This is a genomic window from Pectinatus brassicae, assembly GCF_014201835.1.
In the GTDB taxonomy this organism is placed as follows: domain Bacteria; phylum Bacillota; class Negativicutes; order Selenomonadales; family Selenomonadaceae; genus Pectinatus; species Pectinatus brassicae.
In genome coordinates this window covers 1-57,671 of record NZ_JACHFH010000003.1, presented here as the reverse complement: position 1 = coordinate 57,671, position 57,671 = coordinate 1, and the positions used below count along the sequence as shown (strand labels likewise).

General features: G+C 38.5%; 45 protein-coding genes and 1 tRNA gene. 23 read left to right on the top strand and 23 right to left on the bottom strand.

Features of this window, described 5'->3' with window-relative positions:
• Window positions 1-456: 456 nt before the first annotated feature.
• Entirely contained in the window at window positions 457-1,731 is a 1,275-nt protein-coding gene (locus tag HNR32_RS01960; protein WP_183859128.1) for a DAK2 domain-containing protein, read from the bottom strand.
• Window positions 1,732-1,974: 243 nt separating this feature from the next.
• On the opposite strand from HNR32_RS01960, the gene HNR32_RS01955 reads away from it, so the two are divergent.
• The 3 genes from HNR32_RS01955 to HNR32_RS01945 all read left to right on the top strand — a co-directional run bounded on the left by HNR32_RS01955 (window position 1,975) and on the right by HNR32_RS01945 (window position 6,106).
• The gene (locus HNR32_RS01955) at window positions 1,975-4,182 is read left to right on the top strand and encodes a cell division protein FtsA (RefSeq protein ID WP_183859126.1); all 2,208 of its coding nucleotides are present in this window, start codon (window positions 1,975-1,977) and stop codon (window positions 4,180-4,182) included.
• A gap of 206 nt (window positions 4,183-4,388) precedes the next feature.
• Window positions 4,389-5,582: an MFS transporter gene (locus HNR32_RS01950; protein WP_183859124.1), complete on the top strand. Its 1,194-nt coding sequence runs from the start codon at window positions 4,389-4,391 to the stop codon at window positions 5,580-5,582.
• A 62-nt stretch (window positions 5,583-5,644) separates the two neighbouring features.
• Entirely contained in the window at window positions 5,645-6,106 is a 462-nt protein-coding gene (locus tag HNR32_RS01945; protein WP_221300536.1) for a MarR family winged helix-turn-helix transcriptional regulator, read from the top strand.
• 61 nt (window positions 6,107-6,167) lie between these two features.
• On the opposite strand, the gene HNR32_RS01940 is transcribed toward HNR32_RS01945, so the two are convergent.
• From HNR32_RS01940 to xylB, 4 genes are read right to left on the bottom strand one after another with little or no spacing between them, the layout of a single operon-like run.
• A complete protein-coding gene (locus HNR32_RS01940; RefSeq protein WP_183859122.1) occupies window positions 6,168-6,794 on the bottom strand; it encodes a DUF4867 family protein in 627 nt (208 codons plus the stop codon).
• A 17-nt stretch (window positions 6,795-6,811) separates the two neighbouring features.
• A complete protein-coding gene (locus HNR32_RS14330) occupies window positions 6,812-7,579 on the bottom strand; it encodes an MFS transporter (protein ID WP_311636286.1) in 768 nt (255 codons plus the stop codon).
• Window positions 7,513-8,232 (bottom strand): MFS transporter, encoded by a 720-nt coding sequence (locus HNR32_RS14325; protein WP_311636284.1) that lies wholly within the window; start codon window positions 8,230-8,232, stop codon window positions 7,513-7,515. The genes HNR32_RS14330 and HNR32_RS14325 overlap by 67 nt, the downstream gene beginning before the upstream one ends.
• Window positions 8,233-8,277: 45 nt before the next feature.
• Window positions 8,278-9,801 (bottom strand): xylulokinase, encoded by a 1,524-nt coding sequence (gene xylB, locus HNR32_RS01930; RefSeq protein ID WP_183859120.1) that lies wholly within the window; start codon window positions 9,799-9,801, stop codon window positions 8,278-8,280.
• Window positions 9,802-10,077: 276 nt separating this feature from the next.
• On the opposite strand from xylB, the gene HNR32_RS01925 reads away from it, so the two are divergent.
• Window positions 10,078-11,568, top strand: a complete 1,491-nt coding sequence (locus HNR32_RS01925) for an L-fucose/L-arabinose isomerase family protein (RefSeq protein ID WP_183859118.1) — start codon at window positions 10,078-10,080, stop codon at window positions 11,566-11,568.
• A gap of 86 nt (window positions 11,569-11,654) precedes the next feature.
• Here the strand turns inward: HNR32_RS01925 and addA are convergent, their stop codons facing one another.
• The gene (gene addA, locus HNR32_RS01920) at window positions 11,655-15,296 is read right to left on the bottom strand and encodes a helicase-exonuclease AddAB subunit AddA (RefSeq protein WP_183859116.1); all 3,642 of its coding nucleotides are present in this window, start codon (window positions 15,294-15,296) and stop codon (window positions 11,655-11,657) included.
• A gap of 318 nt (window positions 15,297-15,614) precedes the next feature.
• Between addA and HNR32_RS01915 the strand changes: the two genes are divergently transcribed.
• Entirely contained in the window at window positions 15,615-16,610 is a 996-nt protein-coding gene (locus HNR32_RS01915) for a Gfo/Idh/MocA family protein (protein WP_311636304.1), read from the top strand.
• A gap of 175 nt (window positions 16,611-16,785) precedes the next feature.
• Entirely contained in the window at window positions 16,786-18,276 is a 1,491-nt protein-coding gene (locus HNR32_RS01910) for an acetyl-CoA carboxylase biotin carboxylase subunit (RefSeq protein WP_183859112.1), read from the top strand.
• A gap of 42 nt (window positions 18,277-18,318) precedes the next feature.
• Here HNR32_RS01910 and HNR32_RS01905 read toward each other — a convergent pair whose 3' ends face one another.
• Together HNR32_RS01905 and HNR32_RS01900 are read right to left on the bottom strand one after the other, a co-directional pair.
• The gene (locus tag HNR32_RS01905; RefSeq protein ID WP_183859110.1) at window positions 18,319-19,200 is read right to left on the bottom strand and encodes a YegS/Rv2252/BmrU family lipid kinase; all 882 of its coding nucleotides are present in this window, start codon (window positions 19,198-19,200) and stop codon (window positions 18,319-18,321) included.
• Between the two features lie 4 nt (window positions 19,201-19,204).
• Entirely contained in the window at window positions 19,205-20,881 is a 1,677-nt protein-coding gene (locus tag HNR32_RS01900) for a putative polysaccharide biosynthesis protein (RefSeq protein ID WP_183859108.1), read from the bottom strand.
• 248 nt (window positions 20,882-21,129) lie between these two features.
• Here HNR32_RS01900 and HNR32_RS01895 point away from each other — a divergent pair, with 248 nt between their 5' ends.
• From HNR32_RS01895 to HNR32_RS01840, 12 genes are all read left to right on the top strand, one after another.
• Window positions 21,130-21,900, top strand: coding sequence for a DUF4931 domain-containing protein (locus HNR32_RS01895; protein ID WP_183859106.1), 771 nt, complete (start codon window positions 21,130-21,132; stop codon window positions 21,898-21,900).
• Window positions 21,901-21,986: 86 nt separating this feature from the next.
• Window positions 21,987-22,550, top strand: coding sequence for a helix-hairpin-helix domain-containing protein (locus tag HNR32_RS01890; protein WP_183859104.1), 564 nt, complete (start codon window positions 21,987-21,989; stop codon window positions 22,548-22,550).
• A complete protein-coding gene (locus HNR32_RS01885; protein ID WP_183859102.1) occupies window positions 22,547-24,904 on the top strand; it encodes a DNA internalization-related competence protein ComEC/Rec2 in 2,358 nt (785 codons plus the stop codon). Before HNR32_RS01890 ends, HNR32_RS01885 begins: the two co-directional genes overlap by 4 nt.
• A gap of 14 nt (window positions 24,905-24,918) precedes the next feature.
• The gene (gene holA, locus HNR32_RS01880; RefSeq protein ID WP_183859100.1) at window positions 24,919-25,920 is read left to right on the top strand and encodes a DNA polymerase III subunit delta; all 1,002 of its coding nucleotides are present in this window, start codon (window positions 24,919-24,921) and stop codon (window positions 25,918-25,920) included.
• 235 nt (window positions 25,921-26,155) lie between these two features.
• Window positions 26,156-27,241, top strand: coding sequence for an aminofutalosine synthase MqnE (gene mqnE / locus HNR32_RS01875; protein WP_183859098.1), 1,086 nt, complete (start codon window positions 26,156-26,158; stop codon window positions 27,239-27,241).
• Window positions 27,242-27,259: 18 nt separating this feature from the next.
• Window positions 27,260-28,366 (top strand): radical SAM protein, encoded by a 1,107-nt coding sequence (locus HNR32_RS01870; protein WP_183859096.1) that lies wholly within the window; start codon window positions 27,260-27,262, stop codon window positions 28,364-28,366.
• The gene (gene mqnC, locus HNR32_RS01865; protein WP_183859094.1) at window positions 28,359-29,393 is read left to right on the top strand and encodes a cyclic dehypoxanthinyl futalosine synthase; all 1,035 of its coding nucleotides are present in this window, start codon (window positions 28,359-28,361) and stop codon (window positions 29,391-29,393) included. The genes HNR32_RS01870 and mqnC overlap by 8 nt, the downstream gene beginning before the upstream one ends.
• A 23-nt stretch (window positions 29,394-29,416) precedes the next feature.
• A complete protein-coding gene (locus tag HNR32_RS01860) occupies window positions 29,417-30,250 on the top strand; it encodes an MTAP family purine nucleoside phosphorylase (protein ID WP_183859092.1) in 834 nt (277 codons plus the stop codon).
• Window positions 30,251-30,391: 141 nt separating this feature from the next.
• Window positions 30,392-31,312 (top strand): M23 family metallopeptidase, encoded by a 921-nt coding sequence (locus HNR32_RS01855; RefSeq protein ID WP_183859090.1) that lies wholly within the window; start codon window positions 30,392-30,394, stop codon window positions 31,310-31,312.
• A gap of 650 nt (window positions 31,313-31,962) precedes the next feature.
• Complete coding sequence (locus HNR32_RS01850) at window positions 31,963-33,069, top strand: class II glutamine amidotransferase domain-containing protein (protein WP_183859088.1); 1,107 nt, start codon at window positions 31,963-31,965, stop codon at window positions 33,067-33,069.
• On the top strand, window positions 33,057-34,691 hold the full coding sequence (locus tag HNR32_RS01845; protein ID WP_183859086.1) for a glutamate synthase-related protein: 1,635 nt from the start codon (window positions 33,057-33,059) through the stop codon (window positions 34,689-34,691). Before HNR32_RS01850 ends, HNR32_RS01845 begins: the two co-directional genes overlap by 13 nt.
• Before the next feature lie 16 nt (window positions 34,692-34,707).
• Window positions 34,708-37,047, top strand: coding sequence for an FAD-dependent oxidoreductase (locus HNR32_RS01840; protein WP_183859084.1), 2,340 nt, complete (start codon window positions 34,708-34,710; stop codon window positions 37,045-37,047).
• A gap of 62 nt (window positions 37,048-37,109) precedes the next feature.
• Here the strand turns inward: HNR32_RS01840 and HNR32_RS01835 are convergent, their stop codons facing one another.
• The 5 genes from HNR32_RS01835 to hemL all read right to left on the bottom strand — a co-directional run bounded on the left by HNR32_RS01835 (window position 37,110) and on the right by hemL (window position 42,548).
• Window positions 37,110-37,574 carry a PTS sugar transporter subunit IIA gene (locus HNR32_RS01835; protein ID WP_183859082.1) on the bottom strand — a complete coding sequence of 155 codons (465 nt, stop codon included), beginning with the start codon at window positions 37,572-37,574 and terminating at the stop codon, window positions 37,110-37,112.
• Window positions 37,575-37,649: 75 nt separating this feature from the next.
• The gene (gene nagA, locus HNR32_RS01830) at window positions 37,650-38,807 is read right to left on the bottom strand and encodes an N-acetylglucosamine-6-phosphate deacetylase (protein WP_183859080.1); all 1,158 of its coding nucleotides are present in this window, start codon (window positions 38,805-38,807) and stop codon (window positions 37,650-37,652) included.
• A gap of 65 nt (window positions 38,808-38,872) precedes the next feature.
• A complete protein-coding gene (gene nagE / locus HNR32_RS01825) occupies window positions 38,873-40,246 on the bottom strand; it encodes an N-acetylglucosamine-specific PTS transporter subunit IIBC (protein ID WP_183859078.1) in 1,374 nt (457 codons plus the stop codon).
• A 169-nt stretch (window positions 40,247-40,415) separates the two neighbouring features.
• A complete protein-coding gene (gene nagB, locus HNR32_RS01820; RefSeq protein ID WP_183859212.1) occupies window positions 40,416-41,159 on the bottom strand; it encodes a glucosamine-6-phosphate deaminase in 744 nt (247 codons plus the stop codon).
• Window positions 41,160-41,225: 66 nt separating this feature from the next.
• Window positions 41,226-42,548 (bottom strand): glutamate-1-semialdehyde 2,1-aminomutase, encoded by a 1,323-nt coding sequence (gene hemL, locus HNR32_RS01815; protein WP_183859077.1) that lies wholly within the window; start codon window positions 42,546-42,548, stop codon window positions 41,226-41,228.
• Window positions 42,549-42,681: 133 nt separating this feature from the next.
• On the opposite strand from hemL, the gene HNR32_RS14420 reads away from it, so the two are divergent.
• Window positions 42,682-44,652, top strand: a complete 1,971-nt coding sequence (locus HNR32_RS14420) for a flagellin N-terminal helical domain-containing protein (protein ID WP_183859076.1) — start codon at window positions 42,682-42,684, stop codon at window positions 44,650-44,652.
• Window positions 44,653-44,702: 50 nt separating this feature from the next.
• Here HNR32_RS14420 and hemB read toward each other — a convergent pair whose 3' ends face one another.
• The 9 genes from hemB to HNR32_RS01765 all read right to left on the bottom strand — a co-directional run bounded on the left by hemB (window position 44,703) and on the right by HNR32_RS01765 (window position 53,242).
• Window positions 44,703-45,695: a porphobilinogen synthase gene (gene hemB, locus HNR32_RS01805; protein WP_183859075.1), complete on the bottom strand. Its 993-nt coding sequence runs from the start codon at window positions 45,693-45,695 to the stop codon at window positions 44,703-44,705.
• A gap of 142 nt (window positions 45,696-45,837) precedes the next feature.
• A complete protein-coding gene (locus HNR32_RS01800) occupies window positions 45,838-46,569 on the bottom strand; it encodes an amino acid ABC transporter ATP-binding protein (RefSeq protein ID WP_311636302.1) in 732 nt (243 codons plus the stop codon).
• A gap of 15 nt (window positions 46,570-46,584) precedes the next feature.
• Window positions 46,585-47,385, bottom strand: a complete 801-nt coding sequence (locus HNR32_RS01795; protein WP_183859073.1) for an amino acid ABC transporter permease — start codon at window positions 47,383-47,385, stop codon at window positions 46,585-46,587.
• A gap of 161 nt (window positions 47,386-47,546) precedes the next feature.
• Entirely contained in the window at window positions 47,547-48,389 is an 843-nt protein-coding gene (locus HNR32_RS01790; RefSeq protein WP_183859072.1) for a transporter substrate-binding domain-containing protein, read from the bottom strand.
• Between the two features lie 96 nt (window positions 48,390-48,485).
• Entirely contained in the window at window positions 48,486-49,997 is a 1,512-nt protein-coding gene (gene cobA / locus HNR32_RS01785) for a uroporphyrinogen-III C-methyltransferase (protein WP_183859071.1), read from the bottom strand.
• Window positions 49,998-50,027: 30 nt separating this feature from the next.
• Window positions 50,028-50,963, bottom strand: a complete 936-nt coding sequence (gene hemC, locus HNR32_RS01780; protein WP_183859210.1) for a hydroxymethylbilane synthase — start codon at window positions 50,961-50,963, stop codon at window positions 50,028-50,030.
• Window positions 50,923-52,239, bottom strand: coding sequence for a glutamyl-tRNA reductase (gene hemA / locus HNR32_RS01775; RefSeq protein ID WP_183859070.1), 1,317 nt, complete (start codon window positions 52,237-52,239; stop codon window positions 50,923-50,925). Before hemA ends, hemC begins: the two co-directional genes overlap by 41 nt.
• Window positions 52,214-52,855 (bottom strand): precorrin-2 dehydrogenase/sirohydrochlorin ferrochelatase family protein, encoded by a 642-nt coding sequence (locus tag HNR32_RS01770; RefSeq protein ID WP_311636272.1) that lies wholly within the window; start codon window positions 52,853-52,855, stop codon window positions 52,214-52,216. Before HNR32_RS01770 ends, hemA begins: the two co-directional genes overlap by 26 nt.
• Before the next feature lie 310 nt (window positions 52,856-53,165).
• Window positions 53,166-53,242, bottom strand: a tRNA-Pro gene (locus tag HNR32_RS01765).
• A gap of 216 nt (window positions 53,243-53,458) precedes the next feature.
• Here HNR32_RS01765 and HNR32_RS01760 point away from each other — a divergent pair.
• A complete protein-coding gene (locus tag HNR32_RS01760) occupies window positions 53,459-53,836 on the top strand; it encodes a RidA family protein (RefSeq protein WP_183859068.1) in 378 nt (125 codons plus the stop codon).
• Window positions 53,837-53,870: 34 nt separating this feature from the next.
• Here HNR32_RS01760 and rfbB read toward each other — a convergent pair whose 3' ends face one another.
• Window positions 53,871-54,887 (bottom strand): dTDP-glucose 4,6-dehydratase, encoded by a 1,017-nt coding sequence (gene rfbB / locus HNR32_RS01755; RefSeq protein ID WP_183859067.1) that lies wholly within the window; start codon window positions 54,885-54,887, stop codon window positions 53,871-53,873.
• A 211-nt stretch (window positions 54,888-55,098) separates the two neighbouring features.
• On the opposite strand from rfbB, the gene HNR32_RS01750 reads away from it, so the two are divergent.
• From HNR32_RS01750 to HNR32_RS01740, 3 genes are all read left to right on the top strand, one after another.
• Window positions 55,099-55,965, top strand: a complete 867-nt coding sequence (locus HNR32_RS01750; RefSeq protein WP_196611132.1) for a response regulator — start codon at window positions 55,099-55,101, stop codon at window positions 55,963-55,965.
• Window positions 55,956-56,420: a chemotaxis protein CheX gene (locus tag HNR32_RS01745; protein WP_183859066.1), complete on the top strand. Its 465-nt coding sequence runs from the start codon at window positions 55,956-55,958 to the stop codon at window positions 56,418-56,420. The genes HNR32_RS01750 and HNR32_RS01745 overlap by 10 nt, the downstream gene beginning before the upstream one ends.
• A 140-nt stretch (window positions 56,421-56,560) precedes the next feature.
• On the top strand, window positions 56,561-57,577 hold the full coding sequence (locus tag HNR32_RS01740; protein ID WP_183859065.1) for a LacI family DNA-binding transcriptional regulator: 1,017 nt from the start codon (window positions 56,561-56,563) through the stop codon (window positions 57,575-57,577).
• Window positions 57,578-57,671 lie beyond the last annotated feature (94 nt).

Genomic DNA, 57,671 nt, shown 5'->3' with positions numbered 1-57,671 from the left:
CTTCAATAAAATTCATTATCAATTATAACAAATCCCTATTTTAGATACAAGCAATGTCCCTTTGTCATAAATTTTCTTGAGTTTTTGTATAAAAAACCATTTTTCATTATAATGGAGTTATGCACAAAGTTATACACATATTGGATAATTCTGTGCATAACTTTATTTGCTTTTTATATTAAAACACTTTTTAATCCACAAGATAATTTCATTTTATCCACAGCTATATTTTCCTTATATTGAATTCCCTAAATTAATTATATGATATTTCCCTTATAACTACGGGATTTACCCTTATATAATAAAAATATCAGACACCAAATATAGTGTCTGATATTTTTATACCACAAGATAAGGTTGTGGATAACAGTAAATTGTTTTTTACAATTTTCCCTAATATTAATCTTCTATTTTATTGCATATTTACTACAAAATAATTTTTATGCAATATATTTATCATTTCTTCTTAATTATATTTTCCATTTTCTTTATATTATTTTCCCAGGATTCCTCGCTGTCATAAACTTGCAATGCGGCTAACTGCTGCATCGTATTTTCACTATATATAATTTGTATTCTTTTGCCTAAAAGCCGTTTGGTTTGATATAGCATCAATCTAAGCGAACTATCATTCGATAATATAATGTAACGCTTAGCAATATCGCTATGTACAGTATTAACAAAATTCCCTACGGCCAAGCCTTTATCTTTATCAACAATTATCGGCATAGCACCATACTGCTCTACCTGTTCAACAATTTTTTCATCGTTAACTATGGCTAAAATACATATATCCTTAATCGGTTTTGCTAAAATCAGCGGTTTATGCAAATCAGCCATATTGTCTACTCTCATCTCATAAGAACTGCCCCAGCCTGTTATTTGATCTGCCAACACCCCGGCACTTTGTGTATGCAAATGAATGAAAACATCATGCATTTTTTTCTTTATTACAAGCATATTGCCATACTTACCCAGTATTTCTTTTACTTCCAATAAGCCAACCTTGCAATTGCGTATCCGCATCTGAACACAATACGGATGAACAATATCTTCTGTGGGGTTAGGCACCGTATGTGTCGTTGTTGTACCTGCCGAAAATACAACTGCCGGCGATACAAAATTGCCATCAAGTCCCGCCTGACATCCCTCCAGCAATACCATTAAAGCTTTAGCTCCAACCTCAATGTGCCTTTGTGCTATTTTTTCCCGTTCCAAGGCATCATCACCCGCAGTTATTGCTGCCGTCAAAATTTCTGAAATAGGTCTATTAGCCCGAACTGCTTTATAAGCCCCCTTGGCCACTGCCTTGGCAATTACAATCATCGGATGCTCCGTATTTCCACTTGATATTCTGTGCGCATATAAAATGCCATATTGAAATGCCTTGCCAAATACGGAAGAGTTTACTTCGTATTTTCCTGCTAACCCTTTTGCTAAACCACGAAAAATTTGTGCTAAAATAACACCGGAATTACCACGAGCTCCTAGTACAGCACAATTACTAACCATACTGGAAACAGCACCAATTCCCTTATTATCATTATTTTTTAACGCTATTGCTGCAGCCCCCATCGTCCTTAGCAAATTATGTCCCGGATATTTCTCACCAGAAAAACTCGCCTTTTGCAGGGCATTTATATTTTCATATTCCAGTAAAAATGCACTATAGGCTCCAGCTATCATTCGTTTAAAATCACTGCCTGTTATAATTTCTTTATTCTCGCCCATATCGCTCACCTCTAATTAATTATCAAAATATATTGACTGTCTTTTATAAATTCCTTATGCATAGCTAATTTACCTTTGCATTTATCATAAAATTTTACAAATTATATTTATAATTTATCATTTTATTTATGTTATAATTAAAAGTAATATTTTTATTAGTTTCACTGTTCGTAAAAATTCATTTATACATATTACAATTTATATAAAAAGAGGTGACAATCCACGATTTTACGTGGGAAAAATATGAGAACAAGAAAAACCCCTGCGGCAACCAAACGGACAAATAATCGACCTACTGCATCACATGCCCAAAATAAGGCTGATAAAGTTTTTGCCCTAGACATTGGAACAAGAAGTGTAATTGGTATTGTTGCCGAAAATGAACAATCCGAGCTTAAAATAATTGCCACTGAGCGCCAGGAACATAAGACACGTTCCATGCTTGACGGACAGATTCATGATGTTCCCCAAGTTGCTGAAATAATAACATCCGTAAAAAACAAGCTGGAAAAACAAGTCGGTCCTTTAAAAAAAGTTGCTGTAGCCGCTGCCGGCCGAGCACTGTATACAATGACTGCCGAAGCCAGTATGGACATAAATGGTATTATTACCGAAGAACAAGAAAAGCATCTTGATTTTATTACTGTTCAAGCCGCTCAGGAAAAGTTGGCGGCTTCCCACATTATTGAGGACAGTTCTTTTTATTATTGTGTTGGCTATAGCACCGTTTACTATATGCTTGATGGCTCCAAAATAAAAAGCCTGATTGGACAACGCGGTAAACAAGCTGTTGCTAGTGTCATTGCTACATTTTTGCCGCGTCAGGTTGTCGATTCCATGCAATCAGCCTTAACGACCGCCAATCTTGAAATGCAGGCTCTGACATTAGAGCCAATTGCGGCTATCAATGTACTTATTCCTTCAACCATGCGTCACTTAAATCTGGCTTTAGTCGATATCGGTGCCGGTACTTCCGATGTTGCCATTACCAAAGATGGTTCCGTTATTGCTTACGGCATGGTACCAATGGCCGGTGATGAAATAACTGAAGCTATTTCTAAACAGTATCTGCTTGATTTTAATATTGCTGAAGAAATAAAACGCCAGCTGATAAATACTGCCGATGAAAAAATCCATTTCACTGATATTTTAGGTATGGAATATACCCTTAGCAGTGAAGAAATTATCAATAGTGTTGATAAAAATATTACCGATTTAGCTGAAGCTATTGCCAAACAAATAGCGGCTTTAAATACCGAAGCCCCGCAAGCTATTATGCTGGTAGGCGGCGGATCCTTAACACCAAACTTAGCAGCTAAAGTAGCTCATACCCTTGATATGCCCGAACCACGTGTAGCTGTACGAACACCTGATAAGGTTGACAATATCAGTAATATTCCTGATGTGCTAAAAACACCTGATGCCGTAACACCATTAGGAATACTAAAAACCTTGGGCACCCAAACCCTAAATCTTATATCCGTATATATTAATGATATCGAATACAATATGTTCAATTTCCGCGAACTTACTATTTCTGATGCCCTTTTAAATGCTGGTATAAATCTTCGTAAGTATAATGGTAAACCTGGCCTTGGCATCATGGTCAACATCAATGGTGAATCAAATATTCTAAGCGGCAGCATGGGCACACTGGCTAAAATAAGCCTTAATGGCAATGAAGCTTCCTTAAGTGATAAAATTGAAGAAAACTGCCATATATGCATTGAAAAAGGCAGTGACGGCACTACACCAAATGTACATTTAGCGGATTTATTTTTAGAAACACAAAGCATTAATCTTTATATAAATGGTGAAAAAATTGCTGTTGAGCAGTCCGTTCTTATCAATGATAGTCCCATAAATGATTTCACTACCGTTGTTCATGATAAAGACAATATTATTTTCCCCGCTCCAGCCAGCATTGCCAATGCTTTAAAATATGCCCATTATAATATAAATAACAATATTTATCACTACACATTAAACGGTATCGATAAAACATACCAAACTTCTCCACAAATATATTTAAATGGAAAAACTGCTTATTTATCAGACATTGTTAAAGAAAATGATGAGATTGATTTTACTGAACCCAAACGCCTGCCCTTATCATCTCTGTTAAATAACAACAATACGACAAGCGATATAACAGTTTTATTCAATGATAGTCCTTGCTTAGTACCCGTAACCTCCGATAATGTTCTGCTTGTCAATGACAATATTGTCCAGACTGATTATCTCGTAAATGAGGCTGACAACATTACCTACAGTGCCGGCAAAAGGAAACAGGCAATAATTAGTGATGTTCTGTTAGCCGCTGATTACACTCCACCTAAACCCGACAGCCGCATGACTTTTCAAATCCTAAAAAACAATCTTCCTGTGGAATTTACTGCGCCAGTAAATGAAAACGATAATATTAAAATCATTTTAACACCTTGTGAATAAAAAAATAAATATTTCTATTAAACAGGCTGCCATACATTATTAAAAAATATATAGCAGCCTGTTTGCTTTTAAAATAAAAATATTTATTTTACGGTAAAGTTTGACAACTTTTATTTCTAGTGTTATATTTATGAATTATAGTTAACTAGTTAATTATATTTCTATGTTTAACTAGTTAACTATAATTATAACAAGGGAGATATTTCATGACAAAAGAATCACTTTGGACTAAAAATTTCATTACATTAATAGGTACCAATGCCTTTTTATTCGCAGGTTTTCATTGTTTGCTGCCGACCCTGCCGCTCTATGCTGCCTCCTTGGGTGCAACTGGCTCACAAATAGGTATTGTTACCGGTATTTTTGGCTTTGCCGCCATCATTGTTCGCCTGTTCACCGATACCGGTGTACGCGCCTTAGGTAAAAAGAAATGTCTTTATATCGGTCTTTTTCTTTCAATAATTGCAACCGTTAGTTACCGCGTATTCACCTCTATCGATATGCTTATAATCGCCCGTATTATCCATGGTTTCGGTTTTGGCTTAAGCACCACTTTTGCTGCTGCTATCGTTTCTGACGTTATTCCTGACTCCCGCCGCGGTGAAGGCATTGGTTATTTCGGCTTAGGCAGCACCGTGGCTATGGCATTATCACCAGCCTTAGGTGTTATGCTATTATCTGATTATTCATCCGTTGCCTTATTTGCTTTTTCCGCTATTGCTACCGTATTATCAGTACTTTGCACCAAAGCCTGCAGTGCCAAAGAAATTATCCCCGAATTACCTACCAGTGCTATGCACACTTCCATTAAAAATAGAATTTATGAAAGTGGTACCGGTATCCCCGCTATTTTAACAATATTGTTTGGTGCTGCTTATGGCAGTGTAAATACTTTTATTGCCATGATGGCCAAACAGGCCGGCATAGCTGATGCTGGTATTTTCTTTATCGTTGGCACTATCTTTGTTTTTATATCACGTCCTTTTGGTGGTCGCTTATTTGATAGTAAAGGTGCCTTTTGGGTTATTTTACCTGGTGCTTTTTTATTTCTCGGCGCCTTATTCATCATAATAAATGCCTCTACTTTACCAATACTACTTGCCGCTTCCGTACTTTATGGTCTTGGAGGTGGTTTACTCCTTCCGGCTCTGCTCACCTGGATGCTCAATGTAGTACATGCTGACAGACGCAGCTCTGCCAGTGCTACCTTTTATAATATGCTTGATATCGGTACCAGCGGTGGTATCATCATTTTAGGCAGTCTTGCTGGTTCAGTTGGCTATATCCATATGTATGTTTATGTAATCGATGCTATGATTGCTTTTATCGCTTTCTTCATCCTGCAGCATTTCTTAAAAACACAGAAAAAAACTTATGTACCTGATAAAACAAATGATTAATTGGCAAAAATACCCGACTATAATATAATACAAATATAGAATATATTCGCAATCTAAAGGAGATGCTTGCCATTACCAAGTCTCAAAATAATCGACTATATACTGATGATGCATTAATCCATAGTCTGCACTGCACTATACGTATTTTTGCTAAAACTTTAAATAATTCCATCAGTGATTTTGATATTTACAGCTCTGAATGGTCTATTTTAAAAATAGTAAAAGAACATGAGGCTATCTCGCAGTCAGAAATCGCCGCTTTTCTTGATATTGAACCAGCGGCTATATCTAAAACATTATCACGTTTAGAAAAAAAAGGAATTATTTATCGTCAAAGACTCAATAATAATAAAGAAAAAAATATTTTTCTTACCGAGCAGGCTAAAACACAATATGACCAATTAGCTGCTGTTGTTGAAAAACATCGCAATGCTGCTTTGCAGTCATTATCTATTGAGGAACGCACTACACTACACAATTTAATAAAAAAAATATACGCTGATATTGAAAAAAATAACGCATAAAAAAACTGTCGCATCCGCGGCAGTTTTTTTATGCATTCTTATGTGTTATATATGCTAATAATTAATCAGTTACAGTAATATTATCTCCCTGTAGCCCTATCCATGCGCCGTCTTTTTGCAAGCCGCTATCAGCATGAGCTATAAGCCATTTATTTACAGCAAACAGCAGTCTGTCTTCTCCTTTTGGCTCGGGTTTAAAGCTAAGTGCTTCATTGGTAGCTTTAGGCAAGATAACGCCACAACGAAATTCTTTTCCATCTACACTGCATGGTGCAAAATGAAGAGTTGTAGCATATAATTCCACTGCTGTACCTTTTGGTACAAAAAATATTTCAATATTTTCCGTATTATAAGTATTATTACTATAATCTATATCCTGCTGCTGCCCAAGCATTAAAATCATATCTGTTCCGGCTATATCAATTTCTGATGAGCGGTGATATTCAACAGCATTAAGTTTTTTATTAAAACCACTGCAATGACCAAATTCAATCGGCATGTCACCATAGATATTTTTTTGTAAATCAGTAAAAATATCCAATTTTTCAAATACCTCTACAGAAGGTTCATAAACCACGGTATTTTCCTTTGTCTGCGCTGCCTGTTCTATTGTTTGAACAAACTTATCAGTAGCTAACTCTAACACACGTCCATATTTATTAAATGCTTTATCTGTTACTTGTTTCATATTTTCACCTCATATAATTAACAACCAATATTTCTAAGTTTTTTACCATCCATTAAATTCTTTTCAATATTTTCTAAAGAAACATTTTTAGTTTCCGGCACAAAATAAATTGTCAAAACAATAAATATTACATTCATCAAACCATAAAGCCAAAAAGTCATCGAAGAACCTAAATTATCAACAAGACTTAAGAAAGTTGCCCCGATAATTGCACAAGAAATCCAGTTAGTCATTGTTGAACAAGCTATACCAAAATCGCGGCTTTTAAGCGGTTGTATTTCCGAGCATAAAACCCATACAACAGGTCCTGCGCTCATGGCAAATCCAGCAATACATAATGTACACATAGCAGCTGATGCATAAGGTATCCAGCCAGCTGTTGAGCCTTGAGACAGTGCATATAAACAGCCTCCTAAAATAAACATAGAAAGTGCCATTACAGCAAACCCTATTTTTAAAGCCGGCTTACGTCCTGATTTATCAACCATATCAACTGCTATAAATGTTGCTAATACAAATACCAACCCATTTATTACTGTTCCAATCATCTGATCCTGAGTTGTCGAAAAACCAGCTAAACTCAAAATTTTTGGTGAATAATACATTATAATATTCAAACCAGTAAACTGCTGCATAAATTGCAGTAAAACGCCTAAAAATACAGCACGTCGAACATTTTTATTGGCTTTAAACAACGACCAGCCGGCCTGCTTAACTTTTAAGGTTTCTTGAATATCTGATAATTCCGATTCTGCCACTTCTTTATCAGCATGCAAAGAATGCAATACCTTCTGCCATCCTTAATCCGTCCTTTTGCTGCCAGCCAGCGCGGGCTATCCGGCAAAGCAAACACCGTTAAAATAAGTACAACTGCCGGAACAGCTATAACTGCCAGCATCATACGCCATGAACCACTGTAACTTAAAGCAGTATCAGATAAAAACGCCAATAAGATGCCTACAGTTACCATTAATTGATAGCCGGAAATAACCTTGCCGCGCGATTCCTTTGATGACATTTCCGCTAAATATAACGGTGCTGTATACGAAGCAATCCCTACAGAAAGACCTAAAATAATGCGGAAACTAATCAACATTGTCACCCCTGCTGCCAGCCCTGATCCCAAAGAACCAATGATAAATAAGGCAGCTCCAATCAGCAAACTTTTTTTTCTACCAATTTTTGAGGATAATATTGACGCTACGATTGCACCTATAGCTGCACCTACCATCATAGAGCTTACAACCCATTCCTGCAGCTGGCTGTTAAGCCCCCATTCTTTACTGATAAATGGCAATGCACCGGAAATAACCCCCTGATCCAAGCCAAATAACAAACCAGCCATACCTGCTGTGAAGAAAATAAAGGCTCTGACTCTTGCTGCTTTCTTCTCTGCCGCACTGTTGACTGCAGAAGTTTTAACTACATTTTCCACCATTTTACTCCCCTAAAATATACTATTGTTTATTCATTAATTATAAAATCACAGTTGTGTTAAATCCTGATAACATTCTTTTAATTGTATATATAATTTTTTATATAATTTATGGCCTTTTTCATAATAAGCATGATTTTCTGTATTAGTCTGGCATATTTTGTCTGTTTGAATAAAGCGTTCACAGGCTTCTGGTACGCTGTTAAATATGCCTGCACCAACACCAGCCAAAATTGCCACACCCAAAGCTGGTCCTTCCTGCGCTGCAATTGTTTTAACAGCACAACCATACATATCAGCCAGCATTTGGCGCCATACAGGACTTTTGCCGCCACCACCACAAGCCATCATTTCATTTACTTTTACACCCATTTCCTGCAATATGCTATTGCAGTCTTTTAAGGAGTAAGACACGCCTTCCATTACCGCGCGTATCATATCTGCTTTGGTATGGATAGCTGATAAGCCAAAAAATACACCACGGCAATCCGGATCAAGATGAGGTGTACGTTCTCCCATCAAATACGGCAAATATAAAAGCTTACGACTGCCCAACGGCACTTTTTCCACTGCTTTATTCATTAAATCATAAGCATCAATATTATCTTTTTGTGCCTGCTGCTTATAATCTTCTGCCAGAGTATCACGGAACCATTTTAAGGATAAACCGGCGGCCTGAGTTACTCCCATTACATGCCAGCAGCCTGGTACGGCGCAGCAAAAAGTATGGACTCTGCCTTTGGGATCTATCTTTACATTATCAGTATGCGCAAAAACTACACCGCTCGTTCCTATTGTAGTGAATGCTTTTCCTTCTACAACAATACCTGTTCCCACAGCGGCAGCCGCATTATCGCCAGCACCACCAACAACTACAGTTTTTGTAGATAATCCTGTTTTTTGCGCAAATGCTTCACTAATAGTGCCTGTAACTTCCGGTGATTCATAAACCTTTGGCAATAATGCCATATCTATATCAAGTTTTTCTAAGACTTCTTTTGACCAATTACGCTTAGGCACATCCAGTAATTGCATACCACTGGCATCAGATACTTCAGTAGCATAATCACCTGTCATACAGAAACGAATATAATCTTTTGGCAGTAAAATATGGCGACATTTTTTATAATTTTCTGGTTCATTATTTCTAACCCATAATATTTTAGACGCAGTAAAGCCAGTAAGTGCCGGATTAGCTGTTATTTCAATTAAACGTTTTGCTCCCACTTTTTCTGTTATTTCAGCACATTCCTTGGCCGTACGCTGATCGCACCAAATAATCGAAGGACGAATAATACTATTATCCGCATCAAGCATAACGAGTCCGTGCATTTGTCCAGAAAGACCGATACCTTTAATATCCTCTTTGGCAACACCAGCTTTTTCTACTACTGTCTTTATCGTCGATTCAACAGCATCTGCCCAATCAGCAGGATTTTGTTCTGCCCAGCCATTTTGTGGCTGATATAAATCATATTCCTGTGCTGCTGATGCTATTACCTGGCAATTTTCATCAAATAATACTGTCTTTGTTGCCGAAGTACCTATGTCGATACCAATTAAATAATTCATATTTCTCTCCTTTTCGTGCTCGAACACATTTATTGTTATTATAATAACATAGTAAATTTTAAGAGTCAATTGTTAATTTAGTGTTTTCTGAAAATTTAATTTTACTTTTTTTTTAATTGTATTTATAGGAAATTAATTATTTCTATAATTTTCTAATCTATAAAAATATTTTTATTCAGAAAATATCGATTATATATAATTGACAATAAAATCATTAGATGGTATTCTTTATATAAACAAATTGTGCTTGTGCACATCAAAGGAGTGCTTTTAATAATGAATTCAATAAATATCCCTGAAGTTAAATGTGGTATTATTTCCGTAAGCCGTGACTGTTTTGTTATTTCCCTATCAGAAAACAGACGCAGTGCGATAAAAGAAGCTTATACTAAAAAATACGGTGAAATTTACGAAGTACAAAAAACCGTAGAAAATGAAAATGATATGCTGGCAGCTGTAAAAGAAGCTAACGAAGCTAATTGCAATGCCTTAGTCGTATTTTTAGGCAATTTTGGACCAGAAACTCCTGAAACACTTATTGCTCAAAATTTTGATGGTCCTGTTATGTATGTTGCTGCTGCTGAAGAAACCGGCAAAAATCTTATCAACGGCCGTGGTGATGCTTATTGCGGTATGCTTAACTGTTCTTATAACCTCGGTTTACGCAAAATAAAAGCATTTATCCCAGAATACCCTGTAGGCACTGCTGATGATCTAGCCACCATGATTGCTGAATTTCAGCCAATCGCCCGTACTCTTATCGGTTTATCCGGCCTCAAAATCATCACTTTCGGACCTAGACCGCAAGACTTTTTCGCCTGCAACGCTCCAATCAAACCACTTTATGACCTTGGCATTGAAATCGAAGAAAATTCTGAGCTTGATTTATTAATTTCCTATCGTGAACATAAAGATGATCCACGTATTGCTGACATCATCAAAGACATGGCTGCAGAATTAGGCAAAGAAGGCAATCCATATCCTGATTTATTAGAACGCATGGCTCAATATGAATTGACATTACTTGACTGGGCAGAAAACCATAAAGGTGCCCGTCAATATGTAGCATTCGCTAATAAATGCTGGCCAGCATTCCCTTCCCAATTCGGCTTTGAACCTTGCTATGTTAACAGCCGTCTTGTCTCCCGTGGTATTCCGGTTGCCTGTGAAGTAGATATTTATGGTGCACTAAGTGAATACATCGGAACCTGCGTAAGCGGTGATGCTGTAACATTACTTGATATCAATAATTCCGTTCCAAAAGATCTTTTTGCTGAATCAATTGAAAAAACTACTGATTATAAACTCGAAGATACTTTCATGGGCTTCCATTGCGGTAATACTCCATTATGCAAATTAAGAAAAGGCGGCATAAAATATCAGCTTATCCAAAATCGCTTACTCGAAAACGGCGAAACTCCTGATATTACCCGCGGTACCCTTGAAGGCGACATTGCTGATGGTGAAATTACATTCTTCCGTCTCCAAAGCACCGCTGGTGGACAATTGCGTTCTTATATCGCCCAGGGCGAAATCTTTCCAGTTGCTACTAATTCCTTTGGTGGTATTGGTATCTTTGCTATCCCGGAAATGGGCCGTTTCTATCGTCATGTATTGATACAAAAACAATATCCGCATCATGGTGCTGTTGCTTTTGGTCACTATGGCAAAACCCTTTATGCTATTTTCCAATATTTAGGCATTGAAGATATTGCATTCAACCAGCCTAAAGGTATGCTCTATCCAACTGAAAATCCCTTTGCTTAATATATGCTAAAAAAGAGATCCGTCAGCTCTTCCGAGCCAACGGATCTCTTTTTATTTATCAGGGCGTTATTTCACAGCCCATTTTTTTATATTTGTACGATATCACCACTATGGAATAAATATAAATATCTTTCTGTAACTTCCTGCTGTAAAATGGCTGCAACAGCCTCACTGTATAAATTTATCTGAACTTTATACTTTTCCCTGGCCTGCTGCGACGTACAATTATCAGTTTTATAATCAACTAATATCAATTTATCAGTTTCACTGAATAATAAATCCACTACCCCCTGGATAAAAATCTTGCTGCCAGCCTCAACATCATAATATTTATCAGCTTCCAGCATGCGGGAAAACTGCATCTCACGCCGCACATTATTTGAAGCTAATACCCTTTTACCCAAAGGTGAATAAATAAAATTCCTTATCGCACGGCGATTTATAAGCGATACCTGCTCCGGCATAATTATTTGATTTTGTGCCATTTTATCAAGTTGCGCCTTTATCCCGGCATCGCTAAAATTACCATCGAGCTCAAGATGCTGCATTACACTATGCACAATAGTCCCGTATTCTGCTCCGCTAAGCTGCATTTTATCTTGCAAAAAACGCGGCCGTACATAATCATTTTCCTTAAAAATATTAACAACATTTTCTGCCGTTTCGAAACGCCGTTTTATCTCCGTCACTGATAATTTCGAAGGAATTTCCGTATTATATGCCCATGGATACCGCCATTCCAATTGCTGCCTGACCCATTCTTTATTATCCGTTGATGCCAGTGCTGTCATGCTTTCAACTGCTGTAAAGATATCCGCTGCGACTTGTTTTTCCTGTGTCATTATTGTTTCCAATGTTTGCTGCAGATTTATCTGCCATATCGAATCAGCATAAGGCAATTTCACCACATTCTCTGGCATATCTTTATTAATTTCATATAATACACCTGCATCTTTATGACGGGCTAACGCCATACAAATCCAGTCTAGATATGTTGCAGCTTTTAAAACTTTATACTCCGGCAAAGTAAATGCTTCCGCTGTATTTTGACACCACCCAGCTGCTTTATTTTTTATATTTTTTACTGAACCTGTCAAAATTAATTTTTCCCTGGCTCTGGTCATCGCCACATATAATACGCGCAGTTCCTCAGCTTTGCTCTCATTTATTATCTGCTGAGCAACAGCCTGCCTGGCTAATGTCGGGTAACGAACATTATACTTTGTATCATATACATACGGTCCTATGCCATATTTTTTATGAATAAGCAAATCCTGCCGACTATCAGCCATATTCATTCTTTTACCCAAATCAGCGATTATCACTACTGGAAATTCCAAGCCTTTGCTCTTATGAATTGTCATTATCCTGACAACATCTTCATTTTCCCCTAAGGTTCTGGCTACAGATAAATCATTGCCTTTTTTTTGCATTCGCTCAATGAACTGTAAAAATCGGAATAATCCCCGATAGTCAGTTTCCTCGTATGTTGCAGCACGATCATACAGCATACGTAAATTAGCCTGGCGCAGCAGTCCTCCCGGCATTCCGCCGCAGTAATCATAATAGCCGGTATCATCATATAACTGCCAAATAAGCTCCGGTACACTTTTCTGTCTGGCTAAAGAACGCCACTTAGTAAGCTTCTGCAAAAAATCCGCTATTTTGTTTTTTAAACTTTCTTTTATGTTTGCTGCAGCTTCACATGTTTTTAGCAATGCATCGAATAAATCTCCCGCTGGCATACATAAGCGTATCTGTGCCAGCTCTTGTGTTTTTATATCTACTATTGGTGAATACAACACCGCTGCTAAAGGTATATCTTGACGGGGGTTATCAAGGATTTTCAGCAGTGCCAGCATTACTCGTATCTCTGTTTCGGCAAAATAACCATTGCTGACTGCCGCATATGACGGAATATCATTGTTGCGCAAAGTCTCCAACATAATATCGGCTTTACCGCTCACCGATCTCATTAAGACAACAATATCCTTATAGGTGATTGTCCGATATGTATTGCTATTTTTATCATAAACTTTCGTTTTACTATTAATAAGCTCTTTTATTCGCTTAGCTATTGCTTCTGATTCTGCGGCAAAGCCGGATAAGGCACTTTCAGTATTCTCATCCTCATCATTATCAAGTTCCCCATCTTTATCCACAATCAGCAGTTCTACCGGACCATCGAGGGAATTTTCATTTTCTGGATAATCAAAGCCATAATCTAATGCTTCTTTTTCACCATAATCTATTTCGGCTGCTTTAGCCGTCATAAGTTGGGCAAATATAAAATTTACCGCCTGCAGTATATTTTTGCGGCTGCGAAAATTCTTAGCTAAGTCTATACGCTGATGATATTGCTTCTCCTGTGGATACTGCCTATACTTGCTTAAAAACAGCTCCGGCTCAGCTAAGCGAAAACGGTAAATGCTCTGCTTAACATCACCAACTAAAAATTTATTATGATTATTTCCAGCTGCCAGCGATATTATGGCTTCCTGTACGCCATTAGTATCCTGATATTCATCAACCATCACCTGCTGGTATTTTTTTTGTATCTTAACGGCACTGCTTGTTGGTATAAGATTTTCTGCTGTTGACTCCTTATCCGCAAGAATCTGCAGAGCAAAATGTTCCAAATCATTAAAATCGGCAATATTTTTTTCATGTTTGGCAATATTAAACATTTCCATAAATTCCAATGTAATATTGCCCATCAATTCTGCCATTTCTTTTTGTGCTGCTAAATCAGCGAGTAATTTTTCCGGCGGCATCTGAAAAAAACTTTCCTGCAATGAGCCTATTATTTCCTTTATCTTTTGCCGTTCATTTTTTATCCAGTCTTTAAGTTCTTCCGGCATATCTTTATCTAATTTTATCCGCTCAAACTTAAGTATATTTATGGTATCGTAAATGATCGTCCATTTTTCTAAGAAAACGCTGGCTAAATCTGTCAACCGCTCATAATCCGACTCAATTGTATTCACTTCATAACCGCAGCGGCTGATCTTTTCAGCCATATTCCTGTTTATGGACAAACATTCATCCAACCCCTGCTGCAATTGCTGCTGTACGATTTTTGCCCATAGGGTTGTTTCAATTTCCTGCTCTGGCTTTATGTCAAATGCACCAGCTATACTCTTCAGCCATTTTTCTGGAAAAGGCTGACTGACAGCATATTCATAAAGATTTAATATTATTTCATAAACATTGCCATCGCCCTTTTCATTGCCATAGGAATCAACAAACTGTAAAAACAGCGCATTATTTTCTTCTTCATATTTATTTTGAATTAAGACCTCTAACACGTCATACTTAAGCAGATCAACTTCCTGCTGACTGGCTAAACGGAATTTAGGGTCGACATTTATTTCATTAAAATACTGACGGACAATTCCCTGACAAAAAGAATGCATAGTTGAAATAGCTGCTGCATTTAATAAGATAAGCTGACGTTCTAGTTTTTTTACCTTTTTTATATCATTTTGCTCGGCAGCCAGTGTCAGCTGCGCTTCCAATTGTCTGGCAATACGCTGGCGCATTTCTGTTGCTGCTGCATTAGTAAAGGTAACAACGAGTATTTTATTTATGTCAATATTATCCTTTAAAACAAGCTGAATTATTCGTTCTACCAGCACCGCTGTCTTGCCGGAACCAGCAGCCGCTGCCACAAGTATATCCTTATTACGTACCTCTATCGCTTCTTGTTGCTCTTTAGACCATGGCATATATTTTCTCCTATAATATATTTTGATTTATTATTTTATAAATTAAAATGTACATAATTCTTGTATTAATTATAGCATTTGTTTACTGACAAAAAAATGTACTAATTGTGTATTTTGTATACTTGTTTGCAATAATTGTAAGTATTACTAAAAAAATATATAATTTATATAGCTTTACTATAAATTAGCTCTTACATACAGGCTATTCAATAATATTATTCGCTGTAAAAGATACAGTGAATATGCTATCATGTAATAAAGCTATTATGAACATTAAGCTGTTAGATATTTTATAATATTCATTTGATACAAAGGATGGTGTTTTTATTGAAGATTGCTATAATCGGTACTGGCGGTATTATAACTACCTGCCTCGATGCCTTAAATGAAATTCCTGAAATTACAGCGGCTGCTATTTATGCCCGTCCCCAAAGCAAATATAAAGCCGAAGAACTCGCTAAAAAATATAATATAGAAAAAATTTACACTGATTTTGCTGAACTGCTGGCCGATCCTGCTATTGATTTTGTTTATATTGGCATTATTAACAGCTTGCACTATCAATATAGTAAAGAAGCTTTATCGGCAGGAAAAAATGTCATTTGTGAAAAACCATTAACTTCTAATATTGCTGAACTAAATGAATTAATTGATATTGCCCAGTCAAATAACCTTTTCTATTTCGAAGCTATTACCCTGCTGCATTCACCTAATTATGCTTTTATACGGCAGAATTTAGCTGCTATTGGGCGGGTACGCATGGTACAGGCTAATTATTTTCAATACTCCAGCCGCTATGATAAATTTCTTGCTGGCAATATTTTACCAGTATTTGACCCCAAATATTCTGGCGGCTGCCTATATGATTTAAATATATACAATCTGCATTTTGTTATTGGTTTATTCGGTCCGCCAAATAAAGCCGTATATTATCCTAATATTGCCCATAATGGCATTGATACATCCGGTGTTGCCGTACTCACTTATCCTGACTGCATCGCTGTCTGCAGTGCGGCCAAGGATTCCGAAAGCATCAGTGGTGTCATAATTGAAGGAGAAAAAGGCTATCTGCAGCTGGCCGGTGCCCCTAATGAATGCCGTAATATCAGCCTGCATCTAGCTGATATGCAGCAGGATTTTGATGGTCAGCAATATCATAGCCGTATGACCGATGAATTTATTGCTTTTAATAAAATATTCACTACGAATAATTTAAGCGAGTGCTATAAATTATTGGAACATTCCCGTACTGTTATGCAGGTTTTGACCGATTTGCGCTTAAATGCCGGTATAGCCTTTCCTGCTGATAAGTAATAATTATTAATAATATCATTAACTTGACTTATAGAAATCAGTGATATAAAATTAATTTATTCTGCGGCAAATTGCTCTATGCTCCCCAAAAATTAGTTGCTTCATTCAGTAACTATATCGTATTAAGTTTTGTTTTTCACAATCTATTGAAACTATCTGACTAGGAGTGATATTTTTGTTCAAGCGAATTTTAATTGCTAATCGCGGCGAAATTGCCGTTCGTATCATAAGAGCCTGCAAGGAAATGGGTATCCAATCCGTTGCCGTCTATTCGGATGAGGATAAAGATTCTATGCATGTAAAACTGGCTGATTTAGCTTATAATGTAGGTCCTGCTGATGCAGCTATGTCGTATTTAAATTATGATTCGTTAATGCAGGCAGCACTGGATACCGAAGCAGATGCTGTTCATCCCGGCTATGGCTTCTTATCCGAAGATGCTGATTTTGCTGAACGCGTAACTAAAGCCGGCATGACATGGATTGGACCCCATCCAGAAACAATCCGCCAAGTAGGTGACAAAGATATTGCCCGGACAGCTATGATCCCTTCTGGTATTCCTATGTCCAAAGGCAGCGACCCACTTATCGACGAAGATGATGCCGTTATGAAGGCTGTTGAAGTCGGTTATCCGGTAATTTTAAAACCAGTTGCCGGCGGCGGCGGAAAAGGCATGATCGTTGCTAATAATGAAGATGAATTAAAAAGAATTCTGCCAATTATTAATATAAAAACCATCAAATATTATTTTGAACATTATATTGAACGTTCCCGCCATATCGAAGTGCAAATAATCGCTGATAATTATGGTACTGTTTTACAATTAGGCGAAAGAGAATGTTCCTTGCAGCGCCGCAACCAAAAACTGCTGGAGGAATCACCTTCAATAGCGTTGACGCCAAGCATGCGCAAGCGCGTTGGTGACCTTGCTATAAGAGCTGCTAAAAGCGTTCATTACAGCAATATTGGTACCGTGGAATTTCTCTTAAACTTACAAAATAATGACTTCTACTTCATGGAAATAAACCCGCGTATTCAGGTAGAACACGCTATAACCGAAGCCGTTACTGGCATTGATTTAGTCCGCACCCAAATCCGCATTGCCGCCGGTGAACCCCTTGATATCAAGCAGGAAGATATCCATTCCAGTGGTCATGCCATTGAATGTCGTATAAATGCCGAAGATCCCGAAAATAATTTTCTGCCATCACCTGGCCTGGTAAATTTCTTTATTGAGCCCGGTGGTCCCCGTGTTCGCGTTGACAGCGGTATTTGTGCCGGTTTATCTATTTCACCTTATTACGATTCAATGATTGCTAAAATAATCGTCCATGGCAATACACGCGGTGACGCCATTAAAATAATGCAGCGTGCCCTTGATGAATTTACCATTGAAGGGATTAAAACAACTATTCCGCTCCATAAAAAAATTCTTACTAATGAGTATTTCCGTACTGGTAATATTGATACACGTTTTATCAAAGATCATTTCTCTAAATATCATTACACTAAACCTACTCCAGAAACAGCTCGTGAAGAAGAAAAAGAATTTGTTCCGGCTCCAGAAAAACCAGCTTCCAAGCAGGCTGATCCGGCTGAATGGTCCCAGGAAAAAGTTGATGAAGATATGCGTATAGCCATTCGTTCCGGCTTATATTACATGTAAAAAAATGACTATGATTTCGTAATTTACGAAATCATAGTCATTTTATTTTATATAGATATTAACTGCTGATTTTATCGATTTAATATGCATAGGCAGTATTGGTCCAGTTTCTCCATCAATGTCACTCTCTACCTGTTTATCACAATTAAGTATTATATTTTCCGCCTGTATATATTCAATGTTTTTATTATTTATAACGGCCTTACCAGCAACAGTTTCTGCCGTAAAAGCCACAAGTTCCGGTAAGCTGCACTGCTTTAACATTATTAAATCAAGCTTGCCATCATTGAGTTTAGCCTTAACTGAAACATTTTTCAAACCAGCTACCACATTACTATTAACAATAAGCACAAAAAAAGCGCTTATCTGTCTTTTTTGCCCATCGGTTTCCAGTGTCATATCCAAGGCCCGAAATTTAGGCAATTCACCTATACCGCGCAAATAATATGCTAATTTACCAAAAGTCATTTTAAGCCTTCTGTCGACATCATGGGCTACTGAAGTAAGCATGCCGGCACTGGCTACATTAATAAAATATTTATCGCCTACACAGCCAACATCAACCGGAATAATCTTTTGCGCTGCAATTGAATCAACATACTCTGCTACACCAGTAAAGTTCAGAGACAGGCTCGAGGCAAAATCATTAGATGTCCCACTAGGCAATATCGCCAGCGGAATATCAAATTTATTTTTTATTACAAGATTAACAACTTGGTTAAGCGTTCCATCGCCGCCGGCAATAATAATACCATCAGGCTTTATACCATTAATAACTGTACAAAAATCCTCATTAGTTAAACTGGTTCGATAAGGAATCAATATACAGCTGCGTTCTTGAAATAACATGATCAGCATATCAAGCTTTTTCTTAAACATAGCATCCCCTGATACCGGATTATATGCAAGAACAAATTTTTTCATTTTATTACTCCTGAGATATTTCTTTAAAGATACCTAAACGACGCAATATCCTTATTGCTATCCTGCCTATTACCGGAATTGCAGCCATATCACTTTCCAATATACCTTTTTCCAGTAAAAGAACAACTATATATATTACAGCGCCTATTATAATCGACCCCAAGGTTGCTATGGCGTTGTTATTTAATTCCATTTTAATAATATTATAGGCAAAATATATTGCCAGCCCCATTACTAATGCCGCTATAATATTTTTCATAATCTGCTTTATTTCTATCTTGTAGTTTATATATTTATAGAGGAAATATAAATTTATAAAGGCGGCTATCCCAATATCAGCAGCTGTTGCCCAAGCCGCCCCCATAATGCCTAAGGATGGCTGTGCCGTCAATGTCCAATTTAAAATAACTTTGACTACTGCTGCAATAATCATATTTACCATGGGAATCGTCGGATGACCGAGGCCCTGTAATACCGCTGTTGTAATCTGATGCAGTCCCAACAGAACAATGGATACAGCTGAAATACATACCGCCGGACCGGCTCCTGGTGCATTATAAATAAGTGTTGCAATCGGTGTTGCCAGTATAAAAACAATTATAAACGCCGGAAAACAAATAAAGTTAGCTATTCTTATTGCCGCTGCCGTCCGTCTAAAACAGCTGTCAAAATCTTTAAGCACACGGCTTTCCGATATAGCAGGAACAATACTGACTGCTAATGCTGCCGTCAATATTGTTGCGAGATTAACCAACGGGACGGCCATCCCTGTCAAATAACCAAATAAGGCTGTAGCCTGATTAACGGAATAACCAGCAGCTTCAAGCCGCTGTGGTACTATCATTAAATCAAGATTAGAAACTATCGGCAGCATAATACTGGCCGCTGATACCGGCAATGACAATTTAAAAATTCTTTTCATTATATGCCAGAAACTTTCCTGCGGCTCAGAAGATGGCGGCGCCAAAACAGGCCCATATTGCTTATCAATATCCTTATTAAGCTTCCAGTGGAAGTAAACAAGAACCAATAAACCGGCTACAGCCCCGGCTACAGCCCCTAAGCTGGCTCCAGCTGCAGCAAACTGCAATCCATAAGGCAAAAGCATCTGAGCAAACAAAATCATTGTTATAACGCGAAAAATCTGTTCAACAATCTGTGACACGCCTGTCGGTGTCATTCTCTGCCAACCTTGCAGATATCCCCGTGAACTGGCCAGAATTGTAACAAAAAATATTGCTGGTGCCAAGGCCACAACAGCATAATAAGCACGTGGATCACGAATAAACTGCCAGTCAATAAGCCATTGGGCGCCAAAATATGTAAGCAGACTGCACAGCAGTCCCGTAAAAAACATTAAGCTCATTGATATATGAAAAACCCGCTTGGCGCCCCAGATATCTTTTACTGCCACACGCTCAGCCGTAATAATCGATATTGCTATTGGCACCCCTGCCGTGGAAATATTAAAGGCAAGAAAGTAAATAGGAAATGCCATCTGATACAGCCCAATACCTTCACCGCCTAAAACGCGTGAAACAAAAATCCAGTTTAATGACCCTATAACCTTTACTACTATACCCGCTACGGTTAATATTAATGTTCCTTTCAAAAAGGACGCACTTTTATCTTTTGTTTTTTCATTAGAAACTTTATTATCTATAGTTAGCACCTGCTTCATTTAAATAAATCTTTTATTTTATTTTCTTTTTCATTCAAATTATATATAATATATGTAAAACAAATATTTTATATTGTCGTAAACATAATTTATAAGCCTATATAAAATAAGTTTATTAGCTTAAAAAATTATAGCATTTATCACTAAACTACGCCAGCATAATTTGCAATCCGTGCTTTTTTTAAATACTAGTTTTAAGCAATTTACAGCTGATAAAATTATAATTTGTACATAAAAGGACAATGGTTATGAATAAAAACGTTATTGAATTTAATACAAATATCGGACAGACCAAACCTGAAACTATTATTAATATCTCGGCCCAATGTCCTTTTTGCGATTATGAGCATCTTGAAAACATCATTGACCATTGCGGCGAACTGACTCTGTTGGAAAACAAATACAATGTCCTGGAAAATTCCTACCAGACGGTTTTATTGGAAACGCGTCACTGTGGTACTGATATGCCCGATTATAGTGATGAACATATGCATAAACTCATCCGTTTTGGCGTTAAGCATTGGTTCAATATGCTCGATTCCGGCGAATATAAATCGGTGCTTTTTTTTAAAAATTATGGACCGCAGTCCGGCGGCAGCATGCGTCATCCACATATGCAAATAGTTGGCCTTAAAACTGCCGATGAATCATTAATGTATGAAAAAAGTGATTTTACCGGCATTGTTATAAAAAAAGCTGGGCAGGTGGAATTAAATGTTTCTACCTCGCCGCGCATGGGATTTTGTGAATTAAATATTACAACCCAGGATAATACCCAGATTGATTTCGTCGCCGATTTTATAAAAATAGCAGTTGATTATCTAATGCACCATTTTAACAGTCGCTGTCACAGCTATAATATTTTCTTTTACCGCATCAACGGTTTAATAACCGTTAAAATAATGCCGCGTTTTCCAACCTCGCCATTATTTTTAGGCTATAATCTGCGTCTGCGCCCTAACAATTTAGAAACTATTGTCAGCGAAATGAAAAATTTATATTTTAGTAAACTTCACTAAAAATTTATCGCACATTTTATTAACGTGCGATAAATTTTTAGAGTTAATTATCAATATATTCAGTTTTTTCTAGCAAGGAGGTTAGTATGCCCATTTTTAGGAAACAGCTGCTTATTGTACTAATCATTATAGCAATAGCTATCATCAGTATTATTTATCAGATTACATCAACTCCGGCTATTTCGCTCCACCCCAATCCCGCAGCTGCAAATACCATCACGGAAAGTAAGCCCAATATTATTATTTATGTCTGTGGCGCTGTCAACAATCCCGGCGTAATTGAACTGCCTGCTGATTCCCGTTTAGCTGATGCTGTAAAAAAGTGCGGTGGTTTAAGCGCAGCCGCTGCTGCTGAGAAAACTAATTTATCACAAAAGCTGCATGATGAAATGCAGATAATCATTCCAGCTAAAAATAATATTGCTATTGCTGATAATAGCCGCAAAGAAAATTCATCCGATAAAATAAGCATCAACAACGCTGACAGTACTGCTTTAATTAAATTGCCCGGTATTGGTCCGGCTATGGCTCAGCGTATAATCGAATATCGTCAAAAAACGGGGGCTTTTAAAACAATTGACGAACTGCAAAAAGTCCGTGGCATCGGTACTGCTAAATTCACCGCATTAAAAGACAAGGTCTGCCTATGAAGTATGGACAGCATCCGCTTATCTTCAGCACCAGCATGTTGTTTTTTCTATGCCTTGGTATTATTGCCGCTGATTATCTGTCCTTGCCATTACTTATGCCAAGTATTATTTTATTGTCGTTATTTATACTATGCTTTATTTCAACCTGCTGCAAATCAAGCTATACCTTTATCGGCGTAACTTTATTAGTATTTATGCTCGGCTTTGTCCGCTATACCGCTGCAGCACTGACTGACAATAATAATATTGCGCAATTTATCGGACAAGACCATACTGTAAACGGCATGGTCACAGCTGAAGCCCGCTGGCATCAATCTGCTGACAAAATTTATCATGTACGCTACATTATAAAAGCCCATCAAATAGACAGTAAAACGTTAAGCGGCTCTTATTATCTTTATACCAAGCAAAAATCACCTGCTTTCGCTTTGCCCGGTGACACTATAACTGCCTCTGGAAAAATCAGTGCTATAAGCAGCTACAAAAATCCAGGACGTATTGATATACAAAAACAAGCCCAGGAAAATAATATTTTTGCCTCTGTAATTGCCTATAACAATGTAAAAATTACGGCACAACCTGACGCTATGCCATTATTACGCAAAATCACATTAATAAGACAGCATATACGCTCTACACTGGAAAAATATATGCCACCAGCTGATGCCGCGGCTATTTTTGCCATGCTGTTTGGCGGTTACCAAGGCATTGACCCGCATTTATTGGAAAGTTTTACTATTACTGGCATTGTGCATATATTATCAGTATCGGGCTCACATATTACACTTATTGCCGGTGCAATAATTTTTCTGGGACGCTTGTTTCATTTAAAAACCTGGCTCACCTTTGTGCTTTTACTAATTATTATAAGCATCTACTGCCTATTTTCCGGTATGGTTCCGCCAGTCATACGTTCTGCTGCCATGGGCATAATCACCTATGCTGCCTTGGCATCTAACCGGCAGAATTCCTCCCATTACATCCTGGCCTTAACGGCTGTTATTATGCTGTTAATTTCTCCCGGATTATTATTTGACATAAGCTTTCAATTGTCCTTTGCTGCCACAGCCGGCCTATTATATATAGCACTACCTCTGCAGAAAAAATTGTTGTTTCTGCCTGCCTATATTCGCCTGCCTTTAGCCTTGACTTTAGGTGCTCAATTATTCTGTCTGCCGCTGCTCGCATGGTATTTTAATACCATTTCCCTAAGCTGCCTATTCAGCAATATCATTGCTGTACCTATTGTTGAAGCTATAATAATGGTGGCATTAGTTGGCATCATTATCAATTTATTTTGGTCCTTTCCCGCTGCAATTATTTTTGTAGGCTGCAGTCTGTTACTTGGTCTTGTCCATGAAATAACGGCATTATTATCACTATTGCCAGCCAGCAGCATTTATCTGCCCTATTTGACTATTTATGGCAGTATCATATATTATATAGTTCTAATAGTACTTTTTAATGATAGTTATCGTCATTTCTTTATTAAAAATTTTCATTGCTATCGTCAATTAGTAATTATACTATCGATTCTGCTGCTGATCCCATGTATATATATTTTTTTGCAGCCCCGCCGTCTAGCTGTTCATTTCATTGATGTGGGACAAGGTGATGCCGCTCTTATAATTACACCCCATCACCATGCTGTTATGATCGACACTGGCGGCATTACCAAAGGGGATTTTGATTTAGGCAGGAGAGTTGATATACCATATCTGTATCACTATGGTATAACTACGCTGGACGCCATTTTTTTAAGTCATGTCGATGGTGACCATTCTGCAGCTGCCGGCAGTATTCTTCAGCATATTCCCGTACAATATGTATTTATTGGTCAGGAAAACGGCAGTAAATATGCCGCATTATGGCACATCGCACCGCAAAATATCATTATGCATAAAGTACTGCCTGTACAACAAAATCAATCATTTATCCTTGATGATGTGCATTTTGATATTCTTTTTACCCAACCTTCATCTGATAAAACTGTTAATGAATCATCTGTTATAATTAAGGTTCATTATAAAAATTTTAGTGTATTATTTACTGGAGATTTACCTATACAAGAAGAAAATAAATTATTAGCACAGTATCCTAATTTACATTGCACTGTGCTAAAAGTTGCCCATCATGGCTCTAAAACTTCCTCAAGTCCTGAATTTTTGGCTGCAGTAAAACCTCGCTGGAGTATAATATCTGTTGGCGCCAATAATAATTACGGCCATCCCAATGAGAATGTAATAAAAAATCTGCAGTCTGTTAACAGCCGAATATACCGCACCGATAAAAATGGTGCTATAGTATTTTTAACCGATGGCAATAGCTGCAGCATTCACCCTTATGTAAAATAAAAGGACGTGTTAAGTTGCTGTATGGTGAAGCAATAACTCAAATTAAAAAAAATAATTTAAAAAATTTATATTTAATTGCCGGCGAAGAAAAATACCTTGCCGATAAATTTTTAAAAGCATTATTACAGAAAATTTTACCTGATAATAATATAAATGATATAAACAAATTTGATAACAATGCTACTATTAATGATATTATTGAAGCATGCAGCAGCATGCCTTTTTTCACTGCCAAAAACATTGTTGTCGTCCATAATAATAATCTTTTCAACAAAAACAGTGAAAAGCACGAGCAGCACTTCATCGACCTGCTTGAAAATATGCCTGATTTTACTACCCTTATCATTGAAACCGACGAAAAATTAGACAAACGACGTAAACTTTATAAAATCATTGATAAATATGGTCTTATAATGGAAGCCCTGCCTGTACGCAGCTATAACATCAGTGAATGGCTTAAAAGCAAATTCCGGGAAATCGGTAAACAGCCAGATACAGAAAGCTTTCAATATCTTCTTAGCACCATCAGCTTAATGCCACAGGTATCTCTAGGCTTTCTAGATAAAGAACTTGATAAATTATCATTATATAGTGACCGCCGTGATGTCCGTAAAAATGATTTAATCAATATTCTGTCCGGCCTGCCTGAAATATCAGCTTTTGCTTTGGCAGAAGCCGTTGGCAGTAAAGACGTCAGCCAAGCCTTATTTCTTTTGGAAAAGGAACTCAATTCCGGGGTCAATGCTATCAGTATTTTAACTATACTGACCCGTCACATCCGTCAATTATGGAAAATAAAATACTATTTAGGCCGTCATTTCAATGCCAATGATATCGCTAAAACAGTTGGTCTTGTTCCCTTTATTGCCGAAAAACTTATAAGACAGGCACAAAAATTCAATATCCAAACGCTGCAGCAGGCTATTATCGCTTTGGCGGAAGCCGATTACCAGCTGAAAACAGGCACTGCCGCACCAGCATTATTAGAGGATATAATAATAAGAATCTGCCGTTAGCAGGCTTTTCAGCCTGTTTTTTTTATTAACTGCATTATTGGTTCAATAATTTCTCTGTTTTCTCAATATATACTTTGTAGTATAATTTAGTATAGAGTTTTATTATATAGATTTTTAAGTTAACAATTATCTGTAAACCATATCGGACAAAATGTACAGATAAAATGACAGTACGACTGTCTTTACTTTTTTTACATAGCAGCACTATGTTATTTTTTTTAGAGGAGCAATCGTTTTGAGTAATACCTTAGACAAAATAGAAGCTAAAATAAATGCCGGTCAACGACTAAACAAGGAAGATGGTCTGGCCCTGTACGCTTCTAATGATTTAACAAGAATCGGCACTTTAGCCGACAAAGTACGCAAAAAAATAAGCGGTGATTATGTTTATTATAATGTCAACTTACATATCAACTTAACCAATATCTGTATCGGGCAATGTAAATTCTGCGCCTTTGGCTGCCAGGGCAGCAGCAAACAGGCTTATGCCCTGACCGAGGAAGCTATGCTGAACAGGATAGCTAATGCTGCCAAGGATCCTTCCATGAAAAATCTCCATGTTGTCAGCGGACTGCATCCTAATCTCCCCTATGAATATTATCTTAATATGATAAAATCCATAAAGAAAAATTTCCCGCAGATGCATATCAAAGGATTTACTGGTGTAGAAATAATGCACTTTGTTAAAATAAGCGGCAAATCAATCAAAACTGTTTTAGCTGAGCTTATTGATGCCGGCTTAGAAGCAATGCCCGGTGGCGGTGCCGAAATTCTTGATGATGACATCAGGCAGAAACTATGTCCCAACAAGGCTACTGCTGGTGAATGGCTTGAAGTTGCCCGCACCGCTCATAAATTAGGCATAAAAACAAATGCCAGCATGCTCTATGGTCATATTGAAACCATCGAGCAACGTATCAATCATCTTTTAACCCTGCGTGATCTACAGGATGAAACCGGCGGCCTGCAAACCTTTATCTGTTTTCCGTTCCAGCCAAACAATACAGCATTAGAGGACAGTGTCAGCCGCACCAGCGTTTGGGATGATTTAAAGACCATGGCTATAAGCCGTTTGATGCTCGATAATATTCATAATATAAAAGCTTACTGGGTAATGCTCACTTTGCCAATAGCCCAGTTGGCACTTGGTTTTGGCGCTAATGATATAGATGGAACTGTCGGCGGCGAAAAAATCATGCATGCTGCTGATGTTCATTCCCAAAAAGCCCTGTCCAAAGAAACTTTAATTGCTGCCATCAAGGAAGCCGGCCGTGTTCCGGCTGAATGTGATTGTAATTTTAATATTGTTCGTACTTTTTAAAGATAAGCGAGGAATAAAATGGATGCATTAGCGATTGCCAAACAAAAAGCCCATGATGGTGTACGACTGTCATTTGAAGAAGCTTTATTATTGTACGAAAACGCGTCCCTTTTGGACCTGGCCCAATGGGCACGTCAGGCTAAAGAACGCCATAGTAAAAAAAATGTTTATTATAATATCAATCGTCATATAAATCTCAGCAATACCTGCACGGCCAACTGCCCATTATGTGCTTTCTCCGTAGAAGCAGGTGATAAAAACGGCTATTTAATGAGTCTTGATGATATTGCCACAGCTGTAAAAAATGCTCAAAAAAATGCTCCGGGCTTAACTGAAATACATATAGTCAGTTCCCTATATCCCAATATTAATTTTTCTTACTATCTGGATGTTATAAAACTTGTAAAAAATTTGCTGCCCACTGTCCATATTCAGGCCTTTACCCCGGTAGAAATAGTGTATTTTGCTCAAATCAGCCACAAATCGATAAAAGCCGTTTTAGAGGAACTAAAAGCAGCAGGTCTTTCCTCGCTGCCCGGCGGCGGTGCTGAAATTCTGGACGATAAAATCAGAAAAATCATCTGTCCGGATAAGGCATCTACAGCCGAATGGGTAGAGGTTGTTACAACTGCCCATAAATTAAATATTCCCACCAATGCCTCAATATTATATGGCCATATCGAAACCCTGCCCCAGAGGCTGCGTCATTTATTTACCCTGCGTGATATTCAGGACAAAACCAACGGCTTTAACGCCTTTGTTTCCTTTCCTTTTCACCCATTGCACACCCAACTGGCGGCAGAGTATATCATAAAGCCTACTACTGCTTGGGAAAACCTTAAATTCATTGCTATCGCCCGCCTTGTTTTAGATAATATCGACCATATAAAGGCCTTTTGGATAATGCTCAGCGAAGAAATTGCCCAATTAGCCTTGGCCTTTGGTGCTGATGATTTAGATGGAACTGTCGGCAAAGAAAAAATCATTCATGCCGCGGGTGCTGATTCCGGTAGTCTTATGAGCACAAGCCGTTTGGCTAAAATCATCACTCAGGCCGGCTATTTACCAGTAGAACGCAATTCCTTATATCAACCACTATCCAATAAGGAGTCAATTAATGAATAGAATAACTGATGCTAAAGCCATCTCGTTATTAAAAGATGGCGATATACTTACTTTGGCTCAACAAGCCGATAAAATCCGGCAAAAATTGCATCCCGGCAATATTGTTACCTTTGTAATTGACCGTAATATCAATTACACTAATATCTGTGTAAATGAATGCCGTTTTTGTGCCTTTTACCGCCGCCCCGAACAAGCAGGTGCCTATCTTCTATCAATTGATGAAATATTGGAAAAGGTACAAGCTACCATTGATGCCGGCGGCACGCAGATAATGCTGCAGGGCGGCCTGCATCCCGATGTTGATTTTCAATATTATATTGATATATTACGTGCCATAAAGAAAAAATTTGATATTGTTATCCACTCCTTCACCGCCACGGAAATACTGCATTTTAGTAAAATAACAGGCTATTCATTCACCGAAGTATTAAAACGGCTGCAGAATGCCGGCCTTTCTTCCCTGCCCGGTGGTGGTGCGGAAATTCTCGTTGACCGCGTACGAAAAATTGTCAGCCCGAAAAAAATAATGACTGACGACTGGCTTGAAGTAATGCGCTGTGCCCATAATATTGGCATGAAATCAACCGCTACTATGGTATTGGGATTAGGTGAAACTATCGAAGAACGCATCGAACATATGCAGAAAATCCGCCAGCTGCAAGAGGAAACAGGCGGCTTCCGCGCTTTTATTATGTGGTCGTTCCAGCCTGGTCATACTGAACTCGGCGGCGAAAAAATATCCTCCTGGGATTATTTAAAAACCTTGGCTGTATCACGCATATATTTTGATAATATCAGCCATATCCAAGGCTCCTGGGTAACGCAGGGAAAAAATATCGGCCAGATGTCTCTGGCTTTCGGGGCTGATGATTTAGGCAGCATTATGCTAGAAGAAAATGTCGTTAAAGCAGCTGGCACCTCCAATCATATGTCGGTCAACAGCATGATTGATACCATTCGCAAGGCTGATAAAATCCCCGCCCAGCGCGATACCGCCTATAATATAATAAAAAAATTAACTGATTAATACTTTAGATAGGAGTCTTTTACTTGCCAAAACAAACTATTCCCCAAGCTGATTTTGCCATCATCGGTGGCTCAGGTACATTATCCAGCAACTTCCCAGCTCGTGTTACTGATGCTGATGTAAAAATTATTGCTGATAACCTTATATTCGATACACCTTATGGACAAAGCAGCGCCCTGCGACTGTTTGAAGTAGCCGGCAAAAAAGTCATCACCTGCAAAATGCATGGCTGGCGCAGCGGCGTAAATCGTGCTGATGCCTCACGCCAGTTATTTTGGGTATTTCGCGAAGCTGGTGTTAAACGAATTATTTCTGAAGGCGGTGTCGGCACTGTAAATAAACTGCTCGATACCCGCGATTTTCTGATCCCTGATGATTATTTAGATTTATCGGTAAGAAAAGATGTCGGCCTTGAAGGTAAATACTTATTAGTAATGCGCGATGCCTTATGCCCGCAAATGCGTAAGGCATTAATTGAAACAACTAATAAACATTTTGATGGACGTATCTTCACCCGTGGTACTTATGCCAATACTGACGGGCGTCATTTTGAAAGCCCCGCCGAAATCGCCATGATGAACGGTCATGCCGATATTGTCGGACAGAGTATTTGCCCGGAAGTATATTTAGCCCGTGAAATTGGTGCCTGCTATGCCGGTCTTTATTATGTAGTTAATTATGGTGAAGGAATAACTAAATCCTGGTCGCATGATATTCTGGAAGATATTTTCTATGATGATGCCCCCATGATTGCCAACATTATTCTCGATACCATTCGCAGTCTCAGTGATGAGCGCGAATGCGAATGCCTTGATTTACGCAAAGAAACTCTGCTCAAAGGCATCTACGACGAATAATCCTAATTTTTTCTACCATATTTCGTAAAATATACACCTATAAGCCAATAATAGTAAATACACTCTGCTGGCAGAAAAATTTTATTTATGTTATACTTTGAACAATATTGTATATTATAGTTGACAGATGGAGGCCTTTTCATGTCACTTGAAAAAAAATCAGCGCATGATTATACCATAAAAATAATTACTGATAATAAGGATAATACCCACAGCTTCCATATCAGCAGTAATCTTTTTAAATATGGCATAATATCTGCTGCTATTTGTATTTTATTGCTGCTTGGCGGTTTTACCTTTGCTGGTTATACTTTCTTCACCAACAAAGCCAGTCAGCAGACTATTTCTGAACTGCAAAAAGCAAATGCGGTACAGCAGGAACAGCTTACTGGTCTAGCCCAAAAAGCCACTCAGATGCAAAATTCCTTAGATAAGCTCAATTCCAGTGAACAGGAATTAAAATCGCTCACTAATATCACCGTTCCTACCACTGATGACCCTTCTGCCCAAAACAGCGGTCAAGGAGGGCAGGGTGGTCCATTTATTGCTCCTAATGTGCAAAACATCACTGAAGTTCTCAATAATCTTGAAAAACGCATGACCTTACATCAAGATAATATGAAAATCCTGCATGAAGCTATTTTAGCTAAACGTGAACAGCAGGAACAAGCAGCCAAGATTGGATTGACTACGCCATATGGCTGGCCAGCCCAAGGCAGCATCAGCTCACCTTATGGTTTTCGCTGGAACGGTTCTGATTTTCATCCTGGTGTTGATATCGCTGCTGATTATGGTACCCCCATCAAAGCAACAGCCGATGGTGTTGTTACTACAGCTGGCTGGAATTCCGGCGGCTATGGCAATATGGTTGAAATCAATCACGGTCATGGTGTTATTACCCGTTTTGGACACGCTTCCAGTGTCGTAGTTTCTGCCGGTCAACATGTAAGCCGCGGTCAAATTATTGCTTACGTTGGCAGTACTGGTTTTAGTACTGGTCCGCATGTTCATTATGAAGTCAGAATAAATGACCGTCCGGTAAATCCGGCTGGCTATCTATAATAATACGTTAACCCCCAGATATCTCATCCGGGGGTTCTTTTTTTAAACGTTGGCATTACAATTTTACAATTATGTTGTTTTTTTATAATATTGAACAAAATTATATATATTTTAACATCAATTAAAAACTTTTTCCTTATTTTTTTATATTCTTTCAGTATTTTGTATACTGCAATACAATTCAATACATATTTTATATCAATATTACTTACAAGTCTTATAAACCATTGTTATAATTACAATTATACAATACGTTATTTTTATCACATTTTATTTAGTACATGCATAAAAATTTCAAAAAGTATTTTTATGCATGTTTTTTTATGTTTTAATCGTTTTATTTTCATGTCAATAGGCAATGAATACAATATTTTATAGCAAAACAAGAATTTTTTTGTTGACAGTATAACAATACATTAATATAATTATATATGCATCTATATTCTAGATTGCTGTAATGTATGGCATTTAATAATAACATATGTTTTTTGGCAAAGGAATTTATGTTTTTCATTTGCGACAGGCACTTCAGCAATGTTGCTGATGCATCATATATTGGTTATAAACCAATATATGATTTTTTAGTCTGTAAATCAAATCGTTTGTATTCGATACATTGCTATTGTGTATTATTTTGGGGGCGAACATATATGTGTAGAATAGGTTCAATAAAAAGTAAAGTGGCTTTTAGTCCATCAAAAGCCTTATATCTGATGCTGCCGCAGCAAGAAGGACATGATAATTCCGGTTTTGCCATGGTCATGCAGGATTTATATGGTATTTTCACACCATATAAAGATAAGCCATTATTATCATTGGCCTGCACCCAGCGTGGCGCACAAATGGTTGAGGACTTTATGGACAGCCACAATTGGGAGCAGGTAGCAGAATGGATTCCTGTACCTAATGACCAACCAGGTCTTGATATAAAAGCCATGCCATATTATATATTCCGTAATTATGATTATCCGGAATATTACCGTGATAAACCCATGGCCGAAAAAGAAGAACTTCTCTTAGATATGCGCCTTAAACTGCGTGAGATTTTGGAAAAAGCCGGTGAAGGATACGTGTATTCTTTCTGGCCGGATGTTTTAACCCTTAAAGAAATAGGCGATCCGCGTGATATTGCTACCTATTTCAGACTTTGGGATGATAATGGCTGCCTGATGGCAAAAAGCGTTGTCGTGCAGTGCCGCCAAAATACCAATTACGACATTGTTCGCTATGCTGCCCATCCATTCTTCTTACAAGGCTATACACTTTGTGCTAATGGCGAAAATACTTTCTATACTAAAAATAAAGAATTCCAGAAATCTCTACACCGTGGTTACGTCGGTTTTGAATCCGATTCGCAGAATTTCTTATATACACTTCATTATGTATTACATGAATTAAAATGGCCAATAGAATACTATAAACATGTAATTACACCGTTGCCATTTACTGAAATAAATCAGCGTGAAGATAAAGATGTACTTACTTCTATAAGACAGTCCCTTGCTCATTTGGAAATTAATGGTCCTAACACCATTATTGCCAACCTGCCTGATGGTCGCATGCTTACCTGCTGTGATTCCAAAAAGCTGCGTCCTGTTGTAGTCGGCCGAACTGATACAATGGTGGCTATTGCTTCTGAAGTATGCGGTTTGAATGAAATCATGCCAGACCGCGATATGTCCCAAGATATTTACCCTAACGAGCGTGAAGTCGTCGTTATTGACAATGACCTGGAGGTACAAAGATGGAAACAATAAAAGTTAGAGATATCACCAAATCCGACCTTAAATGGAATATTGAATATATTGCTGAACGTTGCACCATGTGTGGCAGTTGTGTTTCCACTTGTACATTCGGAGCTATAAAAGCAGGCGTTATGCGTGTCGATAAAATATTTTCACAAAATATCAAACCTGACCCACAGAATACTCATAAAACTATCCCAGTCATTAAGCAGGTAAAAACTTTAGCTAATGCCTGTGTTGGCTGCGGCATGTGCGCTAAAGTATGTCCTAATGATGCTATTAAGCCTGTACGTAACACTGACGACAATAGACAAACTTTAATGGCTCATGATGCCGGTCCGGTAAAACGCGGTGGACGTACCAATTTAAATGCCCAGCGTACTCTTGATCATATCATCGTTGGACGTATCAGTCAGATGACTGACCCATCGCTTGATTCTATCCGTCATACCTTTGATGTGCGTTCACCTTTCGGTCGTGTACTGCCAGCAAAATCACTGCCCTTCATCTTAAAAGATGGCAAACTTACCATGGCACACAAGGCTCCACCTGTACAATGGATTTATCCACTTATTTTTTCTGATATGTCTATTGGCGCATTATCTACACGTGCTTGGGAGGCAGTTGCTATGGCCGTTGCCTATCTTAACGAAAAATGCGGTTTGCCAGTCCGCATGAGCTCAGGCGAAGGCGGCATGCCCAGTAAATTATTGGAATCTGAGCAATTAAAATACATGATTTTACAAATTGCTTCCGGTCATTTTGGCTGGAACAGAATCGTCAAAGCAATTCCTAAAATGAAAACCGACCCAGCTGGGGTATTAATAAAAATCGGTCAGGGTGCAAAACCTGGTGATGGCGGCCTGTTACAGGCAGCAAAAGTTGCTGAACATGTTCAGGCCATCCGTGGCGTACCAAAAGCTACCTTATCTTCCCCGCCTAATCATCAGGGACTCTATTCTATCGAAGAATCCGTACAAAAAATGCATTTATCATTAAACGCTGCATTTGGTTTCCGGGTTCCCGTTGCTATCAAATGTGCCGCTTCTGCTACTTCGGTTTCCGTTTATAATAATTTATTACGTGACCCTTATCAAATCTGCGGTGGTTTCTTCATTGATGGTATTCAGGGTGGAACTGGTGCTGCCAATGAAATTTCGCTTGACCATACAGGTCATCCTATCGTATCCAAAATACGTGACTGCTACTTAGCCGCTGTAAAACAAGGCTTACAGGGACAAATTCCACTTTATGGCGGTGGTGGTATCGGCATGACCGGTAATGCCGCAGCTGATGCTTTCAAAATGATTTGTTTGGGAGCCAACGGTGTGTTCGTAGGTAAAATGCTTATCCAGCTGTTGGGCTGCGTTGGCAATGAACATGGCCGCTGCAATGCCTGCAATACTGGTAATTGTCCTACCGGAATCTGCACCCAGGATCCTCGTCTTGTAAAACGTCTTGATGTTGAATACGGCGCAGAAAGAATCGTTGATTATGTATTAACCTTTGATAAAGAATTGCGTAAATTAATGGCGCCTATCGGCAACAGCTCATTGCCAGTCGGACGCAGTGACGCATTGGTTTCCACTGATGCTGCCATCGCCAAACAATTAGGTATTCAATACGTATGCTGAGGAGGAGCCGTAAGATATGTTTAAAATAGATACTTTAACCGGACATGACCGCATGTCTACACAGGATTTACTATTAGAAATAAGCCAGGCTGTTACTAATGGCGAAACTAATTTTGAAATAGCGGCCTCTGGTCAGCACGATATTGGCGGACCATTATGGTCGCCTGAAGGAAAAACACTTCGTTTCCATGTAACAAATGCCGGCCAGCGCCTTGGCTCGATGTGCCTTAACAATACAGAAATAATTGCCGATGGCTCTGTTTCTGCTGATGTCGGCTGGCTTAATGCCGGTGGTAAAATCGTTGTCAAGGGTGATGCCGGTGACACAGCTGGCCATTGCTCGGCTGGCGGTAAAATATACATTGGCGGTCGCGGTGGTACCCGTACCGGTTCCTTGATGAAACATGACCCTTTATATGAAGAACCAGAACTCTGGCTGTTAAAAAATGTCGGCAGTTTCTCGTTTGAATTTATGGGCGGCGGCAAGGCCATCGTCTGCGGCTATGACAGCGAACAATTTACTTCCGTGCTCGGTGAACGCCCCTGCGTTGGTATGGTTGGCGGTACCGTATATTTCCGCGGCAAATCACATAATCATCCCGATGATATCATTTTAGCCGAATTAAACAATGATGATATTGCTTTTCTTGACGGCGGTATGGATGATTTCCTCAATGCTATCGACAAACCACAGCTGCGTAATGAGCTTTGTGACTGGTCACAATGGCACAAACTTACGCCGCTGACATTTGAAGCTAAACAGGCACAAGGCAATGAACATTATCCTTTGCATGATTTTCGCACTAAAGACTGGATTAAAAACGGCTTATTCAGCGATGTTGCTGTCGATGATTTCGCTGTAAAAAATCTTGTCGAAACAGATTTATATCGTCAGCGTGTGCCGCAGTGGAACAATGCCAAATATGCCGCCCCGTGCGAATTTGCCTGTCCGGCACATATTCCTACCCAGCTTCGTTATAAATTGCTGCGCAAAGACAAGCAGGAAGAAGCCCAAAAGCTTATTCTCGAATATTCACCATTTCCTGGTTCTGTCTGTGCTTCTGTTTGTCCTAATCCGTGTATGGATGCCTGTACACGCGGCAAAATCGATGAATCCGTGCAGATTGGTAAATTAGGTTTCCAATCCGTATATACAAAAATAGATGTTCCCGCCAATAAAACTGGTAAAAAAGTTGCTGTTATCGGCGGTGGTGTAGCCGGTCTTGGTGCTGCCTGGCAGTTAATCCAGCGCGGTCATGATGTAACCGTTTATGATGATGCTGACTCTATCGGAGGCAAGCTGGAACAGGTTATTCCGCGAGCTCGTCTGCCGCATGAATTATTGCAGACTGAATTAAAACGCATCAGCGATGCTGGCGTAAAATTTGTTACCAAATGCATGGTCGACAACGAAAAATTTGCTGAATTAAAACAAAATAATGATGCTGTAATCATCGCCAGTGGTGGTCATAAATCACGCTTTTTCCCTTGGGAAGGCAAGGAAAAGCTCACCATGGGGTTATCCTTCTTAAAAGCAATAAATCGCGGTGAAAATCCTAAAGTCGGTAAAAATGTCATTGTTATCGGCTGCGGCAACTCCGGTATGGATACAGCCCGCGGAGCTTATGATATGGGCGCTGAAAATGTCACCTGTATCGATGTACAAAAACCAGCTGCTTTTGCTGAAGAAATCGAACATATTGAACAATTGGGCGGTAAACTCATCTGGCCGTTTATGACCAGCAAAATCACCAATGAAGGCATCTATGATGATAAAGGTCATTTCATTGCCGGAGATATGGTCATCGTATCTATTGGTGAAGCCCCTATTCTTGATTATCTGCCTGAAACCGAGGAAATTAAAAAATTCCGTGATTGGCTCGTACCACAAAAGGACGGCTCTATCATGGAAGGTGTATTTGCCGCTGGTGATGTCATAAAACCCGGCCGCTTAGTTGATGCCATTGGTTCCGGCAATAAGGCTGCTTATTATGCTGATGCTTATATGATGGATAAAGAAGTTCCGGCTTTTCCTGAAAAAGCTGAAGTTGCAGCCGATACATTAGGCAGGGAATTCTTTGCTAAATGTCATCATAACGATATTCCTGAACCAATTGGTGATGTTGATCGCTGTGTAAGCTGCGGCACCTGCCGTGACTGCAAAACCTGTGAAAAGGCCTGCCCGGAAAATGCTATTACACGCATTGAACATGGCATGGGTATCATCGAATATAAATCAGATCCCGCTAAATGTATTGGCTGCGGTATTTGCGCTGGTATCTGCCCATGCGGTATCTGGGAATTAATTAAAAATCCTGAACCAATAAAAATGTATCGCACTGGTCAGGCTGAATAAAGCTATCTATAATATATCCTATAGATAATAACAGCCGTTGGCATAAATGCCAACGGCTGTTATTATTTTACTTCTATGGTAAGCACTGCATCTGACTGCAGATTTTTCTCTAATTTTTTTACTTTTTCATCCATATTAGTTATTACAACTATTGTTGTTAATTTCTTCCCTTTTTCAACTATATAATCTTTATCAAAACTTATAAGCCGTTCGCCTTTTTTTATCTGAGCTCCCTGTTCTACATAGCTTGTAAACCCTACACCACCGAGCTCCACAGTATCAAGGCCAATATGAATAAGCAATTGTACTCCCTGGTTTTCTATGGCAATCGCATGCTTTGTTTTAGACAAAAGTACGATTTTACCATCACACGGCGCTGTTACACAGTCAGACTGCGGTTCGACGGCAAAGCCATCACCCATCATTTTAGAGGAAAAAACCTCATCTTGTACCTTATCTATATCAATTACTTCACCTTGTACCGGCACACTGACTTCCAATAACTTCTTTTTAAATAAGCCAAACATTTTTTACTCCTACAATATAAATATTATACTTTTAAAATACTAGCATCTTTGTAACTATATCATTTTATCCACAAATTAGTCAACAGAATATATTGTCCTGCCTTTAATTATTGTCTTAGCAATATTTACATTATCATCAAAAATTATTATATCAGCCTGTTTACCTGCATCCAATGAACCCAGTTCATTATATATCCCCAGCTCTTCAGCTGGATTTTTAGTAACCATAGCCGTAATTTCTGCTAAATCAGCACCAGTGTTTTTCGCGAAGTTATCCACAGCTTTATCCATTGTCAATACACTGCCGGCAATTGTTCCATCAGCCAAAGCTGCCAAGTTCCCTTTGACATATACCTTCTGTCCGCCCAATTCTGATTCTCCATCCCCCAGCATACAGGCCCGCATGGAATCAGTGATCAATATGATATTATTATTATCTTTTGCTTTATAAATTAATCTTTGCATTGCTGGATGCACATGAACATTATCGGCAATAAGCTCACAATTGGCATCACTATCAAGTGCCGCTCCCACTATCCCCGGTTTACGATGATGGAAAGGCGTCATTGCATTACATAAATGCGTTATATGTTTAATGCCATATTTATCTATGGCCAGACGCGCCTGTGCATAATCAGCCATACTATGACCAATTGATACGATTATATCATTAGCCTGACATTGTCTGGTAAATTCATCATCGGTCAATGTTTCCGGTGCTATCGTAATTATTTTTATAATATCCTTATATGGCTCAATTAAAGAAAAATCTACCTTGATTATATTTTTAGCTGCCTGTGCCCCTTTTTGCTGCTGATTAATAAACGGGCCTTCCATATGACAGCCTAAAATCATCGCGCCTTCAACTTTATTTTGCATTTCCTGTATCTGCGCAAAAGCCTTATAAATAGTTGCCATATCATAAGTCATCGTTGTCGGCAAAAATCCTGTCACACCTGTTTGCGCCTGCGCTTTACTCATCATTAATAATGCATCTTTATTATCATCCATCGTATCAACACCAACACAACCATGAATATGTTCATTGATAAAACCCGGTGATACAAATTTTCCCGCAGCATCAATGATTTCAGTATAGTCGGCAGCAACAAACTGTTCTTTAGGCATAACAGCTATTATCTTTTCTTCGTAGACAATGACAAAATCTTCTGCTGTGATAAATTCTCCATTTTTATCAGGAATAATTACCTTCCCATTAATAATTGCTTTCATTAAATCTCTCCATATAAGAAACAAGCACTATTACCAGTAAAACCGGCTATAGTGCCCATCATTTATTATTTCTTCATATTATTAATTTCATTGGCGATAAATTCAGCCTGTGTTCCAATAATAACCTGTACACTATTGCCTTTTTTTACAACACCTTTAACGCCTAATTTTTTAAGTGACACTTCATCCACTTTGTCCCCATCATTTACCTTAAGGCGCAGACGAGTAATGCAGGAACCAACTTCACTAAGATTATCAATACCACCTAAGCTATCCACAATTGACTGGGTATATTCACTCATGTCTTTATCGTCATCAGTATCTGTTTCTTCATCATAGCGGCCAATTGTCGGAATATCAAAATGGCGTATAGCCCAGCTGAATATAAGGTAATATACTACACCAAAAACCAGCCCAATAGGTATTATAAGTATTGGCTTTGTTGCCAGCCCCCAGTTTAAAGCATAATCAATAAAACCAGCCGAAAAACCAAAACCATGCAATATACCAAAACTATATGATACGGACAACGCCAATCCTGTCAAAATAGCATGTACAAGATATAAGCCTGGTGCCAAAAACATAAACATAAATTCGATAGGTTCGGTGATCCCCGTTAAAAATGATGTAAATGCCACCGAAAAAAGGGCCCCGCCGATCTTGGCCCGATTTTCCGGCTTAGCTGCACGATACATGGCTAAAGCCACTGCCGGCATACCAAACATCATCATTATATAAAAACCGCCCATAAACATACCAGCATGTGGATCACCAGCAAAGAAACGATTTAAATCACCAGTTACCACCGTACCAGCCGGTGTCGTATAATCACCAAAAACAAACCAGATAAAACTATTTAAAATATGATGCAAACCAATCGGAATAAGCAAACGGTTAAGCACACCATAGACAAAAGTACCGACTACACCAGCACCGATTATCCATTCACCTACGGCATGAATAACAGCCTGACAAGGGCCCCAAATAACGCCAAAAATACCTGCCAATATTATTGAAACAAAGGCTGTAGCAATCGGTACAAAGCGCCGCCCGCCAAAAAATCCTAGAAATTCCGGTAGTTTAATGGCATGAAAACGATTATATAAGATTCCCGCTTCAATACCACTTATGATACCAGCTAATACACTCATATTTAAATCTTTATTAATTGCTTTTAATCCGGCAGTCAATACTAAATAACCAATAGCACCCGCCAGTCCGGCTGCACCATTATTATCCTTAGCCAGACCTACTGCTATACCAATGGCAAAAATAAGTGCCAGATTATCAAAAACCGCTCCACCAGCTTTAGTTATAAAGGGAATGTTAAAAACATCCGGTGCACCAAGACGTAAAAGCAGTGCAGCTGCCGGCAACACTGCTATAGGCAGCATAAGGGCTTTGCCGATACTCTGCAATTTTTCAAACCAACTATTCATTTCTTTTTCCTCCTAAAAACGTTTACGACACTATTTATAATAAATATTTTTAATTAATGCTCATGGCAGTATCAGTAATCGTTATCTATAAACATGGATTATTTATACCCAGCTAACCAATCCTCAAGTATTTTATCACAATCTTTCCATTAATAAAATACTCCCTTTTCTAATTACAAAGTTCCTTTGGCAAAAGCGCACTGGCTTTTCTATCCACAATCATCATCACATCACGATGCAGCTGTAATATTGATGCTGGTGCTGCCGGTGTTATCTTGCCGCATACAGCTTTATAAACAGCCTCAGCTTTATTACTGCCATTTGCTAGCAAAACTACCTTTTTCGCCAGCATAATTGTTTTTATACCCATACTGATGGCACGACGTGGTACATCTTTTTCGTCAGCAAAAAAACGGGCATTAGCCGCTATAGTATCATTATCTAACTCTACTGCATGGGTTGTAGCTTCAAATTTTATATCAGGTTCATTAAAGCCAATATGAGCATTTTGGCCTATTCCCAAAATCTGCAGATCAATCCCGCCAGCCGCTTTGATCATATTATCATAATCAGCACATTCCTTGGTAATATCCTCGGCCATGCCATTAGGAATATGGATATTATCAATATTGATATTGATATGGCGGAAAAAATTCTCCTGCATAAAATAATAATAGCTCTGCTGGTTATTTTGCGCCAAACCTATATATTCATCCAAATTAAAACTTATTATATGAGAAAAATCAATATCAATATTTTTATATATTTCCACCAGTTTTTTATACATCAGCAGCGGCGTGCTGCCCGTAGCCAGCCCTAATACACTACTGGGCTTAAAATAAATTTGCCCGGCTGCTATTTTCGCTGCGGCCATACTCATTTCCTCATAGCTGTCTGTAATAATAATCTGCATTTTTTCACAACCCTTCCTATTTCCCATAAAAAACACCCTGCGATATAGCAGAGTGTTTTATTTGTTTTATTTATTTAAAAAATCAGCAACTGCCTTAAACGCAATTTTAGCAGCTTCTATTGTTTTTGCAATATCTTCTGATGTATGGGCACCGCTCATAAACAAGGTTTCAAACTGTGACGGCGCAATATAAATTCCCTGTTCCAGCATTGCTTTAAAATAAACTTTGAAAGCTTCCTGATTGGATGCTGCTGATGTTTCATAATCATAAACAGGATTTTCATTGAAAAACAGACCAAACATCGAACCTGCCTGATGCAATTGTATCTTTATGCCGGCTTCCTTGGCCGCATTTTGCAGTGCCAACAATAATTGCTTGGTCTTTATTGTAAGTACACGGCTAAAATCAGGCTGTCCTTCCTCAGGTGCTGCTGTCAATATTGATAAAGTCGCAATGCCTGCTGTCATCGCCAATGGATTGCCGCTTAATGTCCCCGCCTGGTATACAGGACCAGCCGGTGCTACCATATCCATTATTTCCGTCTTGCCGCCATAAGCAGCTACCGGCAGGCCGCCGCCGATAATTTTACCAAGACAGGTCATATCCGGCACAATGCCATAGGCTGCCTGAGCACCACCTAATGATGCCCTAAAACCGCACATAACTTCATCAAAAATAAGCACGATACCATGCTGTTCGGTAATTTCCCGCAAACGGCGCAAATAGCCCTGCTTCGGCAGCACCAAGCCCATATTACCGGCAACCGGCTCAATAATAACTGCCGCTATCTCATTCCCCTGCTCGGTAATAACTTGTTCAATAGCCGCCATATCGTTATAAGGTACTGTAATTGTATCCTGAGCTGTCCCTTTAGTTACACCGGGGCTGTCCGGCACACCAAAAGTTGCTGCACCAGAGCCGGCCTTAACGAGCAGGCTGTCCGAATGACCATGGTAACAGCCGATAAATTTAACAAATTTTTCCCTGCCGGTATAGCCGCGCGCAGCTCTAATCGCACTCATAGTTGCTTCGGTGCCGGAATTAACCATACGGATTTTTTCAATCGATGGATAGACTGACATTACAAGTTTGGCTAAATCGCTTTCAAGTAAAGTTGGTGCACCATAGCTGGTTCCCTTTTCCGTAACTTTCTGCAGTGCCTCTACTACCTGCGGATGGGCATGACCTACTACCATCGGTCCCCATGAACCGATATAATCAATATATTCATTGCCATCGATATCATAAATCTTACTGCCTTTGGCATGGTCAATAAATGGTGGATCGCAGTCCATACTTTTATATGAGCGTACCGGACTGTTTACCCCGCCTGGCATTAATGTTTTCGCTTCGGTAAAAGCCGCCTGTGATTTATCTAAATTAAGCATAATAGTGCTCCTTTTATTTATATTTTTATCAATAAAATTATTATAACATCTTTCTGTTTTTAACAAAATAACTCATTGACTTTTATCAGAATATAACCCTATACTAAATATATAATTTTTATGAGGTGAAATCATGATACTTACTAATGGACTAGGTGGAATCGCGACAGCATCAGTCTTACGACAGCTGGATTCCAATTTAAAAAAATCTTTAAAAAATGCTGCTGAAATTTCATCAGGGAAAAAAATCAATTCAGCCAAAGATGATCCCAGCGGCTATCATATCTCTGAAGAAATGAAAAAACAAATACGCAGTCTGGATCAATGTAATGACAACAGCAAAAAGGGACAGACTATGATTGATACAGCCTCCGGCGGCATTGACCAACAAATTGCTATTATGCGCAACTTAAAAAAACTAGCTTTAGATGCAGCCAATGACAGTAATTCACCGGCTGATAGAAAAATCATCCAAGAGCATGCCAATCAGTTATTTGCTGAATCAGAAAACATTGCTCAAACCACCCAATATAATGGTCAATACTTATTAAATAAATCTTCATTTTCCCGTGAAGATACATCTTTTAACCCTAATACACCATACAGAGCAATACCCAATAGTACTCCAGTATTGCAGCAAGCTGCGGCTAATGGTGGTTCCTATACGCCAGCTCAAGGTCACTATACCGCAATAACAATATCGCCTATCGCTAATACATATGATCCTGCCTCTGTGGGAAAAGGAACAACTTTAACCAGCCTGCCCACTGCCGGTGACATAGTCTGGGATAATAACAACAATACATATGGTCGTGTTACCTTAAATAGCACAGATAACGCTTTATATATTTCTTCTGCTGCCGGTGATACCTTAATTGAAGTAAATGGCACTACCAATGGCAGCTATCCGACTGCTGCCAGTACCAATGTTTCCACTATTGCTGACTACCCTGCAAATACAGCAAATCCTGCTATTGGTAGTACTGTAGCAGCTTCAGCTGCACCTATTTTTGATAACAGTACACCACCTAATGTAACTACAAATATATATACAGTTGCTAATGAACCGGGCACTAATGCTTTATCCTATTTTACACCTGATGGTTCAACATCTATTATTTCGCTTGATTTTTCTAATCTTTTCAGCACTATTACTAGTATACCTGGCGATTTAAACGGTCTGGGTTTTTCTTTCGATTGTGGTGGCTGTAATCAATACGTCACTATTATGTTTGATAGCAGTACTGCTTCATCCAGCCTCTATGGTTCTACTGATCCTTCAGCGGAAGAAGCCATCTGCTATAAAATTGGCGTTCAAAACGTTACTGACAGCCAATCATTACTAGAAACTGTATTTAATGGTATAACTACAGCCAACTCCAGAAACAATAATGCATCTTTACCAAATTCTAATAATTTAACTACTGAAATAGCCGGCCGCCATAACATTAGCTTAAATTATTATGCCCCCGATCAATTTACCATTTCTAAAGATGGCCCTACTGCAACCTTTAACAATGGTATTGAAGGTTCATTAGAAACAACCGATTATTATAAACCAACCCAGACTTTATCATTACAAACTGGTACAAACAGCAGCCAATATACCAATGTAAAAGTCCCTAATACTACTTTAGCAGCATTATTTCCTGATTATAGCGACCACTGGGATACAGAACCACAATCCAGTGATTATCCCAATCCCTGGCCTGAGGAATATGCTGATTTATCCGATGCTGAAAAACAATCTAAATGGCGTAAAGAAGTATGGCCTTATCCTACCGACAATACCCAGGATCTTTCTACCGCATTTTTAACCCGGGAAAATGCCGGAAAATTCATTGATACAACTGATCAATCCTTAAAATATCTGATTCACAGCAGTACTCTTACCGGTGCTGAAAGTAATCGTCTTAACTATACTGAAGATAATCTGACAACTGCCAGTACCAATACAACTGCCAGCATGTCAACTATCACTGATACCAATATGGCTAAGGCCATGACTGAATATACAAAAAACACTATTTTAGGGCAAGCTGCCCAGGCTATGCTGGCTCACGCTAATACTAATGCCAGTAATATTTTATCTCTATTGCAGTAATAAGCTAATAAAAAACATGCTAACAGTAAAATTTACTGTCAGCATGTTTTTTATTCTATTTCTTTAAGCCATTTTGCCGCATCAATGGCATGATAGGTAATAATACTGTCAGAACCAGCCCGTTTCATGCTAAGCAAAGTTTCCAGCACAATGCGTTTCTCATCGATCCAGCCATTTTTTGCCGCAGCCTTGACCATAGCATATTCACCGCTGACATTATACGTAATAAGCGGCAGATTCATATGTTCACGCACGCGTCTTACGATATCAAGATAAGCAAGGGCTGGTTTAACTATTATCATATCAGCACCTTCCTGCAAATCAAGGTCTACTTCTTTTATTGCTTCCAAAGCATTAGCCGGATCCATCTGATAAGCACGTCTGTCACCAAATGACGGTGTGGAATCAGCCGCATCACGAAATGGGCCATAATAACCAGAAGCATATTTAACAGCATAGGACATAATTGAAGTATTGATATAGCCATTATCATCAAGCGCATCACGAATAGCAGCTACGCGTCCATCCATCATATCTGATGGTGCTACAATATCAGCTCCGGCTTTAGCCTGGCTTACGGCAACTTTCTGCAGTAATTCCAAGGTAGCATCATTATCAACATAGTGACCGCATAATTTACCGCAGTGACCATGTGTTGTATATTGGCAAAGGCAGACATCACCAATTACAGCCATTTCCGGTACAGCCTGTTTTATAGCCGCAATAGCTTTTTGCACAGGGCTGTCCATGTCCCAGGCGGAAGAACCAATTTCGTCTTTATATTCAGGCAGGCCAAAAACTTCTACCCCTAATATCCCCAGCTGCCATATTTCTTTGGCTAATTTAACAGCATTATCTACCGAGATACGGTAACAATCCGGCATACTCGGAATTTCCTGCATTACATTCTTGCCCGCAACAACAAAAATAGGATAAATAAAATCCTTAACAGATAGTTCTGTTTCTCTTATCATCGAACGAATAGCCGGCGTTATACGCATACGACGCGGACGTAATTTCTGGGAAAACTTATTATCTTTCATAAACATAAGAGAGCACTATACTCTCCTTGTCACCTCTTTTATAAAAAATTGAATACAGTTCATATTATAGCACAATGAATTTACAACAGTTGTAAATTCAGAAAAAAACTGGCATATTCTCACAATATACCAGTTTTTATAATTAATTATTATCAGTAAAACGTGATAAAAATTCCCTTGTTTTTTCACTTTTAGGATTGCCGAAAACTTCCTGTGGTGTTCCGTCTTCAACAATTACACCATCAGCCATATATATAACACGCGTTGATACATCACGGGCAAATGCCATTTCATGCGTTACGATTATCATGGTGAGACCCTCATCAGCCAATTCACGCATTACGCTTAATACTTCACCAACCATCTGTGGATCAAGCGCTGAAGTTGGTTCATCAAACAATAGTATCTGCGGCTCAATCGCCAAAGCGCGGGCAATCGCCACACGCTGCTGCTGACCGCCGGACAGCTGGTCTGGACGTGCATTTATATACTGAGCCATGCCTACTTTTTCCAAGTATTTCATAGCTGTTTCTTTAGCTTCTTTTTTGCTGCGTTTTAATACCGTTACAGGGCCTGTCATACAATTTTCCAAAACAGTCATATTGCTGAATAAATTAAATGACTGAAAAACCATACCTACCTTAGTACGATATAGAGGTATATCGGTATTTATATCAAGAATATTATTGCCTTCAAATAAAATTTCTCCGGAAGTTGGTGTTTCCAATAAATTTATACAGCGCAGCATCGTTGATTTACCAGAGCCTGATGCGCCAATAATACTTATTACATTGCCTTGATCAACCGTAAAATCTATATCTTTTAATATTTCTCTGCGGCCAAAATATTTTACTAAGTGTTTTACCTCTAAAATATTTTTATCTTGCATTTATTTGCCTCCCTTTTTCGGAGTGTTATTAGGAAATACACCGGTAGGATCAGCAAAGGGATCACTTACCAACTGATAATCAGCAGAACCTGCCATGCGTCTTTCAATATAACGCAGTATACGCGAGGCAATAAATGTCATGATAAAGTATATTACACAGGTTACAAAAAACACTTCAAAATAACGGTAATATACACCAGCTGCTGATTTTGACACAAAATACAATTCCGTTACTGAAATAACATTAAGAACTGATGTATCTTTAATATTGATAATTAAATTATTACCTATCTGTGGCATAATATTTTTTAATGACTGCGGCAAAATAACCTTGCACATCGTCTGGATGTGGTTCATACCAATAGCCATAGCAGCTTCAGTCTGTCCTTTATCTATCGAAATAATACCACCGCGCACAGTTTCTGCCATATATGCTCCGGTATTTACCGATACTACTAAGAAACCGGCCGCCATTGCTGACATATCAATCTGAAAAACTGCCATCGAGCCATAATATACTACCATAGCCTGCACGATCATTGGTGTCCCGCGAAAAATCTCTACATAAGCAGCAAAAATAAACTGCACTATTTTATTTACTATTTTTATACCGGGATTAGTTCGTTCCGTTATTGGAATAGTTTGGACTATCCCTACCAGTAAACCTATAATACAGCCGATAAACGTCCCAAATATAGCAAGCAGCAAAGTCACTCCGGCTCCCTGCAATAACGCTCCGCCATATTGATGCAGCACAAACACTACCCAACCAAAAAAAGATGTTGGCATATCTGTTGCCATTAAATCACTCTCCTTAAAAATTACGCTTTAGGAAATCTCCGTACCTAAAAAACATACATTTAATTATACTATGTTTATATTGAATAAACCACAAAAAAATACAGGGGTGCTAATAAAACCACCCCTGCACATCTTTGTGTTATATATTTATATGCGACCTATTATTTGGATAAAGGCTGATCTTTTATTGCTTCTTCCATCATTTTAGCACGATCTTCTTCTGTTATCTTTTTAAGCTGTTCATTGATTTTATTCAATAATTCAGTATTGCCCTTCTTAACAGCTATACCCATCTGAACATCTTCTTTAGATGCTTTAAACGCACCATCGCCAGTAAAATCAAGCATCTTTAAATCTGGATTAGCAAAAGCTGCTGCCATTGCGGTTGGTTTATCAAGTACCAACACATCAACTTTACCGGAAGTAAGCGCTACTACCATACCTGGTACATTGTCAATGGCCGGCTGTCTGTCAACAGCAGGTATTTGTTTAGCTATATCATACCATACGGTATTAAGCTGTGAAGTTGCTACAGCACCTTTTAAATCAGCTACACTTTTAGCATTGGCATATTTGCCATCTTTTTTTACTAAAGCAACAATGGATGCATTATAATATGGTTCTGAAAAATCAACAGTTTCCTTACGTTTGTTAGTTATGCTCATACCTGCGATAACAGCATCAATTTTGCCAGTATTTACAGAAGGAATAAGTCCGTCCCATTCCATTTTATGTATTTCAAGTTTATAACCCATACCAGCAGCAATTTTTTTAGCCATAAGAATATCATAGCCCATCGCATATTGGTCAGAATCTGCTATTTTAATAGCACCTTTAGAATTATCTGTCTGTGCCCAGTTAAATGGCGCATAAGCGCATTCCATACCAACGCGCAAAACTTTGTCGTTGGAGGAACTGCTAGATCCACAACCGGCTATAAGCGCTGTTCCCACAGCTAGTACTGCAATTGCCGCCAATGTCATAATTTTTTTTGTCAATTTCATAACCGTATCCACCCTCTTAAATATTTATTAAACTTTTACAATTTTATAATATTTATTCATTATAGCAACGGCTTAAAAGCTTGTCAAACACGACAATCATTCCACAAAATCCACTATTTTTTCTACAAGTCCATCAATGGTATATGTTTGTGCTGAAATATCAGGCTCGATATTATTATCTTTACAAGTTTGTGCTGTAATCGGCCCAATACATGCTTTAGTGACACCATCTAATAATTCAATTTTATTATTAATTAACTTTAATAAATTGGTAACTGTCGATGAACTGGTAAAAGTAATTATATCAATTTCCTTATTTTCCAGTTTTTTTATGATATTGCTGTAATCCCCTGCTGCTGTTACAGTTTTATAACATTGCACTACATCTACCTTTGCTCCGGCTTTACGCAGTCCTTCCGGCAATACTTCACGTGCTTCTTTAGCCCGCGGCAATAAAATATTGCTGTTATTATCGATGTATGGCAGCATATCAGCCAAAATAGCCTCCGCCTTAAATTCCTGCGGCACTATATCTGCTTTCAAGCCATATTTTCTAAGTGCCTCAGCTGTAGAATCACCAATTGCCGCTATTTTTAAGTGCCCCAGTGCCCTGCTGTCAAGCTTACTGTTTTCCAGACGATTAAAGAAATATTCTACACCATTAATGCTGGTAAAAATCAGCCAGTTATACGTATTAAGACCAGCTATAGACTTATCAAGAGCTGCATAATTATCATCCGGTGCCTGTATCTGTATAGCTGGTGCTTCAATACATTCAGCTCCAAGTGCCTCAAGCTTACCTGTAAGTTTAGAAGCCTGCTGACGGGCTCTTGTCACTAACACTTTTTTGCCAAATAATTTTTTATTATCAAACCACTGCAATTTATCGCGCAGATTAACTACATCCCCGACAACAAAAATTGCCGGTGCTTTCAGCCCGTGTTTTTCTACATCAGCTGCTGCATCAGCCACTGTGGTAACAAGCACTTCCTGCTGGGTTTTCGTTCCCCATCTGACAAGCGCTGCTGGTGTACTGCCTGGACGTCCATTAGCAATGAGTTCTTTTGTTATATGGGGCAGATTGCCTACTCCCATTAAAAATACCAGCGTATCTATCCCCACTGCCAAATTTTTCCAGTTAATGCCTGATTCAGCACGACTCGGATCTTCATGTCCGGTAATTACAGCGAAAGAAGCTGCCACCTTACGATGTGTAACAGGTATACCAGCATAAGCTGCCGCAGCAATAGCCGAAGTCACTCCTGGCACTATTTCAAACGGTAACCCATTGTCTCTCAGCTCTAAGGCTTCTTCCCCGCCGCGTCCGAATACAAAAGGGTCACCGCCTTTTAGGCGTGCCACAATCTTATCTTCTTTTGCTTTATCAACAAGCAGCTGATTTATTTCTTCCTGCTTCATCGTATGGTTATTGGCCTGTTTGCCAACGTAGATCAATTCAGCATTTTCACTGGCATATGTAAGTAATTTTTTATCTGCTAAGTAATCATAAACAACCACATCAGCTTTTTCTATACATTCGCGTCCTTTTATTGTTAAAAGGCCAGCATCGCCAGGACCGGCACCAATAAGATAAACTTTTCCTGCCATATTTTCCTCCGCAATAATTATAAAATAATATTAGTCCGTCAATAAGCCTATTTCCTGCATTATAGCTAAGCCGCCTCTATCTAAAAGCTTTTCTGCTATACCTTTGCCAAGTTTCTTCGCATCTGCCAATTCACCTGTAACTTTATCACGCAGTAGTGTTTTGCCATCAACCGAAGCCATAACTGCTTCCACTTCAAGTTTTCCAGCAACAACTTTACCATATACCCCTACCGGAACCTGACAGCCACCTTCAACCCTGGCTAAAAAAGAACGTTCTGCTGTTGTGGCACAGGCAGTTTCTTTATCATGCAAAAATTCTATTAAATCGAGTATTTCTTGGTCTTCAGCCCGCGCTTCAATAGCGAGTGCCCCTTGACCAACTGCCGGCAGACAAATTTTCTGATTTAATATTTCTTTTATTTTATCAGCATAGCCCAATCGCTTTAAACCGGCTGCTGCCAAAATTATCGCATCAAACTGCCCCTGCTCCAATTTTTCCAAGCGTGTGTTGACATTACCGCGCAAATCACAAATCTGTAAATCAGGCCGTTCATGCAAAATTTGTGCCTTACGGCGCAGACTTGAGGTTCCAACCTTAGCACCCGCTGGTAAATCAGCAAATTTATTATATTTCAAGCTGACAAAAGCATCGCCGACATCCGCCCGTTTACTGATAACTGCCAATTGCAATCCCTCTGGCAAAACTGTAGGCATATCCTTTAAACTGTGTACAGCGATATCAATCGTACCATCGAGCATTGCCATCTCTAGTTCCTTAGTAAATAAGCCCTTGCCGCCAATCTTAGCTAATGGCACATCAAGTACTCTGTCACCTTTAGTTGTAATATGCACAAGTTCGATGCTTTTGTCCGGATATTTTTTCTTTAAGCAATCGGCGATATATTCCGCCTGCCATAATGCTAATTTACTGCTGCGCGTACCGATAACTATCTTGTTTTTCACTATTTTTCTCCTTCAAGGCATCTAACTTAAACAATTTTTCCATGGCTTCAATATAAAATTCTTCCTGCGCTGTACCGGCAGCACTATTGAGCTTGCTCATAGGTTCACGCAAAAGCTTGCGTACAATCATCCTGGACATATTTTCCATAGCCCGTTCCTGTAATGGACTTAATTCGTCAAGCTTATTCATCGCTCTTTTTACTTCCCGACAGCGGATCCGTTCCGCCTTATCGGTTAATAACACCATAACTGGACGAAAGGATAAGTATTGAAATCTCTCTATCAGTTCATCTACTTCTTCTTTTATTATTTTACGGGCAGTTTTTGCTTCTTCACCGCGTCTTTTTATATTATCTTCCACTACAGCTTTTAAATCATCAATATTATATAGAAGGATTCCCTTTATTTTTTCAACATCGGGGTCAACATCACGCGGTACCGCAATATCAATAAATACTAGTGGTCTTCCCTTGCGTCTGGCCATAAACTGCTGTGTTTCCCATGGCTTAACCACATAATGTGGTGCACCAGTAGATGTTACTACTATATCAATATCACCAGCCTGGGTAAAAGCCTTATCAAACGGCACTGCCTCACCAGCAAATTTTTGAGCCAGTGATTTAGCTTTTTCAATGTGACGATTGGCGATATAGATTTTCTTTATGCCTTTGCCTAAAAGATTTTTGGCTGTCAATTCAGCTGTTTCCCCCGCACCATAAATTAAAGCGGACGACTCACTTAAATCGCCATTAAACACAGTTTTTGCCAATTCTACGGCAGCATAACTTACTGATACGGCATTATAAGCTATATGAGTTTCCGTACGTACTCTTTTACCCGTGCTTATAGCACGATGAAATAATGTATTTAAAACCGTACTGGTAGCATTATTTTCCCGCGCCACCGCATACGCTTTTTTTACCTGGCTCAGAATCTGTCCCTCACCGATAATCAAAGAATCAAGGCTTGCCGCTACCTCAAACAAATGAGTTATACAGGCATCTCCCGGATAATAATATAAGTAACAGTCAATATCATCTTCATTGCCTGTCAAATCAAATAGGAACTGACGCAATATCTCCTTGCCATCGTCCCCATCATCAAGAACGGCATATATTTCACTGCGATTACATGTAGATAAAATAACGGCTTCCAATATTGCACCATATTCATCAATATGATGCAGACCATCTATTAAACTATCCTGACTTATTGCAAATTTTTCCCGAACCGTTACCGGTGCGGTCTTATGATTAAGACCTAAAACTGCTAATTGCATTACGAATCTTGTCCTCCGCTTCTTTTAATCTGCCATTACGCACTAACATTAACACATCCTCATTGAGGATATCACGCCAAAACACTTCGCGTTGTCTAAATGTAGGTATTGCCTGCATAGCTTCTTCTCGCAATAATGCCAGTATCTCAATAAACGGTGCATAGCCTACATCTAAAATTTTTTCCAATTCGCGCCGGATTTCTCTGGCCATAGCCGGACTTTTTCCATTCGTTGAAGATGTTACCAATAAATCACCCCGCCGAATAACCGCCGGCACAGCAAAATCACACAAAGGCAGACAATCAACAATATTTATAAGAATTTTCTTGCTTTTTGCTTCAATTGCCGCAGCCTGATTAATTTTTTCACTATCAGTAGCACAAATAACCAGTGCATAATTAGTTATATCGCCTTCTGTATATATTTTATCAAGCCAACGAATTTTTCCAGCTTTTTTCAGCAATATAAGCTGCTCCTCCAGTATTGGTGCGAGCACAGTAACCGCGGCGTTAGCCGCCAACAGCCCTTTTACTTTACGATAAGCTACCTTTCCTCCACCAATGACCAAACACGGCTTATCATCTAAAATCAGATTTACCGGATACAAAAAGCACACCTCTTTTATTTACGAATGATGTTCATTTTTTTATTATATACCAATGAGTTTTAAAAATATACCTATTTTCTTTTTTATAAATGAAAATTACTATTCATTATGTATAATCATATACATTAAGATATATTTTTACTCTCTATAATAACCGACTTTTATTTTTTGTTCAATAGTAAATAAATATTATTTATAAAGTTTCTATCCTTTATATAAAAATATATTCTTTCCTTTTAATTATATAAAACAAATTTTATATAATTTTATGCAAAGAAAAACACCATAACTATACAGCTACAGTGTTAATATTACAATCTGGTCGGAACGGCGGGATTTGAACCCACGACCCCTACCACCCCAAGGTAGTGCTCTACCAAGCTGAGCCACGTCCCGAATGGCTTTATTATAATTTTATTTACTTAGCCTGTCAAGCTTATGATTATATTCGGTATAGTCATGTCCAGTTATCTACTTTACACTTTTTCTAAATTGACTTTTATTTATTATATAATTATAATCTTATTATCAGTCGTACTCAATGGATGAATTCTTTCCAGAAAGCTTTTAATCCATTATATTACATGTTTTCGAATTCAAAGGAGTATTATTATGAAACAAAAAATCCATACTGAAAAAGCACCTGCTGCTTTAGGTCCATATTCTCAGGCTATATCCATTCTTGGCCAATTAGTCTTTACTTCCGGCCAGCTTGGCCTTGACCCGCAGACAGGTGAACTTCCTGCCGGCATTGAAGCTCAAACTAAGCAGTCTATTGCCAATGTCGCCGCTGTTTTAACAGCTGCCGGTTCATCTTTAGATAACGTAGTAAAAACAACCGTTTTTATCAAGGATATGAACGATTTTTCCAAAGTCAATGAAATATATGCACAGTATTTCACTGGTGACTGTCCTGCCCGTTCCTGCATTGAGATTGCCCGCCTGCCTAAAGATGCCCTTATCGAAATTGAAGTAATTGCTGTTAAATAAATAATAAAAACCGCCGGAAATCCGGCGGTTTTTATTATTTATGCGCGTACATTTTCGTATAATAGTCTTTATATGAACCATTTACTATTTGCTGCCACCAGTCTTTGTTATTAAGATACCATTTTACGGTCTTTTTTATTCCCACGGTAAATGATGTTTCCGGCAGCCAGCCTAATTCATTATGTATTTTGGCTGGATCTATAGCATATCTTCTATCATGTCCCAGACGATCAGCAACAAACTCTATTAAATCTTCCGACTTGCCTAATTCCTGTAAAACAGTCTTTACTACATCCAGGTTCGTTTTTTCATTGTGCCCGCCTACATTATATATTTCGCCCACTTTACCATTACGGATTATTAAATCAATGGCCCGGCAATGATCCTCAACATACAGCCAATCACGCACATTTTCTCCTGTACCATAAACAGGCAGTTTTTTATCGGCCAAAGCATTGATAATCATAAGTGGAATCAATTTTTCGGGGAAATGATATGGCCCGTAATTGTTAGAGCAGCGGGAAATAGTCACAGGCAGATTAAAAGTGCGATGATAAGACTGTACCAATAAATCTGCTGATGCCTTAGATGAGGAATAAGGGCTGGATGTATGTAAAGGTGTTTCTTCGGTAAAAAATAAATCCGGCCTATCTAATGGCAAATCGCCATATACTTCATCAGTAGATACCTGATGATAGCGTTTTATGCCATATTTGCGGCAGGCATCCATCAGTACGCTGGTGCCAATTATATTAGTCTGCAGAAAAATTTCCGGTGTCTCAATTGATCTGTCCACATGACTTTCTGCCGCAAAATTAACTACAATATCTGGTTTTTCCTGCTCAAATAAATTATAAATAAACTTACGATCGGCAATATCACCTTTAACAAACTGCAGCCGATCATCTTTTAAAGCATCCTTTAATGTTGAAAGATTGCCGGCATATGTCAATAAATCCAGACATATTATATTATCATTATGCTGTGCCAATTCATGATAAATAAAATTGCTGCCAATAAATCCGGCTCCACCGGTTACTAATATCTTCATACTATACTACTCCTTTTGCTGATTAATCCGTTCAGCTTTATTAAACAAATTCTCTTTAAAAATTATAGCATAGTAACGATTATATTAAAATCACGTTTTTAAACTGGCTAATTGACTAACTATATAATTTTATTGTAAAAATCAAAAGGATTTATTATCTTTTGTCGAATATAATATAGTAATATTCTTTTTATTTGGAGGAGTTGAAATTATGGCCGCAATAAAAGTTATGATTGTTGATGATTCACCTTTTTCCCGTACGCTTATAGCCGATTCATTACGAGATGGAGGTTATGATGTAGTAGGTGAAACTGATTCTTTAGAAGAAGCTATAGACATTTACAATAAAACTAAACCTGATGTTATCACTATGGACATCGCTATGCCTGACCATGATGGCTTTGAAGTAAGCCGTGCCTTACTGCACAATGACCCCAATGCCAAGATAATATTATCCAGCTCAATGAAGGATGAAGAAACAGAAATGGAAGCCAAGCGCATTGGCATCTCTGGTTATGTACAAAAACCTGTTGAAGCAAATATATTATTTCAAGTTATTGACAAAGTCCTTTCTCCCGATAATTTATACCAGGACTTACTAAATTCTGGTTTAGAAACATTTAAAGAGGCCTTATCACAAAATGTTACCCGTATGGCAAAAACACCAGTATCCTTTAAAGACATCGGTGCTGCCATGGATGAACCTTATACCTCTAGTGGAGTGACCTCTGTTATCGGTATTATTGGTCAATATACTGGAACACTCATTATGGATTTATCGGCTGAGACCGCTGATAATATTGCCCAGGCAATACTGCATCGCCCGCCCAAAAGCAATGATGAAACCCTAGCTATGGTTTCTGAACTTGCCAATATAATCGGCGGACGTGCCTGTTCAATGCTGAATATGAAAGAAAAAGCCCTCGGCCTTAGAGTATCTCCACCTAGTATGTTCCATGGCAATTCAGCTGAGCTGGTAAGCCCCAGTGTAAAAATCGAACATGCTGTTGCTAAAACAGACTATGGTGAAATATTCTTAGGCGTAGGCTTTAAAAAGGGGTCGACATTATGGATGTAAATATCATTAATCCCGTTTTGGCTGCCTTTAAGGAAGTTTTACCACAAATTGGCATACAAAACGTTGAGAAAAAAGGCATTGCTCTAAGCAGTTCTGTATTCACCTACACCGGTGTATTATTAAATATTGCTGTAGTAGGTTCGATAAAAGGGGTTATCCTAATTGGCATGGAAGAAGAACATGCCAAAAAATTTGCTTCTAAAATGATGATGGGCATGGAACTGGCAGAATTTGACGAATTAGCACAAAGTGCTATTTCAGAAATGGGAAATATGGTTTGTGCCAATGCTTGTACTCAATTCAGTAAAGTCGATGTAAGCGGGCTCGATATATCCCCGCCGACTCTTTTAATGAGTAAAGAAAGCGGCAAAGTAACAATTCCTGTACCTAAAACTGTTGTCATTGATTTATTATGTGATGATATTCCCGTAAAACTTTATGTTGGTTTAATGTGATTATTTAAACTAACTTTAAAAAGGCACAAAATCTTTTATGATTTTGTGCCTTTTTTACTTATTGTTCATCCTTATTATTGCTTTTGTCAGCATTTTTATTTATTATTTACTATATGTCCCTATATTCAGGAGGTATTTTTTTGGTTACAATAAAACAAATTGCTGATTTATGCGGTGTTTCCCGCGGTACTGTTGATAGGGTTCTCAATGATCGTGGCAATGTTAAACCACAAACGCGCGAACTTGTATTAAATATGGCCAAACAAGTTGGCTATAAACCCAATCCTGCCGGCAAAGCATTGGCTGCCCGCAAGCATAATCCTGTCGTCGGCATTGTTCTACCTTCGCAAGGTAATCCTTTTTTTGATGAAGTAATTAATGGAATAAAAACAGCTGCCACTAAATATGAAATATACGGTCTTAAAGTCTTATGGAAAAACATGCATGGTTATAACACCAATTTACAATGCCAAATCATGGATGAAATGAAAGGTAAAATAAATGCTCTAATCATCAGTCCGATTGATGCTCCCTGTATAATCGATAAAATAAATGAATTTGTCAGTGCCGGTATTTTGGTGATAACACTTAATACTGATGTAGATAAATCCAACCGCCATTGTTATGTTGGCAGTGATTATTTAAATGGCGGCGAAACAGCTGGTGCCTTATTGCCAATGATAATGCCTTCCCCTACTAATATCGGCGTAATAATGGGCTCTTCTAAAATACTTGGGCACAGACAACGATTAGCCGGCTTTAAAAAGAAAATAGAAGCCCATACAGGCTTTAACATTATTGGCATCGAAGAAAATGATGACGATGATATTATTTCTTACGATAAAACCAAAGCTCTATTAGAGAACGCTCCCCAAACTAATGCCTTATTTATTGTTGCTGCCGGAGTTTACGGAGCCTGCCGAGCTGTATTATCACTGCACAAGGAAAAGGATATCACGATTATTGCCTTCGATACTGTACCTACTACCGTAGAAATGATGCATAAAAATATTATTAGAGCTGCTATTTACCAACATCCTTACCGTCAGGGTCAGCGCAGCATGCAGCTTGCTTTTGATTATCTCGTCAATGGCATTGATCCCGAACGCGAAATGTATATTATGAAAAATGAAATTAAAATCGTTGAAAATCTATAAAAAGGGGCTGTGACAAAATGAGAAATCATTTTGTCCACAGCTCTTTTTTTGTGTTTATTTTTAATTTTTCACAAAATAAATCCGAAAAAAGAGG

What these genes read in the sequence shown, in the direction of transcription:
- HNR32_RS01895 (WP_183859106.1), top strand. Translation starts at nt 21,130, where the DNA reads ATGAATAAAAACGTTATTGAATTTAATACAAATATCGGACAGACCAAA.
- HNR32_RS01925 (WP_183859118.1), top strand. Translation starts at nt 10,078, where the DNA reads ATGAATTCAATAAATATCCCTGAAGTTAAATGTGGTATTATTTCCGTA.
- HNR32_RS01840 (WP_183859084.1), top strand. Translation starts at nt 34,708, where the DNA reads ATGTTTAAAATAGATACTTTAACCGGACATGACCGCATGTCTACACAG.
- mqnC (WP_183859094.1), top strand. Translation starts at nt 28,359, where the DNA reads ATGAATAGAATAACTGATGCTAAAGCCATCTCGTTATTAAAAGATGGC.
- cobA (WP_183859071.1), bottom strand. Translation starts at nt 49,997, where the DNA reads ATGGCAGGAAAAGTTTATCTTATTGGTGCCGGTCCTGGCGATGCTGGC.
- HNR32_RS01890 (WP_183859104.1), top strand. Translation starts at nt 21,987, where the DNA reads ATGCCCATTTTTAGGAAACAGCTGCTTATTGTACTAATCATTATAGCA.
- nagA (WP_183859080.1), bottom strand. Translation starts at nt 38,807, where the DNA reads ATGAAAGCAATTATTAATGGGAAGGTAATTATTCCTGATAAAAATGGA.
- HNR32_RS01835 (WP_183859082.1), bottom strand. Translation starts at nt 37,574, where the DNA reads ATGTTTGGCTTATTTAAAAAGAAGTTATTGGAAGTCAGTGTGCCGGTA.
- HNR32_RS14325 (WP_311636284.1), bottom strand. Translation starts at nt 8,232, where the DNA reads ATGGTGGAAAATGTAGTTAAAACTTCTGCAGTCAACAGTGCGGCAGAG.
- addA (WP_183859116.1), bottom strand. Translation starts at nt 15,296, where the DNA reads ATGCCATGGTCTAAAGAGCAACAAGAAGCGATAGAGGTACGTAATAAG.
- HNR32_RS01900 (WP_183859108.1), bottom strand. Translation starts at nt 20,881, where the DNA reads ATGAAGCAGGTGCTAACTATAGATAATAAAGTTTCTAATGAAAAAACA.
- xylB (WP_183859120.1), bottom strand. Translation starts at nt 9,801, where the DNA reads ATGAATTATTTAATTGGTATCGACATAGGTACTTCGGCAACAAAGACA.
- HNR32_RS01905 (WP_183859110.1), bottom strand. Translation starts at nt 19,200, where the DNA reads ATGAAAAAATTTGTTCTTGCATATAATCCGGTATCAGGGGATGCTATG.
- HNR32_RS01885 (WP_183859102.1), top strand. Translation starts at nt 22,547, where the DNA reads ATGAAGTATGGACAGCATCCGCTTATCTTCAGCACCAGCATGTTGTTT.
- HNR32_RS01750 (WP_196611132.1), top strand. Translation starts at nt 55,099, where the DNA reads ATGGCCGCAATAAAAGTTATGATTGTTGATGATTCACCTTTTTCCCGT.
- HNR32_RS01950 (WP_183859124.1), top strand. Translation starts at nt 4,389, where the DNA reads ATGACAAAAGAATCACTTTGGACTAAAAATTTCATTACATTAATAGGT.
- HNR32_RS01855 (WP_183859090.1), top strand. Translation starts at nt 30,392, where the DNA reads ATGTCACTTGAAAAAAAATCAGCGCATGATTATACCATAAAAATAATT.
- HNR32_RS01870 (WP_183859096.1), top strand. Translation starts at nt 27,260, where the DNA reads ATGGATGCATTAGCGATTGCCAAACAAAAAGCCCATGATGGTGTACGA.
- HNR32_RS01960 (WP_183859128.1), bottom strand. Translation starts at nt 1,731, where the DNA reads ATGGGCGAGAATAAAGAAATTATAACAGGCAGTGATTTTAAACGAATG.
- HNR32_RS01940 (WP_183859122.1), bottom strand. Translation starts at nt 6,794, where the DNA reads ATGAAACAAGTAACAGATAAAGCATTTAATAAATATGGACGTGTGTTA.
- HNR32_RS01745 (WP_183859066.1), top strand. Translation starts at nt 55,956, where the DNA reads ATGGATGTAAATATCATTAATCCCGTTTTGGCTGCCTTTAAGGAAGTT.
- HNR32_RS01790 (WP_183859072.1), bottom strand. Translation starts at nt 48,389, where the DNA reads ATGAAATTGACAAAAAAAATTATGACATTGGCGGCAATTGCAGTACTA.
- nagB (WP_183859212.1), bottom strand. Translation starts at nt 41,159, where the DNA reads ATGCAGATTATTATTACAGACAGCTATGAGGAAATGAGTATGGCCGCA.
- HNR32_RS01845 (WP_183859086.1), top strand. Translation starts at nt 33,057, where the DNA reads ATGGAAACAATAAAAGTTAGAGATATCACCAAATCCGACCTTAAATGG.
- HNR32_RS01795 (WP_183859073.1), bottom strand. Translation starts at nt 47,385, where the DNA reads ATGGCAACAGATATGCCAACATCTTTTTTTGGTTGGGTAGTGTTTGTG.
- hemL (WP_183859077.1), bottom strand. Translation starts at nt 42,548, where the DNA reads ATGCTTAATTTAGATAAATCACAGGCGGCTTTTACCGAAGCGAAAACA.
- HNR32_RS01945 (WP_221300536.1), top strand. Translation starts at nt 5,645, where the DNA reads ATGCTTGCCATTACCAAGTCTCAAAATAATCGACTATATACTGATGAT.
- HNR32_RS01850 (WP_183859088.1), top strand. Translation starts at nt 31,963, where the DNA reads ATGTGTAGAATAGGTTCAATAAAAAGTAAAGTGGCTTTTAGTCCATCA.
- hemA (WP_183859070.1), bottom strand. Translation starts at nt 52,239, where the DNA reads ATGCAATTAGCAGTTTTAGGTCTTAATCATAAGACCGCACCGGTAACG.
- rfbB (WP_183859067.1), bottom strand. Translation starts at nt 54,887, where the DNA reads ATGAAGATATTAGTAACCGGTGGAGCCGGATTTATTGGCAGCAATTTT.
- HNR32_RS01760 (WP_183859068.1), top strand. Translation starts at nt 53,459, where the DNA reads ATGAAACAAAAAATCCATACTGAAAAAGCACCTGCTGCTTTAGGTCCA.
- hemB (WP_183859075.1), bottom strand. Translation starts at nt 45,695, where the DNA reads ATGAAAGATAATAAGTTTTCCCAGAAATTACGTCCGCGTCGTATGCGT.
- HNR32_RS01955 (WP_183859126.1), top strand. Translation starts at nt 1,975, where the DNA reads ATGAGAACAAGAAAAACCCCTGCGGCAACCAAACGGACAAATAATCGA.
- nagE (WP_183859078.1), bottom strand. Translation starts at nt 40,246, where the DNA reads ATGAATAGTTGGTTTGAAAAATTGCAGAGTATCGGCAAAGCCCTTATG.
- HNR32_RS14420 (WP_183859076.1), top strand. Translation starts at nt 42,682, where the DNA reads ATGATACTTACTAATGGACTAGGTGGAATCGCGACAGCATCAGTCTTA.